A 56,969-nucleotide genomic window follows, 5' to 3' on the forward strand; every position below is an offset into this window, starting at 1 on the left:
GTTCTTCGGCGCGCACAGCAGCCGTCCCGCGGACTTCGTGGAGAGCGAGCTGACCCGCTACCTGACCATCCCGGGCCAGGCCATCGGCTACAAGCTGGGCGAGCGGGCCTGGCTGCTGGGCCGGGAGCGGGCGCGGGAGCGGCACGGCGCGTCGTTCGACCTGAAGTCCTGGCACATGGCGGCCCTCTCCCAGGGCTCCCTGGGTCTGGACGACCTGGTGGACGAGCTGTCCCGGCTCTGAACCACCGGGCCCCGGGCCTCACTCGATCGGCGTGCCCGGCGCGCGGGTCCCCCGGTTCGGCTCCCATGCTGGCGAGCGGGGGACGACCGCCGTCCGGGCCCGCCGCGCCAGCCGCGTGGCGGGCTGCGGACCTGGCCACCGGAAGGGCGTCGATGAGGCTCGTCGTCGATCTCAACAAGTGTCAGGGGTACGCGCAGTGCGCGTTCCTCGCGCCGGACGTCTTCGCCATGCACGGCGACGAGTCGCTGCTCTACGACCCGCAGCCCGACCACGAGCAGCGCGAGCGGCTGGCGCGGGCCGTCGCCGCCTGCCCGGTGCAGGCGATCACGGCCGACGGGGTGGACCCGGACGGGGCCCTTCGGGGCCCGGAGGCCCCCGATGGCCGCTGACCGCACGGACCGGCTGCGGCGCGAGGGCCGGATCGCGATCGTGGGCGCCTCGCTGGCCGGGCTGCGGGCGGCCGAGACGCTGCGCGCCGAGGGCTTCACCGGGGAGCTGACCCTGATCGGCGACGAGCCGCACGAGCCGTACGACCGACCGCCGCTGTCCAAGGCGGTCCTGCTGGGCCGGGCGAGCCCGCACCGCACCGAGCTGCCCCGGCGCCGGGAGATCGACGCGAAATGGCGGCTCGGGGTGGCGGCCACCGGGCTGGATCTGACGGCCAGGCGGGTACGGCTGGCCGACGGGGACGAGGTGGCGTACGACCGGCTGCTCATCGCCACCGGGGTGCGCGCCCGGCCCTGGCCGAAGGAGTCGGAGGCACGGCTGGACGGCGTTTTCCTGCTGCGCACCCGGGACGACGCGGCCGGGCTGTACCAGCGGCTGCGTTCCGGGCCGCGCCGGGTGTTCGTGATCGGTGCCGGGTTCGCGGGCTGCGAGGTCGCCTCCGCGTGCCGGGAGCAGGGCATCGAGGTCACGGTGGCGGAGCGGGCGGGCGCGCCGCTGGTGGGCGCGCTCGGCGGGGTGATCGGCGCGGTCGCCGCGGATCTGATGCGCGAGCACGGTGTCGATCTGCGCACCCGGGTGACGGTGACCGCGCTGGAGGGCGATCCGGCCGGGCGGGTGCGGGCGGTCCATCTGTCCGACGAGAGCGTGGTCGAGGCGGACGTGGTCGTGGTCTCGCTGGGTTCGCTGCGCAACACCGAGTGGCTGGCCGGTTCGGGGCTCGGCGCGGGGCCCCGGGGCATCGCCTGTGACGCGGGCTGCCGGGCCTTCGACTTCCGGGGCATCGTCACCGACGACGTGTTCGTGGCGGGCGATGTGGCGCGCTCCCCGCACGCCCTGTTCGAGTACCAGTTCCTGTCCCTCGAACACTGGGGCAACGCGGTGGCGCAGGCGGAGACGGCCGCGCACAACATGATCTGCGGCGGTGCCGACCGGCGCCCGCACCTGTGGATGCCGGCGTTCTGGTCCTCGCAGTTCGGGGTGAACATCAAGTCCGTCGGGGTGCCCCCGATGGGCGAGGAGCTGATGATCACACAGGGCTCGACGGCCGAGCGCCGGTTCGTCGGGGTCTACGGCCACAAGGGCCGGGTGGTGGCCGCGGTGAGCTTCGACAGCACGCGGTGGCTGGAGTTCTACCAGCGGGCGATCGAGCGGGGCGCGGCGTTCCCGGTGACGTACCCGACGCTGGACCGGCGTCCCGAGCACCGGAGCCCGGTGCCGGCCGACTTCCCCGACCCGTCCCTGCCGACCCACGGCCCGATGGTGACCCTCAGCGGCTACTCGCCGTCCGACACCCGGCTCGTCTTCCACCCCGCCCGCCACTGAGCCACCCGGAACCGGCTGCCCCGCCCCCGGACACGCCCCAAGGACCCGTCATGACGCAAGACCCGCTCGTGCGCCGGATCACCGACTTCGCCAACCGCGCCGACCCGTACCCGGTGTACCAGGAGCTCCGCAAGACGCCGGTGCTGCACGAGGAGGAGGGCGGCCCCTACGTCATCAGCTCCTACTGGGACATCGAGGCGCTGCTGCACGACCCGCGGATCAGCTCCGACGCGGCCAATCTGGCGGCCGGCGGGCAGGACGCGCTGCTCCAGCCGGAGGAGACGGGCGGGCTTCCGCCGTCGTTCCTGCGCCTCGACCCGCCCGAGCACGACCGGCTGCGGCGCATCGCCAACAGCGCCTTCGGCCCCCCGCACCGGCCGCGCCGGATCGACGGCATGCAGGGCGAGCTGCGGGAGATCGTCACCGGGCTGATCGACGGCATCGGGGACGCGCGGCGGATCGACCTGGTCGACCAGTTCGCGTATCCCTTCCCGGTGACGGTGATCTGCCGGCTCCTCGGGGTGCCCCGGGAGGACGAGCCGCGCTTTCGCGCCTGGGTCGACCCGCTGGTCGCGAGCCTCGACCCGGGCACCCGGCGGGACGCGGACGATGCCTTCGTCACGGCGGCGCGCGAGGCCCGGATGCAGCTCGGCATGTACCTGGCCGGGCTGGTCGAGGAGCGCGCCAAGGAGCCGCGCGACGACCTGCTGTCCGACCTGGTGCACAGCGTGGGCCCGGACGGCGCCATGACGATGGTGGAGGTGCTCAGCACGTCCGTCCTGCTGCTCATCGCGGGCCACGAGACGACCGTCAACCTGATCACCAACGGCATGCTCACGCTGCTGCGCCACCCGGACGTGCTGGAGCGGCTGCGCCACGAACCGCGCCTCGCGCCCCGGCTCGTGGAGGAACTGCTGCGCTACGAACCGCCGGTGCAGCTGGTGCCGCAGCGCACCTGCATCACCGACATCGAGGTGCGCGGGGTGACGATCCCCAAGGGCTCGCGGATCTGGCTGGTGCTGGCCGCGGGCAACCGGGACCCGGAGCGGTTCACGGACCCCGAGCGGTTCGACCCGGACCGCGAGGACATCCAGCACCTCGGCTTCGGCAGCGGCATCCACATCTGCTTCGGCGCGCCGCTGGCCCGCCTGGAGACGCAGATCGCGCTGACCGAGCTGGCCCGGCGGCTGGAGAACCCGCGCCTGGTGCAGGACCCGCCGCCGTACCGGGAGAACGCGGTGCTGCGCGGCCCCCGGCACCTGGAGATCGCCTTCGACGGCGTACGGCCCTGAAACGCCCGAGCGGCCCTGTCTAGGCGAGCCTGCTGAGCCGCACCAGCCCCACCCAGGTCTCCGGGCCGGGCTGGGCATAGGCGGCGTGCACGCTGTACGTCCCCGCGGCGAGCGGGACGCGCAGGTGCTCCTGCCGGTCCGCCTCGCCGCCCGGCCAGGCCGAGTCGAACAGCACCACGGGCCCCGGCACCTCCCAGCGCAGCTCCTGCTCCCACACGGCGCTCTCCAGCGCGGCGGGGACACCGGCCAGCAGCTCGCGCTCGGAGTCCGCGGCGGACCACCGTACGAAGGTGCCGTGCTCGGGCAGATAGGAGGTGGCGGCCGGCTCGTCGCCGAGGACGAGGGCCGCGCTGTCGCCGACCGGGAGCAGCCCGGCGTATCCGGGGACCTCACAGGCCCGGTCGTAGTCCGTGTCGAGTTCCTCGCTGTCGGCGCCCGCCCAGAACGGCAGGACCACCTCCGGAACGGCGATCAGGGGGCCGCCGCCCGACTCCACCCACTCCAGCACTCCGCGATCTTCAAACCGAGCCATGGGCGAAGAACCTACACGTCCCCGAAACGGCGGCAGAACCCGCCCGGCACCGGCGTCGGCCGAGGTCAGCCGGTGCCCCGTTGCCGCAGGGTGGAGCCGGATCGGTCCTTGACGACCTCCAGTTGGGCGTGGACGCGGCGGCGCAGGTCGGCGACGTGGCTGACGATGCCGACGCTGCGGTCGCGTTCGCGCAGGCCGTCGAGGACGTCGAGGACCTCGTCCAGGGTCTGGTCGTCCAGGCTGCCGAAGCCCTCGTCGATGAAGAGGGTGTCCAGGCGCACCCCGCCCGCCTCGTCGGTGACGACGTCGGCGAGGCCGAGGGCGAGCGCGAGGGAGGCGAAGAAGGTCTCGCCGCCCGAGAGGGTGGCGGTGTCCCGCTCGCGGCCGGTCCAGGCGTCCACGACGTGCAGCCCGAGCCCGCTGCGGCCGCGTCCGCTGCGGCCGTCGGAGTGCACGAGGGTGTAGCGGCCGGAGGACATGCGCTGTAGGCGGGCGGTCGCGGCGGCGGCGACCTGTTCCAGGCGGGCGGCGAGCACGTACGACTCCAGGCGCATCTTGCGCTCGTTGTCGGCGGAGGTGCCCGCGGTGAGGGCGGCGAGCCGGGCGATGCGGTCGTACTCCGCGCGCAGCGGGGCGAGCCCGCGTGCCGCCTCGGTGGCGCGGGCGGAGAGGCGGTCCAGTTCGGCGCAGCAGCGGGCGGCGGCGTCGCGGGCGGAGGCGGCCTCGCGCAGCCGGTGCTCGGCCTCGGCCGCGGCCCGTTCGGCGGCGGCCGGGTCGGCGGGCGGGAGCTGGGCGGCGGCGGCCGTGTCGGCCTCGGCCAGTACGGCCCGTACGGCGGCCTCCTCCGACTGCCGGGCGTCCAGGCGGTGTTGCAGCTCGCGGTGGGCCGCGTCGGTGAGCAGGGCGGCGGCCGCCTCCTGCGGGGTGGCGAAGCCGGCCCGGTAGGCGGCGTCGGCGAAGCGGGCGTCGGCGGCCTTGAGGCGCTGGGCGGTGTCCTCGGCGGCGCGTACGGCTTCGGCGGCCTCGGCGAGCAGCGCGGCCCGCCGCTCCAGCTGGGCGGCGCGCGCGGCCACGCTGTCGGCGGTGCCGCGCGCCTTGGTCAGCTCCGCTGCCAGCTGGGTCTGTTCGCGCTCCAGGGCCTCGCGCCGGGTGAGCCGGGAGGCGGCCCGTACGGCGGCCTGCTGCCGGTCGGCGAGGCGCCGCTCGCGTTCCTGCTCGGCGCCCCGCAGCTCCTCGTGGGCGGCGTGCAGGGCGGAGGCGGCGCGGCGGGAGTGGGCGTATTCCCGCTCCAACGCGTCGGCTTCGGCGACCAGTCGGCCGGTGGGGACGTCACCGGCCTCGGCGGTGGCGGCGGCGAGGTCCGCGCGCACGGCGCCGAGGTGCCGCTCGGCCTCGGTGCGTCGCCGGTCGGCCTCCTGGGAGGCGGTGTGGGCCCGCTCCTCGGCGGCGCGGTCCACGTGGCCGGCGATCTTGCGGGCGGGCGCGGGGTGTTCGGTGGCACCGCAGACCGCGCAGGGTTCGCCGGCGGTGAGGTGGGCGGCGAGTTCGGCGGCGATGCCGTCGAGCCGCTGCTCCTTGAGGTCGAGCCAGTGGGCGCGGGCGTCGAGGGCGCGCTGCTCGGCGTCCCGGGCCTGCTGTCCGGCCGCCTCCAGGTCGGCGCTGAGGGCGTCGCGGGTACGGGCCGCCGCCAGGCGCCTTCGCATCGGCTCGCGCTGGACGGCGAGTTGTTCGGCGCGGGTGGCGGCCTCCTGGGCGGCGTCGATCCGCGCCTGGAGGGCCGTACAGGTCTCGTCCCAGCCCTCCAGCCAGGCGTCGGCCTCGCGCAGCACGTCCTCGTCGGCGCGCTCCTGCCGGTCCAGCCCGGCCCGTTCCGAGGTCAGTTCGGCCAGGCGGTGCTCGGCGCGCCGGGCGGCGTCCAGCCCGCCCAGTTCCTCGGCGGCGCGGCGCGCGGCGGCGGCGAGCCCGCTCGCGTCGGCGTCGGCCAGGGGTGCGGGCAGCGGGCCGCGGGCGAGGGCTTCGGCGGCGTCGGCCCCGCGGTGCTCCCGCTCGGCCTCCTCCCGCAACGCCAGCGCGGGCGCGACCGCCTCCGCCTTGCGGGAGCGCTCCATGCGGTCCCGGTCGGCGCGGTGCTCGTCGGCCCGGTCCTGGAGGCGTTCGGCGCGGCGGCGCGCCTCGGCGAACCGGCCTTGCAGGCGGGCGAGTTCGCGTACACCGTCGAGGGCGCGGCGGGCGCCGGTGTGGTCGGACTCGGCGGCGGCGAGACGGCTGTGGGCGACGGCGAGGCGTTCGCGGGCGGTGCTGCGGGCGACGGCGGCGGCGCCGAGCACGGTCTCCGCCAGGCCCGGGTCGCCCGGCGCCAGCTCGGGCAGCTCCATGGCGCCGCCGGCCTCCTGCTGCATGCGGTGGGCGTCGGCGAGCAGGGCCGCGTCGCCCTCGCGCACCCGGGTCTCGGCGGCCCGGCGGCGCTCGGCGAGGCGCTTCTCCACATCGGCGAAGCGCTGGGTGTCGAAGAGGCGGCCCAGCAGCCGGCCGCGGGCCTCGGCGTCGGCGCGCAGGAAGCGGGCGAAGTCGCCCTGGGGCAGCAGCACGACCTGGCAGAACTGCTCGCGGCTCATGCCGAGCAGTTGCTCGAACTCGGCGCCGATCTCCTGGTGGGAGCGGCTGAGGTCCTTCCAGGCGCCCGCCGTCGCCTCGTACTCGCGCAGCCAGGTCTGGGCCTTGTCGACGGTGGTGCCCTTGCCGCGCAGCTTGGGCCGCTCCCAGGGCGGCTGCCGGGTGACCTCCAACCGGCGTCCGGCCACGGTGAGTTCGAGGCGGATCTCGGTGCGGGTGCGGGGCTCGGCGTGGTCGCTGCGCAGGTTCATGCCCTGGCCCGCACCGCTCTGGCGGGCGCCGGGCACGGAGCCGTACAACGCGTAGCAGACGGCGTCCAGGACGGAGGTCTTGCCCGCGCCGGTGGGGCCGTGCAACAGGAAGAGCCCGGCGGCGGACAGGGCGTCGAAGTCGACGCTCTGGGTGGCGCCGAAGGGTCCGAAGGCGGTGATGTCGAGCCGGTGCAGCCTCACTTGGCCACCTCCCGCGCGACGGTGTCGGCACGGACGGCGTCGAACGCCTCGCGCAGCACGGCCGCCTCCCGCTCGTCGGGTCCGGCACCCCGGACGTGGGCGACGAAGTCCTGGGCGATCTGCTGGTCGCTGCGGCCCGCCAGGCGTCGGGCGTAGGACACCCGGGGGTCGTCCGGAGCGCGCTCGGGGGCGAAGACCAGGCTCAGCGTGTGCGGGAAGCGCTCGGTGAGCCGGGCCATCGGCTCGGCCGGGCGGACGGCGTCGGTGAGGGTGGCCTCGACCCAGGCGTCCGCATGGCGGTCGAGCTCCGGGTCGGCGAGCAGCTCCTCCAGGGTGCCGCGGATGCGGGCCAGCGGCCGGGGCACCGGGCAGTCGAGGCGCTCGGCGGTGACGGCGCCGTCGGCGGCGAGGTCGATGAGCCACATGCTCTTGCGGTGGTCGGCCTCGGAGAAGGAGTAGGCGAGCGGGGACCCGGAGTAGCGCACGCGCTCGGTCAGGGTCTGGCAGCCGTGCAGATGCCCGAGGGCCACGTAGTCGGCGCCGTCGAAGACTCCGGCCGGTACGGCGGCCACCCCGCCGACGGTGATGTCCCGCTCGCTGTCGCTGGGCTGGCCGCCGGTGACGAAGGCATGGGCGAGGACGACGCACCGGGTGCCCTCCGGACGGGTGGCCAGGTCGGCGCGCACCCGGTCCATGGCGGCGGCGAGGACGGTCTCGTGTCCGGCCTTGTCCACCTTGAACTCGTCCCTCACCAGGGCGGGTTCGAGGTACGGCAGCCCGTAGAAGGCGACGTCCCCGTGGGCGTCGGCGAGCACCACCGGGGTGGCGACGGCGGCCGGCTCGGTGCGCAGATGGATGCCGGCGCGGTCGATGAGCCCGGCGCCGACGCCGAGGCGGCGGGCCGAGTCGTGGTTGCCCGAGATCATCACCGTGGGCACGCCCAGTTCGGCGAGGCGGTGCAGGGCCTCGTCGAACAGCTCGACGGCGGCCAGCGGGGGCACCGCACGGTCGTACACGTCTCCCGACACGACCACCGCGTCCACCTCGCGCTCGCGCACGGTGGCGACGAGGTGACCGATGAACCCGGCCTGGGCCCCGAGCATGCTCACCCGGTGGAAGGCCCTGCCGAGATGCCAGTCGGACGTGTGCAGGAGTCTCATGACTCCCGAGACTAACGGCAGGGTCCGACAACACGGTCGGTCACTGCCGTATCACCCGTCATACCCGACGCACCATAAGGGAGTTATGCCCGTTTTGTCGCTTCCATTGTTCACGCTTCCCTTCGTCGCGCTTCCCTTCTCCACACTTCCGTCGGCGCGTCCGCTCAGGCGTCCCCGTACGCCTCGCCGCCCAGCTCGAACGCCGCCGTGCCCGCCGTCGCGTCCGCGAGCCATCCCCGGAAGGCGTCCACGTCGGCGTCCGGCAGGCCGATCTCGATGGTGACGGCCTCGCCGTAGCCGACGTCGCGGACCTCGCGGCCGGTGGCGCGCAGGTCGTTCTGGAGCTTGCCCGCGCGCTGGTGGTCGACGGTGACCGTGGCCAGCCGGAAGCGGCGCCGGGTGCGGGTGCCGAGGGTGTCCAGGGCCTCGCCGACGGCGCCGCCGTAGGCGCGGATGAGTCCGCCGGCGCCGAGCTTGACGCCGCCGAAGTAGCGGGTGACGACGGCGACGACGTACCGCATGTCGCGGCGCAGCAGCATCTGGAGCATGGGGACGCCGGCCGTGCCGCCCGGTTCACCGTCGTCGCTGGCCTTCTGCACGCGGGCGTCGGCGCCGATGACGTAGGCCCAGCAGTTGTGGGTGGCGTCGGCGTGCTCCTTGCGGACGGCCGCGATGAAGTCCTGCGCCTCCTGCTCGGTCGCGGCCGGGGCGAGGGCGCACAGGAAGCGCGAACGGTTGATCTCGGTCTCGTGCACACCCGCGCGGGCCACTGTGCGGTACTCGTCCTGCATCCCGCCAGCCTATGCGGAAACGCGCGGCCGCCCTCCCCTAGGTGCCGGCCCCGCCCCGGGGCACGGTGAACGACGTCAGCAGGGCGACGCCCGGGGCGAGGGCGGGCCAGCCGGTGCCGCGCCAGGCGAGGACGGCGACGGCGGAGGTGGGGAACTTGGTGCGCAGCCGCTCCAGGGTGTCGTCCAGGCCGTCCCCGGCCAGCGTCAGGAGCAGGTCCTCCAGGCCCGGGTTGTGCCCGACCAGCAGGAGGGTCTCCACCTCGGGCGGTGTCTCCCGTACGACGTCCAGCAGGGCGGGTACGCCGGCCCCGTACAGCCGGGGTTCGTAGCGCACCGGGGGCGGGGTGCCCCATTCGGCGGAGGCGAGCTGCCAGGTCTGCCGGGCGCGTACGGCGGTGGAGCACAGGGCGAGGTCGGGCAGCAGGTCGGCCTCGGCGAGGGCGCGGCCGGCGGCGGGGGCGTCGCGCAGGCCGCGCGGCGCGAGGGGCCTGCGGGAGTCGGGCACGCCCTCGGGGCGGGCGGACTTGGCGTGTCTGAGCACCACGAGGCGGCGCAGCGGACCGGTGCCCGCGCGCCTGCTCACGCGAGGGCCCCGAGGTCGCGGGTGAGTTCGACGGCGAGCAGCCGGTCGGCATAGGCGAACGTCTCGAACCGGGCACCGTCGGCGACGCCGGGATCGACCGCGACGGCTTCCATCACCCGCAGCACCCCCGGCATGTCGAGATCCTCGTCCCACGCCTCGGCGAGCCGCGCCCGCACCGCCTCCGGCACGGGCCGCGAGGGCCGGCGCGCCCACCGGGCCACGTCCCGCCGCCACCCGGCGAGCCGCTCGGCGGCCCGGGCCATCGTCGCCTCGTCCAGCGTCACGCTCTGCCCGTAGGGGACGGAGAGGAGGGCGAGGCGGAGGGCGGTGGGGTCGGCGAGGAGAGAGGACCCGGCCGGCGTGTGCTCCCCGGCCCCCGGCCCCGTCCACACGACCGGAGCCACCGCGATCACCGGTCCCTCGCCCCCGGCCCCACCGTCCTCCCCCGCCACCACCCGCACCACCTGTGCCGTACCCGCGCCCGGCCCGTGTGCCTCCTCGAAGGGGCGCACGGCGAGGGCGTTCGCGGCGGTGCGCAGTTCGGCCGGCTGGCGGGGCGCGGTCGTCCAGGACTGGGCGCCGGTCAGCTCCAGGGCGCGGGCGAGGACGTCGGCGGTCAGGAGCACCCGCAGGGGCGTGAGGCCGAGGCCGCCCGCGCGGGCCTCGATACGGGTCAGGCCGCGCCGGGCGGGCGCGGCGGCGACGGGCTCACCGGTTCGGGCGTCGAGGATGCGCAGCACGGGCCCGAGCGTAAGCGCGCGGACGCCCGTGCGCAGGCACCGCGCGCCGATTCCGGACACCGTGGCGGGGCAGGAGACCGGGAATCAGCACGTGCGGGGGCCTGTTGAGGGCGTCGGAAAGCAGCACACACCCCATAGGAGGCGGACGTGTACGACGAAGAGGCGGCGATTCGCAGGATTCTGACCGAACGGGGCGATACCTGGGCGGTGGTCGGCCTGTCCGGAAATTCCACCCGGCCCGCGTATCGCGTGGCGCGGGTGCTCCAGGGGTTCGGCAAGCGGATCGTCCCCGTGCACCCGAAGGCCGAGACGGTGCACGGCGAGCGGGGCTACACCTCCCTCGCAGGGATCCCCTTCGACGTCGACGTGGTGGACGTCTTCGTCAACAGTTCGTTGGCCGGCGCGGTGGCCGACGAGGCGGTGGCGAAGGGCGCGAAGGCGGTCTGGTTCCAGCTCGGCGTCGTCGACGAGGCCGCTTGCGATCGCACTCGCGAGGCAGGACTTGACATGGTCATGAATCGTTGTCCGGCGATCGAAATTCCCCGCTTGACCTAGTGTCAGAACTTCTTCATCACAATCAAGGGTTGAATATTGACATTCGCACGTGGCGGCTGAGCTGTGGAAACCCTGTCCTCAAGAAGGGCAAGATCCTGAGTCAAGATTTGGTAAGCAGTCTTTTGCCGACGCGGAAACGGTTCCTAGCCTGTGGCCTTCTTCCTCGTTAAAGCTGCGTTTACGATCTGAGAGGCCACTTGACATGACGAAAGTCGACCAGGCTGCACCGGTAGCCACGAGCGACACCGGGGGTCTGCGCCGCGACGTCGGACTCATCGGCCTGATGTGGGCCTCCGTGGGCTCCATCATCGGCTCCGGTTGGCTCTACGGCGCCGAGAAGGCCGTCGTCGTGGCCGGCCCCGCGGCGATCATCTCGTGGGTGATCGGCACGGTGGCCATCGTCCTGCTGGCGCTGGTGCACGCCGAGCTGGGCGGCATGTTCCCGGTGGCCGGCGGTACGGCGCGCTACCCGCACTACGCCTTCGGCGGCCTGGCCGGCATGTCCTTCGGCTGGTTCTCCTGGCTCCAGGCCGCCACCGTGGCCCCGATCGAGGTCGAGGCGATGATCGGCTACGCCGGTCACTGGAAGTTCGCCCAGGGCCTGCAGAACGCCGACCAGACGCTGACCACCAGCGGAATCGTTACTGCAATCGTCCTCATGGCCGTCTTCGTCGGCGTCAACTTCTTCGGCGTACGCGCCCTGGCGCACACCAACAGCGCCGCCACCTGGTGGAAGATCGCCATCCCGCTCGCGGCCATCTTCATCATCGCCGTGGGCAACTTCCACGTCGGCAACTTCACCTCGGAGGGCTTCGCCCCCTTCGGCGCCAAGGGCGTGCTGGGCGCCGTCAGCTCCAGCGGCATCATCTTCGCGCTGCTCGGCTTCGAGCAGGCCATCCAGCTGGCCGGCGAGAGCCGCAACCCGCAGCGCGACCTGCCCCGGGCCACCCTCGGCTCGGTCGCCATCGGCGCCGGGATCTACATCCTGCTCCAGATCGTCTTCATCGCCGCGCTGCCGCACGCCTCCTTCGCGCACGGCTGGGCCAAGCTGGCGTACGCCGGCATCAGCGGTCCCTGGGCGGGGCTCGCGACCCTGGTGGGCCTCGGCTGGCTGGGCTGGGTGCTCTACGTCGACGCGATCATCTCCCCCGGCGGCACCGGCCTGATCTACACCACCGCCACCTCCCGCGTCTCCTACGGCCTGGCCAAGAACGGTTACGCCCCGAAGGCGCTCACCAGGACCGACAAGCGCGGTGTGCCGTGGATCGGTCTCATCGTGACCTTCGCCACCGGCATCCTCTGCTTCCTGCCGTTCCCGAGCTGGCAGCAGCTGGTCGGCTTCATCACTTCGGCGAGCGTGCTGATGTACGCGGGCGCCCCGCTGGCCTACGGCGCCTTCAGCGACCGCCTGCCGCACTTCGAGCGCCCCTACCGGCTGCCCGCCGGCAAGATCATCTCGCCGCTGTCCTTCGTGGTAGCCAACCTGATCATCTACTGGAGCGGCTGGAACACCCTGTGGCGGCTGGCCTTCGCCATCCTGCTCGGCTACGTGCTGATGGGTTCCTACGCCCTGTGGGCCAACCTCAAGGGCAAGCCGGACGCGCCCCGGATGGACTTCAAGGCCGCGCAGTGGCTGCCCGCCTACCTGCTGGGCATCGGCCTGATCTCCTGGCAGGGCGGCTTCGGCGACGGCAGCCAGGGCAACATCCCGCTGTACTGGGACATCCTGGTCATCGCGGCCTTCTCGCTCGGCGTCTACTACTGGGCGAAGGCCACCGCCTCCAAGACGGAGGCGATCGAGCGCAGCATCGACGAGGTGGTCGTCACCGACGCGCCCGCGCACTGAGCCACCACTCCTCCCCCGGTGCCCCGCCGGCCGCTCCTCGGCCGGCGGGGCACCGTCGTCATACGGGGCCGTGCTCCGTCTCGGCGAGGCGGTGGTCGGCGGTCTTCAGCGCCTCGTCCACCAGCCGGCGCAGATGCCCGTGGCGCAGCGAGTAGATCACCCGGCGGCCCTCCTTGCGGGTCTCGACGAGGCCCGCGAGCCGGAGCCGGGCCAGGTGCTGGCTGACGGCGGGCCGGGCGGCGCCGCACGCCTCGGTCAGCGTGGTGACATCCGCCTCCTGCGAGGTCAGGGCGTAGAGCAGGGCAAGGCGGGTGCGATCGCCGAGCAGGGCGAGGAGCTCCGCGGCGAGCGCGAACTGCTCCTCGCCCGGGGTGTGCTGATGCGCGGGATGCGCAGGTGATAGGTGCATGCGTGCGCTCATACGCACATAATGGCTCCGTGGGCGCGCCGCGTCCACCGCCGCCCATCGGAAGGGAACCCGCGTGAGCGACCACCACGAGCACGGCCCGCACCGGCACGGCACCTCCTCCCTGCGCCATCGGCTGGCCCATCTGCTCACCCCGCACTCCCATGAGACCGCCGACAAGCTCGACACGGCGCTGGAGTCCTCGGCGCGGGGCATGCGCGCCCTGTGGGTGTCGCTGGCCGTGCTGGGCGCGACCGCGCTGGCGCAGGCGGGCGTGGTCGCCGTCTCCGGCTCGGTCGCGCTGCTCGGGGACACGGTGCACAACGCCGCCGACGCGCTGACCGCCGTACCGCTCGGCATCGCCTTCGTGCTGGGGCGAAGGGCGGCGAACCGGCGGTTCACCTACGGCTACGGCCGCGCCGAGGACCTCGCGGGCCTGGTGATCGTGCTGACCATCGCGGCCTCGGCGGCCTTCGCCGGGTGGATGGCGGTGGGGCGGCTGCTCGATCCCCGCCCGGTCACGGACGTGCCGGTGGTGGCGCTGGCCGCGCTGGTCGGCTTCGCGGGCAACGAGTGGGTGGCCCGGTACCGGATCCGGGTGGGCCGCCGGATCGGCTCGGCCGCGCTCGTCGCCGACGGGCTGCACGCGCGTACCGACGGCTACACCTCGCTGGCCGTGCTGCTGGGCGCGGCCGGCTCCGCCCTCGGCCTCCCATGGGCCGACCCGGTCGTGGGGTTGGCGATCACGGCCGCGATCGCGCTGGTGCTGCGGGACGCGGCGCGCGAGGTGCTGCGGCGGATGCTGGACGCCGTGGACCCGGCGCTCGTGGACCGGGCCGAGCGGGCGGTACGGGCGGTGCCGGGCGTGCGAGGCGTGGGCGAGCTGCGGCTGCGCTGGATCGGGCACCGGCTGCGCGCCGAACTGGCGGTGGTCGTGGACGGCGACGCGTCGCTACGACAGGCCCACGCCATCGCCGTCGAGTCCGAACACGCCCTGCTGCACGCCCTGCCGAGGCTGTCGGCCGCCCTGGTGCACGCGGACCCGGCACCCGTACCGGGCGAGAAGGACCCGCATCTGGCGCTGGCCCACCACCTCGCCGGGTGAGACCCCGCGCGCCGCGCTGTGAGATCGGGGATCACCACGCCGGGCCGGCCGCCCCGCGGGGTCACCCCTCGCCACCTGGGCCAAGGCCCGCCACCTGAGGACGGGCCTCGCCCGGTGAGCCGGACCAGCCACATCGGGCCATGCCCACCGCACGGGAACGCGGGCCGCCACATGGAGCGAGGCGCCAGGTGGCGGCAGGGATCGCCACGCCGGGCCGGCCGCCCCACGGGATCACCCCTCGCCACCTGGGCCAAGGCCCGCCACCCGGGGACGGAACTCACCCGGTGAGCCACACCACGCCGCCTCCGGTCACGCCCGCCACGCGGGAACACGGGCCGCCCGTCAGGCAGGTCAGGCCGCGCCCAGCCCCTCTAGGACCACCGCGCCCGGCAGTTCGGCGAACGCCTTGCCCGGGACCAGCAGTTTGCCGCGCCGGCGGCCGCTGCCGACCAGGACGTAGGGCAGATCGATGACGGCCGCGTCCACCAACAGGGGCCAGCCGGTGGGCAGTCCGATCGGGGTGATGCCGCCGTACTCCATCCCGGTCTCCCCCGTCGCCGTCTCCGTCGGGGCGAACGACGCCTTGTGGGCGCCCAGTTGGCGGCGCACCACGCCGTTGACGTCGACCCGGGTGGTGGACAGCACCAGGCACGCGGCGAGCGTGGTCGCTCCGGCCCGCTTGGCGGCGACCACCACGCAGTTCGCCGACCGCTTCAGCAGATCGCTGCCGTAGTGCTCCACGAAGACGGCGGTGTCGGCCCGGCGCGGGTCGGTGTCGACGTACAGGACGCGGTCGGCGGGGATACCGGCGGACCAGTTCCGCAGGGCGTCGGCCACGGGGGCGGTCAGTTCGTCCAGGCAGTCCGGGGCCGGGGTCGCGGTCTCGAAGTCTCCGATGGGTGCGCGCATGGCCGCACGCTGACAAGGCGCACGGGCCATGCGCGGGGACGCCTCACTGCACGGGCGGCACGGAGACGGCCATCATCATCTCCATCGGGACGTCGCCGCGGTTGGCGTAGACGTGCGGGACGTTCGCCTCGAAGGTGGCGCTGGCGCCGGTCGGGACGCGGTGGTCCTCGCCGTCGACGGTGAGGGTCAGCTCGCCCGCCGTGACATGGACCAGTTCGACGGTGCCGCCCGGGTGCGGCTCCGCCGGGCTCTCGTCCCCGGGCATCAGCACCCAGTCCCAGAGCTCCAGCGGGCCGGGCGCCTCGGTGCCCGCGAGCAGCCGGTTGTAGCTGCCGGCCTCGGTGTGCCACAGCCGTACCGCCCGTTCGGCCGGGACGATACGGACCCGGGGGCCGCGCTCGTAGTCGAGCAGGGTGGTGACGCTGATGCCGAGCGCGTCGCCGATCTTGACGATGGTGCCGATGCTCGGGTTGGTGCGGGCCTGCTCGATCTGGATCAGCATGCCCCGGCTGACACCGGCCCGGGCGGCGAGCACGTCCAGGGTGAAACCGCGCACCGAGCGCCAGTGCCTGACGTTGCGCGCCAGGGACTGGGTCAGCAATTCGAGGTCCGACACGTTCCGTCCGATATCCGAGATGGTTCACTGCTGTGAATGACGTAGTTCAACTTACTGAACTACGGTGGAGCGCACCCGTTCGTTCAAGAAACTGTACTGCGAGGCATCGTGACAGCCTTCTTCGCCCTGACCACCAGCCTGTTGTGGGGGCTGGCCGACTTCGGCGGCGGGCTGCTGACACGACGTACGCCCGCACTGACCGTGGTCGTCGTCTCGCAGTCCATCGCGGCGGCCGTGCTGGGCGCGATCGTCGTCGCCACGGGCGCCCTGGGCGCGGCCGAGCCCCGGCTGTGGTTCGCGTTCGCGGCTGGCCTGGTCGGACCGATCGCCCTGCTCGCCTTCTACAAGGCCCTCGCGCTCGGCCCGATGGGCGTCGTCTCGCCGCTCGCCACCCTCGGCGTCGTGGTGCCGGTCGGCGTGGGCCTGTTCCTGGGCGAGCGCCCGGGGCTGCTCCAGCTCGCGGGCATCGCGGTCGCCGTCGGCGGGGTGGTGCTCGCGGGCGGACCCCAGCTGCGGGGCGCGCCGGTGGAGCGGCGCACGGTCCTGCTGACGCTGGTCGCGGCGCTCGGCTTCGGCACGGTGTTCGCCCTGATCGCAGAGGCGTCCACCACCATCACCGGCCTGTACCTCTCGCTGTTCGTACAGCGGCTGACCAATGTCGCGGTGGGCGGGGCCGTGCTCGCCGTCTCCCTGCGGCGCGGCGGCACCGCGCTGCCGGAGGACGGCTTCCCCTACCGCTCACTGCCCGCGCTGGCCTTCGTCGGCCTCGCCGATGTGGCGGCCAACGGCACGTACGCCATCGCCGCCCAGTACGGCCCGGTCACCGTGGCCGCCGTCCTCGCCTCGCTCTATCCGGTGGTGACCGCGCTGGCCGCCCGCGGCTTCCTCAGCGAACGGCTGCGCGCCGTCCAGGCGGCGGGCGCGGGCCTCGCCCTGCTGGGCACGGTGCTGCTGGCGACCGGCTGAGGGCTGCCGGGGACCCGGTCCGGCGACCGGCTCCGGCGACCGTGCGCTCGCTCCCGGTACCCGTGCCGGGTCTCAGCCCTCGGTCTCCAGTTCGGCGAGCCGGGCCACCGCGGAGTCGTCCAGGTCGGCCAGGGCCCGCAGTTGTGCCGGGGTCGTCCCGTCCGGGATCGGCACCGGGGCCGGGGTGCGCAGCGGCGGCTGCCAGCCGTCCTCGGGCGTCCAGCGCCGTACGACCTTGGCGGGCGCGCCGGCCACCACGGCGTGGTCGGGCACCGTGCCGCGCACCACAGCACCGGCCGCGACCACGACGTTCCGGCCGATCCGCGCGCCCGGCAGGATCACCGCCCCGGTACCGATCCAGCAGCCGGGACCGATCTCCACGGGCTCCATCCGGGGCCACTGCCGGCCGATGGGCTCGTGCGGGTCGTCGTAGGAGTGGTTGGTCGAGGTGACGTAGACGTACGGCCCGAAGTAGCAGTCGCGGCCGATGGTCACCGTGGTGTCCGCGATGACATGGCTGCCGCGGCCGAGCACCACGCCGTCGCCGATGCGCAGGATCGGGTCGGGGCCGAGGTCCAGGTCGGGCATCAGACCGGCGGTCAGGGTGACCTGTTCGGCGATGATGCAGTGGGAGCCGAGCCGGATCCAGGGTTCGCCGAAGACCGTGCCGAGCGGGAAGGCGAGCCGGGTGGCCTCGCCGATGGCGCCGAAGCGGAGGCGTCCCGGGTGCTCCGCCGTGACGGAGCCGGTCCGCTGGACCCAGGCCCAGGCCCGGTGGACGGCACGCTGGGCGAGGCCACGGCGCCAGGATGAGAACGTGTTCTTGCGCTTCGGCACGGGCTCACGTTACTCACGGGTTGCGTGCCGTGAGAGGCCGGACCGCTGTGATCTTTGCCCCACCGCCTGTCGTACCGTGCGGGGTACTTACGGACGCGAGGAGACGGTGATGACGCAGCGGGCACTGATCGTGGGCATCGGCGGGAAGGAGCCGCGGGTCGACGCGGAGGCGTTCGTGGCGCCGACGGCTTCGGTGATCGGGGATGTGACGCTGCACGCGGGGGCGAGTGTCTGGTACGGCGCGGTGGTGCGCGGGGACGTCGAGACGATCACCGTGGGGGCGCGGGCGAACGTGCAGGACAACGTGACGCTGCACGCGGACCCCGGGTTTCCGGTGAGCGTCGGGGAACGGGTGTCCATCGGGCACAACGCGGTGGTGCACGGGGCGACGGTCGAGGACGACTGCCTGATCGGGATGGGGGCGACCGTGCTCAACGGGGCCGTGATCGGGGCGGGGTCGCTGGTGGCGGCGCAGGCGCTGGTGCCGCAGGGGATGGTGGTGCCGCCGGGGTCGTTGGTGGCGGGAGTGCCGGCGAAGGTGCGGCGTGAGCTGTCGGCGGAGGAAAAGGAGGGGGTCACCCTCAACGGCACGCTGTACGCCGAGCTGGCCCAGGCGCATCGCGAGGTGCACGAGTAGGTCGTTCTGCGGGTGCGGGTGGGGGGCGGTCGTTCGCGCCGTTCCCCGCCGCTCGGGGGGGGCGCCTCACTCGCCCGCGCCGACGGGTTCCGCCTCTCGCTGGGAAAGCTCCTGCTGGGCCTTCTTCGTCCTGCGCTTCACGATCAGCATCGTGGCCAGGCCCAGGACGACCGCGGCCCCCAGGCCCACATAGGAGAACTTCTTCAGCCAGCCCTCGGCGACCACGCCCACGTAGTAGACGGCGGCGGTGGTGCCGCCGGCCCAGCAGATGCCGCCCAGGACGTTGGCGATCAGGAACTTCCAGTAGGGCATGTGGAGCACGCCGGCGAGGGGGCCGGCGAAGATGCGCAGGAGGGCGATGAAGCGGCCGAAGAAGACGGCCCACATGCCCCACTTCTGGAAGGAGCGCTCGGCGGTGGCCACATGGGCCTCGCCGAAGTGCCGCGGGAACTTCTTGCCCAGCCAGGCCAGCAGCGGGCGTCCGCCCTTGCGGCCGATGGCGTAGCCGATGGAGTCGCCGATCACCGCGCCCGCGGTCGCGCACGCGCCGAGGATCAGCGGGTTGATGTGGGAGTGCTGGGAGGACATGAGCGCCGCCGAGACGAGGACGATCTCGCCCGGCAGCGGAATGCCGAGGCTTTCGACGCCGATCACCAGGGCCACCACGGCGTAGACGGCGACCGCCGGCACCGAGTCGAGCCATTCCTGGACGTGCACCGCGGGATCCTCCCCTGTCACCGACCTTGCCCGGGAGCACCGGGTAAAGCGCTCCCCAAAGAAGGCTACCCGGTCCGCGGTGAACGGCCGCTCGGCGTACGCCTTCCCGGCGGCACCGACGCGCCCCCGGGCATTGGGTTCCCGGCCATCCCCGTGTCATACGGCGGGGGAAGGCTCCCCCCGGTTCGCCCGCACCGCCTCCCCAGGGCCCCGCCGCGGAAGGACGACGTCCCGTGTCCGCACCGTCCCCCCTCGTCACGACACCCGACGGCCCCGTGCCCGAGGCCCCGGCCCGGCCGGTCCCGTCGCTGTCCGGCCGGTTCCTGCGGCCGGCTCTCTGTCTGGCCCCGCTGCTGCTGACGGGCTGCTGGGCCGTCGCCAACCGGCCCGTGGTGTACGAGGGGGTGCGGCGGCTCGTCGCGGCCGATCCCCGGTGGCTGCTGGCCGGGTTCGGCTGTACGTGTCTGACCTGGGTGGCGGCCTCCTGCGTCCGGCAGGGCGCGCTGCCCGACCGGGTGCCGGCGGGGCTGCTGCTGGCGTCGCAGTTCGCCGCGGGTGCCGCGAACCACGCGCTGCCCGGCGGGCTCGGCGCGCACGCCGTCACGGTGCGCTTCCTGCGGGCGCGCGGGGTGCCGCTGGACCGCGCGACCGCGTCGATCGGCCTGTACTCGCTGGTCAAGTCCGCCGCGAAGACCCTCGTCCTGCTGGTCTTCCTCACGGTCTCGCCGGCCTGGCGGCGCCTGGGCGGTCTGGTGCCGGACGGGACGGAGCTGGTGCCGGCCGCGGCGGTCGCGGGCGGCGTGGTCACCGGGGCGGGGGTGCTGCTGATCGTCGTACGGCCGTTGCGGCGGCCGGTGACCGGTCTGGTGCGCACGGCGCTCGCGGATGTCCGGGTGGTGCACGCCCGGCCGTGCCGGGTCCTGGCGCTGTGGGGCGGGGCGGTGGCGATGCCGCTGGTGCAGGCGGGCTCGCTCGGCTGTGTCGGGGCCGCGCTGGGGCTCGAACTGCCCTGGCCGGAGGTGGCGCTGGCGTTCCTGGCGGCGGGCACGGCGATGGGTGGCGCCCCGGTGCCCGGCGGGTTCGCGGTGGACGCGGCGCTGGTGTGGACGCTGGTCGCCTTCGGCGCGGAGCCCGCCCCCGCGACGGCGACCGTGATCGGCTACCGGGTGGTGACGGACTGGCTGCCACTGCTGCCGGGCGCGCTGGTGCTGTCGGCGCTGATCCGGGCCAAGGTGCTGTGACGCGTTCGGTGGGGTGCTCATTCCCGGCGGGCCACCAGGCGGTAGGCGTTGGCGAGGCGGAGGCGGTGGGCGAGGGGGCGGAGCGCGAGGCGGTCGAGGAGGGTGGCCGTGAGCAGGGCGGGGACCCCGGCGAGCAGGAGGGCGGTGCGCAGGGTGCGGCGCAGGGCGCCGGGCGGCTCGGGCAGCCAGGGCACGTCCTCGCGCGGTGCCGAGTGGTCCAGGGCCAGCCACACGGCGGCGAGCAGATCGACCGGGTCGTGCGGTTCGGCGTGCTGCTCGGCGAGGACCGTGAAGCCGAGTTCGGTGAGCCGGCGGCGCAGATTGCCGACCGGCATGAAGTGCAGGTGCTGCGGCTGGAGCCAGGGCAGCCACCAGCGGCCGAGGAGGCGGGCGTAGCGGCTGTCCGGATCGGGCACCTCGACGAGGAGGTGGCCGCCGGGGCGTACGACCTGGTGGGCGGCGCGGAGTTCGCGGTCGGGGTCGGTGCTGTGCTCCAGGTAGTGGAACATGCTCACCACGTCGTAGCGGGCGGCGAGTTCGGGGGCGAGGTCCGGGAAGGCGCCCCGGTGGGCGTGCTCGACGCGGCCCGCCCGCGCGGCGAGTTCGACGCCGTCGGTGAAGTCGAGCCCGTCGAAGGAGGTGCCGGGCAGCACGGTGCGGGCGCTCGCGCAGAAGTGGCCGTGCCCGGTGCCGACGTCCAGCCAGGTCTTCGGGGCGGGGTCGTAGGGCAGCATCGACCGGGCGCGGTCCTCGTACATGGCGCCGCGACCGCCGAAGGTGCCGCTCATCCGCTGCTCGCCGAGGCCGTCGTAGAAGTCCCGGTAGTAGAACTCCAGGCCCGCTTCGGTCAGTCGCGGGTTCTGGAAGACGTGGCCGCAGTCGGCGCAGCGGTCGAGGGTGAAGCGGCCGGGCTTGTGCTGGAGCAGGTCGACGGTGCGCAGCCGCTGGTCCAGCCGGCCGGAGCCGCACCAGGGGCAGGTGGTGCGGCGGGGGGCGAGGAAGCGGTCGGTACCGGCGGCGAGGTCGGCCCGGTAGGCCGGGCGCAGGGCGGAGACGCGCTCGGCCTTCGCCTTCTTCTCACTGGGCTCGCTCATCGGCTCTCCCTTGCCAGTCGTTCCAGGTGGGTGGCCGCGGCGGGCGCGCCGCCGGCCGCGCGGAAGGCGGCGCGGACGCGGGCGGCGGCGGCCCGGTGGGCGGGGTCGTGCAGCACGGTGTCGAGGGCCGTGCCGAGCCGGTCCGCGCCGACCCGGCCGAACTTCACCCGGAGCCCGGCCCCCGCGTCCACGACCTGCGCGGCGATCACGGGCTGGTCGTCCCGGATCGGCGCGACGACGAGCGGGACGCCGTGCCACAGCGCCTCGCACACGGTGTTGTGGCCCGCGTGGCAGACGACCCCGTCCATCCGTTCCAGCAGGGCGAGTTGGGGCACGGAGGGCAGGATCAGCACGTCCTTGTCGCCCTCCTCGGCGGGGAGCACGCCGCCGGGGTCGGCGAGCACCGCCTGCACCCGGTCGGCGCGGTCGCGCAGCGCGTCGCGGCAGACGCCGAGGAAGCGGGCCCCGGCGTCGGCGTTGGCGGTGCCCAGGGTGACCAGGACCTTCGCCCGGCCCGGGTCCAGCCACTCCCAGGGGAAGCCGGGGCGTCCGGGTCGGCCGGCGAGGGAGGGGCCGACGTACTGGATGTGCGGGGCCGACGGCGCCCGGGGGCCCACGAGTTCGGGGCTGCTGAAGATCAGCAGGAGGTGGGGTGAGGAGCGCGGGTCGGCGGTGCCGGAGGGGTCGCCGACGCGGCCGCGCAGCTCGGCCAGCCGCTGCCGAAGCCAGTCGGCGACCTTGGGCAACCCGTCGTAGGCACCGCCGAATTCGGCCGAGGTGGTCGCGGAGGTGGCCCAGGGCAGGCCGAGCCGCTCGGCCACCAGGGCACCGGCGAACGCCTGTTGGTCGGCGACGACCACGTCCGGGCCGAACTCCTCGGCGGCCGCCCGCACTCCGGGTGCCATCGCGTCGGCGAGCGGCAGCAGGTACCACTCCCACAGGAACTTCAGCGCTTCGGCACCGCGCAGGTCCGGGGGGCGTACGGCGCCGTCGGCGCCCGGCACCGGACCCGCGCAGCCGAACACCGGGGCGTCGGGTCCCGCGAGCCGCCGCACCAGCCCCGGGTCGGCGCAGGTCCAGGCCACCCGGTGGCCGCGCGCGGCGAGGTGGGCGGCCACCCCGACGGCCGGGTTGATGTGCCCGGTCAACGGCGGTACGACGAAGAGGAAGCCGCTCACCGGACCACGCCCGCCCCGGCCCGGATCAGGTCCAGGATGTGGCCGCCGACCGCGCCGGGCGCCTCCACCAGCACCGAGTGCTCGTGCCCCGGCAGCACCACCGACCGGAAGTCCGGCAGCCGGGCCTCGTGCGACGGCACCAGGTCCGCGAGATCGGAGTCCCCGCCGTAGATCCCGAGGACCGGGCAGCGTACGGCGCCGATCTCGGCCTCGGTGTGCACCCGGCTGGCCGGGATGTCCCGGCCGAGGCTGGTCTCCCGGGCGAGCCGGGCCGCGCCCTTGGCGAGGCGGGCGGTGTTGTGGCCCCGGTGGGCGGTGATCCAGGCGATGGCGTCCCGCTCGTTGCAGGCGAGCTGGGTCACGACGCGGTGCAGGATGCCGCCGAGTTTGCGCGCCCAGGCGGGAGTCGCGGGTTCGGACTCCACGAGGGTGAGGGTGGCGACGCGCTCGGGACGGCGTACCGCGTAGCCGAACGCGATGGTCCCGCCGTAGGAGTTGCCGACCAGATGCACCGGGCCGGTGACGCCGAGGCGGTCGAGGAGCGCGGCGAGGTCGTCGATGTTGTGCTCCAACGTGTAGCCCAGGGGCGGGCGTTCGCTGCGGCCGTGGCCGCGCAGGTCGTACATGACCACGTCCAGACCGGCCGCGGCGAAGGCGGGGGCGACGGTGAAGTAGTAGCTGGCCAGGCTGTCGGTGAGCAGCCCGTGCACCAGCACGACCGTGCCGGCGGGAGTGCTGCCCGCGGCGGGGGCCATGCGCTGGACGTGCAGCCGGATGCCGCCGGCGTCGACCATCGCCATGGCTCAGCCCGCCTGCCCGCTTCGCAGGCTCCACACCACGTACTCCACGAGCCTGCCGACGGTCAGCTCGATGATCTCCTCGAACTCCATCCCGGCCAGGAACTCGGCGAGGTTGACCCGCCCGCCGTACCGTTCCTCCAGCATTCCGGCCAGGGTGACCAGGTCGATGCTCTCCAGTTCCAGGTCGCGGTTGAAGGTGGTGGACATGCCGATGACCGTGTCGTCGTCGCCGTACTCCGCCAGGACCTCGCGGAGCATGCCGGTGATGTCGGCGAGGACGGCGTCGGGGGCCGACCGGGTGGGGATCGCTGGGGGGTTCATCGGGGGATCTCCTCGACTGCGGGATCGTGGGGTGCGGCGTCGGCGGTGGCGGGCCCGGTGGTCCAGGCCACCACGTAGGCGCGGGACGTCAGGGCGGGCGGGTTGGCCACGGGAACGCAGTGGACGGGGTAGGCGGGGGCGAGGCGGCCGCGGACCAGGAGCCGGCTGCCGTCGGGGGTGGCCTCCAGGACCCTGAAGTCCCTCGGCCGGCCGCCGAATCCGGTGCCCTCGGCCTTGGCGACGGCCTCCTTGGCCGCCCAGAAGCGGGTGAACCACTCCGCCTGCGAGCCGGACCGCGCTCGCAGGAGCCGGAGTTCATCCGGACCGAGCGCTGTCCCCAGGGTCGCCGGATCGCGCTCGGTGATCTCTTCGATGTCGATGCCGGGCCCGGGGCGCGGGCCGTGCGGCCGTACGATCGCCACGCCCGCCTCGGCCCGGTGGGCGAGCGAGACGTCCAGCGGGGGCAGGGTCCGCCCGTGCACGCCGACGACGCGGGGGCGGCCGCTCGCGTCGTTGCGCACCCGGATCTCGGCCGGGAAGACGGGCCCCTCGCCGTGCTCCCAGAGCCACCGCCGCACCGCGTCCTTGACGGCGATCCGGCCGAGCAGCCACTGGCGGCGGCCGCGGGGCGGGTGGGCGGCGTACTCCGAACGCTCCGCGCTGCCCAGCGAGTTGCGCATGATCAGCTCGCGTGAGGCGAGGTCGGGCCAGCGCTCGTGCAGCAGCGTCCAGCCGCCGGGCCGGACGGCGGAGAGGGTGTGGCGCTCGGGGAAGCGTTCGACGGGGCGGGTCGTCGGGTCGTTGTCGAAGCGGCGGTCCTGCCAGCCGTCGAGCACGGCCCACACCCGGCCGCCGACGGCGAGTTCGGCGTCCGCCTCCAGGAGGGTGTCGGTGAGGGAGGTGATCCGCACCAGGCAGTCGACCTCGGTGCCGGGCGCCGGGTGCGGCCCGTGGAACGTCATCCGCCGCATCTGCACGGGGAAGACGACGGTCCGCCGGGTGCGGGTCGCCATGATCCAGTAGCCGAGCAGCTGGCCCACGTTGTCCAGCAGGGCGCCGGGGGCGGCGGGCGCGGTGATCACCCCGCGCACGTGCCGCTCGCCGATCGCGGACAGCTCGGTCAGGCCCTGGAACCCCGGGCCGTGGAACATCCAGCGTTCGTCGTAGATCTGGGACGCGGTGTGCTCGGGGCGGCGCTCGGGGGCGTTCGGGCGGGGGCCCGGCGGGGGTGGCGCCGGGTGGTGGGGGGCGAGTTCGAGGACGGCGCGGGCGGTGGGGCCGAAGGCGACGGTCAGGTGGTGCGGACGGTCGGGGTCGGGGGTGACCGTGATCGGCACGTCCACGGCGGGCACGGCGGTGAGCCAGCGGTCGAACCGGGCCCCGTGCACGGCCACCGCCCGCATCCCGGGCGCGGCCGCCTCCGCCGCGTCCATCATGTGCCGCACGATCGTGGTGGCGGGCACGACGGGCCAATGGTCCTCAAGGTCGGGCCAGCCGGAGCGCTGGGGGAAGAAGCAGTGGTCGAGGAGGTGCGGCATGGACTGGGGGGATATGTGGAGCGTGGTGGTGGTCGTGGCGGGTGGGGTTACCGGGGCGGAGGGCGGGGTGGCCGGGGCGGGGGTCTCGGGTGCGGCGAGGGTGGCGGCGGGGGCCGCGGGTGCCGCCGGGGCGGGGGCGGCCGTCGTGGTCGCGGGCGCCGCGGGGGCTGAGGTGGTCGGCGCGGGCCCGGGTGCCACGCGCGCGGACACGGTCGGCGCGGGCCCGGCTGCGGGCGTCGTCGCGAGCGGCGCCCGGCGGTGCGCGGCCGGGGTACGGCTGCTCGCCGCCGCCATCACCTCGGCCGCCGTGTCCGCGGTGTCCCGCAGCAGGGCGGACAGCTCGGCGGCGACCGGGAACCGGGCGGCGAGACCGTCGAGGGCGGGCGCGCCCGGGGACACGGGACGGGGCACCGAGGGCCCGCGCCGCAGCTCCCCGCGCAGTTCCTCCAGCGCGCCGCCGTCCAGCGACACCAGCGCGCCGCCGAGGTCGAGCCGAACGGGCGGACGGCCGGCCCCGGCGGGGTTCACCAGGATGCCGGGGGCCGCGGGGGACCCGTCGCGCGTGGCCCCCGCGGTGCGCCGTGGCAGGGCCGGTGTCACCGCCGTCGCTCCCGCCGCCCACAACGCCGTCGCCACACGACGCAGTTGTGGGAGTCCGCCGTGGTGGGGCGAGCACGCGGGGACCGCGAGATGGTCGCGGTCGCCGAGCGTGTCGTCGATCAGCGAGGTGAGGCTGCCCGGTCCGGGCTGGACGAACACGCGGTGTCCGGCGGCGTACAGGGCCTCGGTCAGTTCGCGGAAGCGGACCGGTTCCAGCAGGTGCCGTACGAACAGGGCGCGCACGGCCGCCTCGGCCTGCGGGAACGGTTCCGCGGTCGTACCGGACCACACCGGCACGGCCGGACGGTGGAGCCGGAAGCGGTCGGCGGCCTCCTCGATGGGGGCGAGGTACGGTTCGAGCATCGGCGTGTGGAAGCCGGAGCGGAAGGGCAGCACCTGGCAGATCACGCCCTGCGCGCGGAAGGACCGTACGAGCTCCCCGACCGCCTCGTCCGGCCCGCACACCATCGACTGGCGGGGCGCGTTGTCGTGGGAGAGCACGATCCCGGAGCCCGCCCAGGCGTCGGCGAGGGCCGTGCGCACCCGCGCGGCGGAGGTGCCGAGCGCGGCGAAGACGAGTCCGGGGACGGTGAGCGCGTCCGGGTCGAACTCCGCCATGAAGGCGTCGACCTGGTCGGGTGAGTAGATCCCGGCAGTCGCCATGGCCGTCCACTCGCCGACGCTGTGCCCGGCGACCGCGTCGGGTACGACGCCCATCGCGCGCAGCGCCCGGTCCAGCAGCCGGCCCACGCCGAAGACGTCGAAGCCGTGCCGTCCGACGTCCTCGACCCGGGTGTCCCCCCGCGTGCCACGCAGCGGCGGCAGTCCGAAGCGGGCCGCGATGTCGTCGGTGCGCGGCGGCGTGAACTCGCCTTCCAGACCGGGGAAGACGAACGCCAGCCGGTCCCCGGGCCCGCCCAGCAGCGGGGTCGGCCGCAGCCACACATCGCCGCGCCCCTGCCAGGGCCGTCCCTTCGCGACCGCCCGGCGCGCGAGCGCGAGCCGTCTGGCGTTCGGCGCCACGATCCCGAGCCGTACCGGGCCCGCCCCGGGATGTGTCCGGGCCGGGTCGAGCCCGGTGTCCAGGACGTCCGGGTCGTCGGCGTCCAGGAGCGCGGCGAGGCGGTCGACGGAGTCGGCCGCGAGAAGGAGGACGGGCTCGGGCTCGGTGACGCGGGCGACCGGGGCGGGGGCGGGCGGGTGCCCGGGGGCCGCGGTGCGCCGTGCGGGCGCGGCCTCCTCCAGCACCACGTGCGCGTTGATCCCGCCGAAACCGAAGGCGTTGACGGCGGCCCGGCGGGTCGGCCGGCCGGGACCGAGGTCCCAGGGCCGGGCCTCGGGCAGGGTGCGGAAGCGGGTGGCGCCGAGACGGGGATGGGGGTCGTCGCAGTGCAGGGTGGGCAGGAGGGTGGCGTGATGGAGGGCGAGGGCGGCCTTGACCAGCCCCGCCACCCCGGCGGCCGGCATCGTGTGGCCGATCATGGACTTCACGGAGCCGAGCACCGGGCGCTCCTCGTCGGCGAGGTCCGTTCCGGGCCCGAACACCGTCGCGAGCGTGGTGAGTTCGGCGCCGTCGCCCGCCGGGGTCGCCGTGCCGTGGGCCTCCAGCAGGCCGAGGGAGTGGGGCGCCGCGGGGTCGAGCCCGGCGGCCCGCCATGCCTGGCGCACGGCCCGGGTCTGCCCGCCCGGATCGGGGCTGACGAGGCCCGCGGTACGACCGTCCCCGGCGACGCCCGTGCCTCGGATCACGGCGTAGACGCGGTCCCCGTCGCGCTCGGCGTCCGCGAGCCGTTTCAGTACGACGACCCCCGTGCCCTCCCCGATGAGGATGCCGTCGGCGTCCCGGTGGAAGGGCCGGATGCGCTCGGTCGGGGACAGGGCGCGCAGCTGGGAGAAGACGCTCCAGAGGGTGATGTCGTGGCAGTGGTGCACTCCCCCGGCGAGCATCAGGTCACAGCGCCCGGAGGCGAGTTCGGCGACCGCCTGGTCGACGGCGACCAGCGAGGAGGCGCAGGCCGCGTCGACGGTGTAGGCGGGGCCGCGCAGATCGAGCCGGTTGGCGATGCGGGAGGCGGCGAGGTTGGGCACGAGGCCGATCGCGGACTCGGGGCGGTCCGGGCCCAGCCGCTCGGTGAACGCCGCCCGGATCCGGTCGAGTTGGGCCGGTGCCAGGTCGGGCACCAACTCGCCGAGGGTCCGGACGAGTTGGCCCGCCGTGCGGACGCGCTGGTCCAGCCGGGCCAGGCCGGGGGTGAGGTAGCCGCCCCGGCCCAGCACCACGCCGATCCGGTCCCGCGCCGGGAGCCCGCGCTCGCCGCCCGCGTCGGCGAGCGCGGCGGCGGCCACGTCGAGGGCGATCAGCTGGTCGGGCTCGGTGCCCGGGACGGCCGCGGGCATGATCCCGTACCGCGTGACCTCCACCTCGGCCAGGCCGTCCACGAAGCCGCCGCGCCGGCAGTACACCTGGTCGGGGGCGGCGGGTCCGGAGGCCGACGCTCCCGGGCGGTAGTAGTCGGCGTCCCAGCGGCCCGCGGGCACCTCGCCGATCGCGTCGACGCCGTCCCGCAGATTGCGCCAGTAGGCGTCGAGCCCGCGCGCACCCGGCATCAGCACCGACATCCCGACGATGGCGACGGGGAGTTGACGGTTCGTCATCTCACCAGCCCGACGCGGTGTAGACGACGGCACGAACCGCCGGGTCGCCCCAGGCCAGTTCCCCGAGCAGGGCCGCGGTGCCCTCCTCCGGGTCGATCATCTCCACGCCTCGGCGGGCGTACTCGCGGCCGAGTTCCGCGGCCACCATGCCGGTGTGGGTGCCGGAGGGCGCCCAGGGTCCCCAGTGCACGGTGAGCGCGCGGTGTCCGCCGCGGGCGGCCCACTCGGCGCCGAGCACTTCGAGGGCGTCGTTGGCGGCGGCGTAGTCGCACTGGCCGCGGTTGCCGAGGACGGCGGCGATGCTGCCGAACAGCACGGTGAACGCGGGCGCCGAGGGCAGTTCGTCCAGCGCGGCGAAGAGCGCGGCGGCGCCGGCCGTCTTGGTGCCGTAGACCCGCTGGAAGGAGTCGGGGGTCTTCTCGGCGATCAGCCGGTCCTCGATCACCCCGGCCGCGAACACCACCCCGTCGAGGCGGCCGTGCTCGGCGTGGATCTCCTTGACCGCCTGGAGCACGGCGTCGTGGTCCCGGAAGTCCACCGAGTGGTAGCGGGCCGTGCTCCCGAGCGCGCTGAGTTCGTCGAGCGTCGCCGTGACCTCCCGCTGGGCGAGCAGGAGTTCGGCCGCCCGGTTGATCTCGGCGGGCGTCGGCGCCTCGGGACCGGCCGCGAGCGCCGCGCGCAGTTCGACGGGGGTGCGGGCGGCGGCGGTCCGCGGGGATTCGGGAGCGGTGCGCGCGGGGGTGCGGCCGAGGAGTTCGATCCGGCATCCGCAGGCGCCGGCCAGCGTCGCCGCGAACCGGGCGGTGATGCCCCGGGCACCGCCGACCAGCAGCACGACGGAGTCCCGGTCGAGCCCGAGCGCGGCGGCCTCGGCGGCCCCGGTCCCGGCAGGACCGGCGCCGGTGCTGCCGAGGGCACCGAGGGGGGCGGGGAGCAGGTCCGGGCGCCGACGGGTTCCGTCGGCGGAGCGCAGGACGACGGGGAGCGGGGCCGAAGCCGACGCCTGCGCGGGTGCGGTCTCGTGGGCCGGTGCGCACAACTCCGCGAAGACCGCGTCGGCCACCGCCGCCGGGCCGGTGTCCCCGACGGCGACGACCCGCGCCACGACGTCGGGGAACTCCCGGCCGACGGTGCGGAACAGCCCGTCCAGCCCGGCCGCCCGCGCCACCGCGGCGCCCTCCGCGGCACGCACGGCCAGCAGCCGGCGGACGCCGCGCGTCAGCGCCGCCTTGAGCACCGGGAAGGCGTCCGGCAGCACCGGCAGGTCCGGGCCGGGCAGCGCGCCCAGGTAGACCACCCCGTCCACAGCGCCGTCGGCCGCCCCGAGGACATGCCCCTGGTCGAGCAGGACGACCTCCGCGCCTCGCGCATCGAGCCGCGCCGCCACCTCGGCCGCCGCGCCCCCGCCGTCACCCAGCAGGAAGAACCGCTTCCCGGCGAGGGCGGCGGGCTCCGGCTCGGCCTCGGGCAGCGGCAGCGCCCGCATCTCGAACCGCCGGGGCGCCACCCCGAGGGGCGCCGCGTCCGGCTCCTGGGTCTCTTCCTCCGGGTGGACGGAGCCCGCACCGGCCCCGACGCGTGCCCCCAGCCACGCCGTCACCGCCGCCGCCGTACGCGCCTTGGTCAGCTCCTCCAGCTCGGCGTCGTCCAGCAGCTCCGCGCCCCCGGCGATGCCCAGCCGCCTGGCCAGCTCGCCCGCGATCTCGGCCCGCTTGATCGAGTCGATGCTCAGGTCCGCCTCCAGGTCGAGGTCGGGCTCGATCATGTCGACGGGATAGCCGGTGCGCTCGCTGATGATCTCCAGCACGACCCGCCCCACGTCGTCACCGGACGCGGCGACCGCTTCCTCCCGTGCCGCGGGAACGGCCGTTGCGGCCACCGGGGCCGGCTCGGCGGACGGCTCCTGAGGTGCGACCGCCACCGCGGCGACCGGAGGCGGCGGCGCCACCGGCGCCATCGGCGTCCCCGTCTCCCCGAAGTACGTGAGCAGCACATCCCGCTGCGCGGCGATCATCTCGCGCCCGCCGCGCAGGAATTCGGTGATCAGCGCGTCCCGGTCGGCGGGTGCGCCGTTGGGCTGGTCGGTGGTCACAGTCGTCTCCACGACGCGTCGGGCCGGCGCGAGGGCGCCGGCGAGCAGGGCTCCGTCGGCGGTGCGGACGAGATGTCCGTCGACCGTCCAGCCGGGCCGGGCGGGGGCCGGGGCGCGCAGCGCGTCGACGGCGTCGCGGCCCTGGAAGAGCCAGGCGGCGCGCACCGGGGCGCCCGCGGCGGCGAGCAGGGCGAGGGCGTCGAGCCAGCCGGGCAGTCCGCCCTCCGGCTCGGGCTCGGGGGCGACCGCGCGGTGCGGGCGGTCGCCGAGGATCTGCCCGACGAGCCGGGTGAGGACCGTACCGGGGCCCGCCTCGACGAAGATCCGCGCGCCTGCCTCGTACATCGCCTCGATCTGGGCGGCGAACGCGACGGGCGCCCCGATCTGGGCGGCGAGTTCGGCACGCACCCCGTCGGGGTCCGACGGGTAGGGGGCGGCGGTGCGGTTGGCCCAGACGGGGAACTCGGGCGCCCGCACCTGCTCGACCGCGAGGGCCTCGGCGAACCGCTCCCCCGCCCCGGCCACGACCGGACTGTGGAAGGCACAGGCCACGGGGATCCGCTTTGCGCCGAGACCGGCCGCGCGCAGCAGGCGTACGGCGGTGTCGACATCCTCCGTGGGTCCCGAAATGACCGTCTGCTGCGGCGAGTTGAGGTTGGCTACGACGACCTGCTCGGGCGCTCCGGCATCGCGCAGCGCCGATCGGACGTCCTCGGCGGATGCGCCCACGGCGGCCATGGAGCCCGGCTCGTCACCCGCCGCCGCCAGGATCGCGGCGGCCCGCTCGGCGCTGAGCCGGGGCAGGCTCTCCGGGTCGAGGGCGCCGGCCGCGGCGAGGGCGACCAGTTCCCCGTAGCTGTGTCCGGCGGCCAGGTCAGGCTGCACGCCCGCGGCGCCGAGGAAGGCGTGGGCGGCCAGGCCGGTGGCGCCGAGCGCGGGCTGGGCGGCCCGGGTGTCGGTCAGCGCGGCCCGGCGGCGTTCGCGGGCGGTGTCGTCGAAGGCGGCCGGCGGATAGACCGCGTCGGCGTGGTCCGGGTGCAGATGGTCGCGCAACTCGGGCAGTGCGACGAGGAGTTCGGCGAGCATGCCGGTACGCTGGCTGCCCTGCCCGGGGAAGAGGAAGGCGACCTTGCCGCCCACCGGGTCCGCGGCGTGGATTCCGGCACCCGCTTCCCGCTGCGCCCCGGTGAGGACGCCCCGCAGCCGCTCGACCAGCTGTTCCACGTCGCGGGCCACGAAGGCCAGTCGCACCGGTTCGCGCGACGTGTCGGCGCGGCGGGCGGCGGCGAGGGCGAGGTCGCGCAGCCGCCAGGGCCGACCCTCCGCCTCGGCGGCGCGCAGCAGTTCCCCGGCCTGCCGATGCGCGGCCGCTTCGTCCCGGCCCCGGAACAGGAACAGTTCGGCGGGCCACTCGTCCATGGCCTGCCGCGGGGGCACGGCGTCCCCGTGCGCGGCGAGCACGGCATGGAAGTTGGTGCCGCCGAAGCCGAACGCGCTGACCCCGGCGAAGCGTTCGGCCGCCGGCTGGACCCAGGGCCGGGCGCCGGTGTGGAAGACGAAGGGGCTGTCCTCCTCCGACCAGGCCGGGTTGGGCCGCTCCAGGTGCAGGGTGGGCGGCGTGACGCCGGTGTGGAGCGCGAGGGTCGTCTTGATCAGTCCGGCGAGTCCGGCGGCGCACTTGGTGTGCCCGATCTGGGACTTCACCGAGCCGAGCGCGCAGCCGCCGGTGCGGGCGCCCGCCTCGGCGAACACCTCGCCGAGGATGCCGAGTTCGGTGCGGTCACCGACGACGGTGCCGGTGCCGTGCGCCTCCACCAGACCGACCTGCGCGGGCGAGACACCGGCGTTGCGGTACGCCCGCTCCAGCGCGGCCCGCTGGCCCTCGGGCCGCGGCGCGGTCAGGCCGAGGGAGCGGCCGTCGCTGGCGGAGCCGAGGCCCTTGACCACGCCGTAGATCCGGTCGCCGTCGCGCTCGGCGTCCGCGAGCCGCTTGAGCACCACGCAGGCCACGCCCTCGCCGAGCGCGATGCCGTCGGCCCCGGCGTCGAAGGCACGGGAACGCCCGGTCGGGGAGAGGGCGTGGACGGAGGAGAACAGGACGTAGTCGTTGATGCCGTTGTGCAGGTCGGCGCCGCCGCACAGCACCACGTCGCTGGTGCCGGAGACGAGTTCCTTGCAGGCCACGTCGAGCGCGGCCAGGGAGGAGGCACAGGCGGCGTCCACGGTGAGGTTGGCGCCGCCGAGGTCGAGGCGGTTGGCGATCCGTCCCGAGATGACGTTGGCGAGCATGCCGGGGAAGGAGTCCTCGGTCAGCCGGGGCAGTTGGTCGTCGAGTCCCTCGGGGACCCTGCCGTAGTACGACGGGAGCACGGCCCGCAGGGTCACGGCGTTGGACAGGTCGCTGCCCGCCTCGGCCCCGAAGACGACGGCGGTGCGCGAGCGGTCGAACTCCCTTCCCCGCTGCCCGTATCCGGCGTCCTCCAGGGCTCGGCGGGCCACCTCCAGGGACAGCAGCTGCACGGGCTCGATGCTGCCGAGGGAGGCGGGCGGGATGCCGTAGCCCAGCGGGTCGAAGGGGACGCGCGGCAGGAAGCCGCCCCATTTCGAGGCGGTGTGCCCCTCGGCGTGGTGCACCTGCGGGTCCCAGCGGTCGGCCGGCACCTCGGTCACGGCGTCGCGCCCGGCGACGACGTTCGCCCAGAAGGCGGCGAGGTCGGGCGCCTGCGGGAACACGCAGGCCATGCCGACGATCGCGACGTCGAGCGGCGCGGGCGGCGGCATCGACTCGGTCTCCTCCGGGTGGATCCGGGTGCGGTCGGCGAGGAAGTCGGCCGCGCCGTCGGTCACCGCGCGGTGCAGGTCCGCCATCGTGGTCGTCGCCGACCGCAGGACGGCGACCTCGCCCGCCATGAACATCCCGTCGGCGAGCTGCCGTCGCTCACCGACCGCCCGCAACTCGCCCTCGGGTGACCGCTCCACCCCCTTGCTGGCGATCCGCAGCCGCCCCACGTTGAGCCGCTCCAGCGTCTCCCACACCTCCCGGTCGGGCAGGCCGCCGGCGCGCAGCGCCGCTTCGCGTGCCCGGTAGTCGTCGGTGAACGGGCTGGGCACGCACCGGGTGGCATGGCCGGGCGCGGTCTCCAGCAGGGCGGTCGCGGTGGCGGCGCGGACCTGCTCCTGGAAGAGCGGCTGGATGGCGCCGTGGGTGACGGCCTCCTGGGTGAACAGGTAGGCGGTGCCCATGAGGACGCCGATCGCGGCACCCCGCGCGGTGAGCGGCGCGGCCAGCGCGGCGACCATGGCGGCGGACCGCTCGTCGTGGACGCCGCCCGCGAAGAAGACCTCCACCCCGGCCGCCGTCTCGGGCTCGGCGCCGGTCAAGAAGTCTTCGAGGACGGCGAGTTGGGCCTCCCACAGCGGGAAGGACGCCCGGGGCCCGACATGCCCGCCGCACTCCGAGCCCTCGAAGACGAACCTGCGCGCACCGGCCTCCAGGAACTGCCGCAGCAGCCCCGGCGACGGCGCGTGCAGGAAGGTGCGGATACCGGCCCGCTCCAGCGCCTCGGCCTGGGCGGGCCGCCCGCCCGCGATGATCGCGTGCGTGGGCCGTAATCGTCGTACGACCTCCAGCTGGGCGTTCCTGATCTCCTCGGGCGCGAAGCCGAGCACACCCACACCCCAGGGCCGCCCGTCCAGCACGGCCTGTGCCTCGGTCAGCATCGCCCGGGTCCGCGCACCGTCGGCCAGTGCCAGCGCGAGGAAGGGCAGCGCCCCGTCCGCGGCCACGGCGGCGGCGAATCCGGCCTGGTCGCTGACCCGCGTCATCGGCCCCTGCGCCACCGGCAGCCGCGTCCCGAGGGCCCGGCTCATCGCCGACCCCGGCCGCAGCGCCTGTCCGGGGCCCGGCCCGGGGGCGCCCGCGGAACGGCCGTCGAGCACCGGCCGCAGCTGCGCCGTCATCCCCCGCACCACGCCCCGCACATCCCCCCACCGCTCGGCGAACCGGGCGGCGAGGAAGCCGTCCTGGCCGACGGGAAGCAGCTGGTGGGCCGGGTCGCGGGCGCCGAGCAGGGCGGCGACCGCCGCGGGGTCGTCGGCGGGGGGCGGGGGCGCGTCGGGGCCGCGGCGGCGCAGCACCCGGTGCCCGCCGACGACCACCGTCTCCGCGCCGTCGAGGGTTCGCAGCACCGCGCGGACCGTCTCCGGGAGCCGGGACTCGGGCAGCAGGGCGAGCTGGCTGTCGAGGACGACCCCGGCGGCGCCACCCGCCACGGCGGCGGCCGCCGTACGCGGCCCGACGCCACCGCACGCCCAGACGGGGAAGCCGGTCAGCTCCTCGTCCGCGAGCAGCTGCTGGAGCAGCACGAAGGTGCTCAGCGCACCGGTGGGGCCGCCGCTCTCGGCGCCCCGGGCGATCAGCCCCTGGGCACCGGCCCGGACGGCGGCCCTGGCCCGCGCGAGATCGGTGACCTCGGCCAACACCCGGTGCCGCCGGGCCAGTTCGGTGATGTTCCAGGTCGGGTCCGGGCCCGTCGGGTCCGGCGCGAGGACGACGAGGCCGGGGCCGTCGGACAGGTCGGCCGGGGTGAGGGCGCAACGCGCGGAGACCCGGACGCCGTAGGGGCCCGGTGCCGTTCTTCTCAGCCGGGACAGCTCCTGCCGGCATCGTCGGTCGCCGTTGCCGAGATCGAGGACGCCGAGCCCGCCTGCGCCGGTGGCGGCCGCGGCGAGGCCCGCGTCGGGTTCTCCGAACGGGGTGAGGCACAGGATCAGATCATGAGAGCGCACAGGGGAGGTCATGAGACTCCGACACAATCGGCGAAAAGCACGGTGGGGGGTTGTGCGGCGGAACTCTCTGGTGCGAGGGCACCGGAAACTAGCGAGGGGCTACTCACGGGTCAACAACGACGGCCCCTTCGCCCCCGCCGTGGCCGTGATCCGGCCAGACCACCGAATTCCCCGCAAGCGCCGAGAAACCGGCACTACCGGGTCATCGGCGCGGGCCCGCACCCACCGGAGCCCGCGCACCACATCACCGCAAACACGGCAAAGCAGGCACCCGCTTCACCGTTCACTCACCTGGCCGCAACACGCCGTGACACCGGGACCGTGTCTGTAAATTCCGCATGACCTTTGGCCCCTGGCGAGGATCCGTACCGGCCGGAAAGCGCCAGAAGACCAGAAAACGCCAGAGGAGCGGGAAGGGGCCACGGGGCGAAAGAGGTTCAGGGACCGGAGAAACCGGAAAACGAAGAAGGGCCCCGCGGCAGGGCCCTCTCCTCCTGAACGCGGTTCAGCCGTTGCCGTGGCGCGGGCCGCCGGCCGTGAGCCGCAGGTCCTGCTGGAGCGCGGAGTACGCCGCCTTCGGCTTCAGGTTCACGTCGTAGAGCAGACCGTAGCCCTCGCCGCCGAACGTGTCCGGGATCCAGGAGTCGCCGTCGTAGACGCCCCAGGCGGTGAAGGAGATGCACTGCTTGACCAGCTCGCAGCCCTTGAGCAGTTCGGAGAACTCGTAGGGCTGCGCGTACTGGGCGAGCGAGTCGGTGGGCACCTGGTCGGTCCGGTTGTCGACGAAGGTGCGCACGTCGGCCTCGGTGACGGCGACCTTGAGGCCCAGGTCGCCGAAGGCCTGGAGATCGGCCTGGTAGCGCTGGGCGTCGAAGCCGTACTGCGTGTCGAGGTGGCCCTGCTCGCCGATGCCGTCGATCGGAACGCCCTGCGCGCGCAGCGTCTTGACGAAGTCGTAGACGGCCTGGAACTTGACGTTGGTCCCGTCCTCGCCGGTGATGTTGTAGTCGTTGTACATCAGCAGGGCCTTCGGGTCCGCCTTGTGCGCCCAGCGGAACACGTCGCCGACGATGCCCGAGCCGAGGTGCTTGACCCAGAAGTCGTCGGCGTTCAGGCCGTCGGCCTGCGGGGTCTCCCAGGAGTTGGCGAAGACCTCGTTGACCACGTCCCACTGCCACACCTTGCCCTTGAAGTGCGTGACCTCGTCGGTGACGTGCCGGTGGAGGATGTCGCGCAGCTGCGCGTCGCTGATGGAGCCGTTCGCGACCCCGGTGGTCAGCCAGCCCGGCAGCTGGTTGTGCCACATGAGGGTGTGGCCGCGGACCGCCTGCCCGTGCTGCTGGGCGAACCCGACCAGTCGGTCCGCCGCCTTCCAGTCGTACACACCCCGGCTGGGCTCCATGCTCTCCCACTTCATGGCGTTCTCGGCCGTGACCGTGGAGAACTGGGTGGCGACGATGTCGGTGTAGCCCTTGTCGCTGCCCAGCCGGGCCGCGTCGACCGCGGTGCCGATGCGCAGTCCCTGCTTCGAGCCCAGCGCCCGCAGGGAGGTGTCCGAGCCGCTGTTCCCGTTGGCGAACGCGACAGCGGCGGGGATGAGCAGGAGAGCGGCGGCGGCACCGGTGGCGACGAGCGTGGATCTGCGTCGAAGCTGCTTCACGGCAGGCTCCCGGGAGTGAGTGGGCCTCGAAAGTTTCGGGCCAACGTTCGATCGGAGCTGGCAAGCTAGACCTCGTGATCTCACGGAGTCAATGGGGCTGCATCCCCTGATCCATATCGGACTCTGCCCCGCCCGGAAGAGCGAAACTTTCGAGCCTCCCGCCTGGTGCCGCGCCGAACGGCCGCGAGAACGGGGAAGGTCCCTTGGCCCCTGGGGCACCGTGGGTCGCCGTGGCCGTCACCGGCCCGACGGCCGGCGTCCGGCAGTCGGTCTCGACCCACCCGGTGTCACCGGCGGCAGGAGCCGCCGACCGGCACAGCCGCCCCCGCGCCGCACCGCTTCGCTACGGCCCTGACGAGGTCCCGTGACCGAACCGTGCCGCCGCCGCACTAGTGTTGTCGGCCATGTGGCCAGATCAGCAGCCGCCCGGGGGCGCGCAGAACCCGCAGCAGAACCCGTACCAGCAACCGGGTTACCAGCAGCAGCCGAATCCGTACCAGCAGCCCGGGTACCAGCAGTACCCGCAGCAGGGCCAGCAGCAGGGAGCGGGGCCGTATCCGCAGCAGGGTCAGCCGGGGGCGGGGCCGTACCCGCAGCAGGGCCAACCGGGGGCGGGGCAGTACCCGGGGGCCGCCGGCCCCTACGGGCAGCAGCAGCCCCCGTGGGGCCAGCAGCCGCCCACGGTGCCGATACAGCAGCCCCCGCAGGGCGGCGGGAACGGCGGCGGCAACCGCACCAAGCTGATCGCGATCGTCGCGGCCGCGGCCGTCGTGGTCGCCGCCTGTGTGACCGGCGCGCTGGTCCTCGGTGGTTCCAAGGACGACAAGGCGGACGGCAAGAACGGCGGCAGCACCAGCCCGTCGCCGACCGGGGCGTCGTCCTCCCCCGCCTCGACCGACAACCCGCGCGCCGCGGAGAGCGAGAAGCCGACCGTGCCGGGCTGGAAGGTCGTGGTGAACCCCAAGTGGGGCATCGCCTACGACGTGCCCTCCGACTGGCAGGCCCAGGCGCCCGACATGGAGGTGGGCTTCGAGGACCAGAAGTCCACCGACGGCAAGCCCCTGATCGTGATGTCGGGCACCGCGGAGGACCAGCCCAAGTGGTGCACGTCCGACGACAACAAGGACGGGCGCACCGACGACACCCCGCTCGCGGTCGTGGGCTCCAAGGGCGCCAGCGGCGCCAAGAGCACCGACCAGATCGCCGTCAACACCCCGGCCTGGTGGGTCTACGGCGGTTACACCCAGCCCGACAAGAAGAGCATCACCTTCGACAAGAAGGCCACGCCCTTCACCACCACGTCCGGCATCAAGGGCAGCTACGCGTGGGCGCGCTCCAGCGGCACCCCGCAGAAGGGCAAGTGCGCGAGCGACGGCAAGGCGCTGACCTTCGGCTTCCAGAACTCGGCGCACGACTACGTGTCGTTCAACTTCTACGGCGCCAAGGGTGTGCAGGGCGAGGTCCCGCAGGCCACGATCATGAAGATCCTCGGCTCGGTCCGCCTGCACGGCGCCCCGACCTCGAACTGACCCGGCGCGGCCCCCGCGTCGCCGTCCGTCACCTCCGGCCGCCTCACCCGCTCACCCGTGCCGGGTGAGGCGCCCCATCTTCCGCGACGACGGCCTCAGCGGCTGGGCCAAGGCCGGCTGGCCGGCCTGCGTGGTGGTGCTGCCGTACCTCGGCGTCCTGGTCCACCTGATCGCCCGCGGCGCCGGGATGGGCCGGCGGAGGTGGGGCAGGCGCAGCGGCGCAGGCGGGAGTTCGACGCGTACGTCCGCGAGACCGCGGGCGGGCGCGGCAGCACGGACGAACTGGCCAGGCTCTCGGAGATGCGCGGGCAAGGCACCGTCTTTCGACGAGGAGTTCGCCCGCGCCAAGGAACTCGTCCTCAGCGGCCGGCGTCCCGGTTCCCGACCCGCGGCGTCATCCGATGCCGAAGGACCCGCCCGGGGGCACCGGTGACGGCACCGCGTCCACGTCCTCGACCGGCCGCGCGTCGCCGATGAAGTCCCGTACGGACGTGCCGTGTTCGACCCGGGCGGGGAAGGCGTCCGCCGCCACCCGGCGGGCCAGCGTGGCGACGTCCGGCGGCCGGTGCGAGGCGATGAGCACCGCGTTGCCGAACCGCCGCCCGCGCAGCACCCCCGGCTCGGCGATCAGTGCCAGCTCCTCGAAGGCCTCGGCGAACGTGGCCAGTTGGGAGCGCAGGAAGGCGAACGGCGCCGCGTCCGCGAGGTTGGCGAGATAGGTCCCGCCGGGCCGCAGCACCCGCTCGGCCTCGCGGGCGTAGGCGAGCGTGGTCAGGTGGGCCGGGACCCGGGAGCCGCCGAAGACGTCCGCGATCAGGACATCGGCGCTGTCGTCCGGTGCGGCCTCCAGCCAGGCGCGGGCGTCCGCGGCGTGCACCGTGACACCCGCGCCCTCGGGCAGCGGCAGGTACTCGGCGACCAGCTCCAGCAGCCCCCGGTCCGCCTCGACGACGTCCTGCCGCGAACCGGGCCGGGTCGCCGCGACGTACCGGGGCAGGGTCAGCGCTCCCCCGCCCAGGTGCAGCACGTCCAGCGCCCGCCCCTCGGGGGCCACCGTGTCCAGCGCGTGCCCGAGGCGGCGCGCGTACTCGAACTCCAGGTACGTCGGGTCGTCCAGGTCGACGTACGACTGCGGCGCCCCGTCCACCGTCAGCAGCCAGGCCCGCTCCCGGTCGACATCGGGCATGAGCTTGGCGTCACCGTGGTCGGTGGTGCGGAAGACGGGTATCGATTCGTTCACCCGTCCATTGTCGGCGACCGCACCCCGAGGGGTGCGGTCGCCGTGGCGGGCTCACAGCACGGCGGTGACCGTACCCGCGCCGACCGTCCTGCCGCCCTCCCGGACGGCGAACCCGAGCCCCGGCTCCAGCGGCACCTCCCGCCCCAGCTCGACGGTCATCTCCGCCGTCTCGCCGGGCCGGACGACGGCCACCGCGCCGAGGTCGACGTCCCCGACCACGTCCGCGGTCCGGATGTAGAACTGCGGCCGGTACCCCGTGGTGAGGGGCGTGGTACGGCCCCCCTCGCGCCCCGACAGCACGTACACCCGCGCCGTGAACCGCCGTGCCGGCACCACGCTCCCCGGCGCCGCCACGACATGCCCGCGCCGCACCGCGTCCCGGGGCACACCCCGCAGCAGCACGGCCACGTTGTCCCCGGCCTGCGCCTCGTCCATGGGCTTGCCGAACGTCTCCAGGCCGGTGACGACGGTCTCGACGCCGTCCGCGCCGAGCACCGCCGCCCGGTCCCCGAGCCGCAGCGTGCCGCGCTCCACGGCGCCGGTGACGACCGTGCCGCGCCCGGTGATGGTGAGGACGTTCTCCACCGGCATCAGGAACGGCGCGTCCAGATACCGCTCGGGCATCGGCACGTACGTGTCCACCGCGTCGAGCAGCGCCTCGATCGACGCCGTCCAGCGCGGGTCGCCCGCGAGGGCCTTCAGCCCGGAGACGCGTACGACGGGCACCGCGTCGCCCGGGTAGCCCTGTGCGGTGAGCAGGTCGCGGACCTCCAGCTCGACCAGGTCGACCAGTTCCTCGTCGCCCGCGCCGTCCGCCTTGTTGAGGGCGACGACGATGTGGTCGACGCCGACCTGCCGGGCGAGCAGGACGTGCTCGGCGGTCTGCGGCATGATCCCGTCGAGCGCGGAGACGACGAGGATCGCCCCGTCGAGCTGCGCGGCGCCGGTGACCATGTTCTTGACGTAGTCGGCATGGCCTGGCATGTCGACATGGGCGTAGTGACGGGTGTCGGTCTCGTACTCGACGTGCGCGATGTTGATGGTGATGCCGCGCGCGGCCTCCTCGGGGGCGCGGTCGATGCGGTCGAAGGGCACGAAGGTGCCGGTGCCGCGCTCGGCGAGGACCTTGGTGATGGCGGCGGTCAGGGTGGTCTTGCCGTGGTCGACGTGGCCCATGGTGCCGATGTTCAGGTGCGGCTTGGTGCGCACATAGGCAGTTTTGGACATGGCTGTACCTCGAAGCCTTCGCGGTCGTAAGGAAGTTGAGGACCCCCAGGAGTGGCCGACCCTCCCCCTGCGGGGTCCGCCGGACGATCCGGGGAGGGTCAGCTTCGGGCGCCGTCGACAGCGGCCGCGAGCGTGGGAACGGCAGCCTTCGGCACATCCGCGACCGCGGATGCTGCGAGGTGGAAGGCGTACCGGAACATGAGGTCGATCATCGCCCACGGGATGTCCGGCGTCGAATGGTTTTCCGCCGCTCTCCCGGCGGTGCGGGCGCGCAGACGGCCGGCGCCGCCCCTGGGTGGGGCGGCGCCGGTGCGGTGCGGGGGGTGCGTCAGACGCTGCTGTGGCGACCCCGCTTGTCGCAGCCGCCCTTGTCGTCCGGCTTGCCGTACTCCGGCTTCGGCGGGCACTCGGGCTTGATCCTCACGGTGACCGTGGCCGTGGCGGGCTCACTGGCGACGTCCCGGCCCTGCGGGTCGGTGGCGCCGGCCTGTGCCACGTTGGTGATCCGGCACTCGATGGTGCCGCCGCCACCGCCGCCGCCCCGGGTGCCGGTCTCCAGGCAGACGTCGATGTCGGCCTGGGTGATCTGGTACGAACCGCGGCAGGTGGTGCTCGCCCCGGACACCAGCGAGGTGTCGTCGCAGGTCACCGTGGCGACACGGTCGTCCGCGACATGCACGTCGTGCAGCTGGGTGCCGCCGGTGTTGGTGACGGTGTACTCGTACTGGACCGTGGACCCGACCTGGAACGGGCCGCTGGCGACGACCCGCTTGTGCAGCGTGAGGTGGGGCTGCCCGACGGGGATGGTCTGGTACGTCTGCGGCGAGATGACGACCAACCCGTCCACGCTGCCGCTCGCCGTGGCGGTGTTGGTCACGGAACCGGCCGTGCCGTCGGCCGCGGTGATGGTGTAGGTGCCGGTGCAGGTGGTGCTGTCACCGGGCTCCTCGGCCGGGGCGAGCGTGGTGGACTCGCAGGTGATGTTCTGCACGTGGTCGTCGTGCACCGCGACACCGGTCAGCTCCACACCACCGGTGTTGCGGACGGTGTAGCGGTAGGTGACCGTCTGCCCGACCGAGTACGGGCCGGGCGTCTCGACCTGCTTCTCGACCTCGATGCCAGGCCCCCGCTCGATCGGCACGCTCTCCGAGGACGGCGGCGAGGTGACCGTCTCCCCGTCCGACGTGCCGTTCGCGGTGGCCGTGTTGTCGATCGAGCCGTGCGCGGCGTCGGCGGCCGTCACCGTGTACGTGGCCGTACAGGTGACGGTCCCCCCGGGCGGGAGGCTGGTCACGGGGCAGGAGACCGGGCCGACCTTCGGGTCGTCGACGGCCAGGCCGTCGACGGTCGTCCCGCCCGAGTTGGTGACCACGAAGTCGTACGGCACCTGCGAACCGACCGTCAGGTCACCGGGCAGCGGCTGCCTGACCTGCTTCACCAGGTTCAGCTCGGGGAGCGGCCGCTCGCTGCGGACGACCACGTTGCGGATGAGGTGGGTGTCCGTGAACAGACCGGTGGAGCCCGCGAACCCGAATTTGTAGGTGGGCGGTACGGGGGTCGGGGCGGCCGTCCGGAGCACCTGCCGGAAACCGTTGCCGTCGTTGAAGTCGATGGACACGGTGACCTGCGGATCGGGCGCCGGGGTGATCACCACGTGCACCCGGCGGCGCGACGGCTCAAGGTCCCGCTCGGCCTGGACCGGGTCGCTCGACACCTCGGTGGTGGGCCCCTGGAGCTGTCCCGGAAGGGTCGAGGGCCAGGGTCCGGTGGTCGAGAAGTTGCTCGTCGTGGCGGTGCGGAAGCAGTAGCCCTGGATGCCGTCACCGGGACCGCGCAGCGTGACCATGTTCGGCCCGGGCGCGGGCACGTGGAACGACGTGCCCGCGGGCGAGCGGCCGCCGGGCGGGCAGCCGTTGCCGCGGTGCTCCCAGTCGCCGAAGTAGTTCCCGAGGACGTCGAGCCCGACGCCCAGGTAGCCGCGGTCCACACCGGGCTGGAACTCGGCGTTCGGGTTGTCGTCGGGCAGCTTCTGCGCATAGCCGAGGCTGCCGCCGAAGGCGCCGGGGCGGGTCAGCTGCGTGTCGCCGTTGACCAGGAAGAACGAGATGCCGTCGGCCGGGGCGATCTGGCCGGTGGTGGTGCCGTACTGCCACTGGTCGAAGGTGACGTCGAGGCCCTCGTTGGCGGGCAGCGCGTGGTTGTGGAGGACGGCGCCGGCCTGGTCGGTCGAGGAGTCCGTCAGCCGGAGGTAGCCGTGCGGGGCGGCGTTGTCGGGCGGCACCGGACCGGTGCCCGCCGTACAGCCCCCGAGCGGATGGTCGCCCGGCCCCGGCAGGGCGCCGACCCGGGGCGCGCCGGTGAGGCACGCCGAGCCGACCCCCGTGAACTCCGGGGCCGTCGCCTGTGTGAACGTCTCCTCAAGCAGGGTCGAGCCGCCCTGGCGCGGCTGCGCGTGGGCGAGGTCACCGGTGTCCAGGGCCAGCGAGCCGCCCATGCCGAAGGCGAGGGTCAGCGCTGCCGCGGCGAGCCGGGAAGTCCGTGTGGGTCCGCCGAGCGGCGATGACCGTCGTTTTCGCTTCATGCACAGCATAGGTAGCAGTCACGCTCCGTAGGCCCTGGCGGGCAAGCCGCGCATCCCGGCCGACTACCCGGTCAGCCGCGCCGATCCGGTGCCTGCGACGGTCCGTCCGGGGAGCCCTCTATCATCGGCGGCGGCCGTCGATGTCTCCCAGGGGGTCACGTGCTCGATGCCACCACCGTCCCCGCGCCGCCCGTGCCCCGTGCGGGGTTCGCGGCCCGCTGCGCCCGCGCGCTGCTGTCGCCGTGGGCGCGCTTGTCCCTGCTGCTGGTGCTGCTGGCGGGCGCGGGCGCGCTGGTGCTGCTGGTCGAACCGCAGCGGCTGCTGACCCGGGGCTGGCCACCGCAGGCGGGCGGCCTCGTGGCGGCGCTGGCGTTCGGGGCGGGATACGGGCTGTGCACCGTGGCGTTCGTGCCGCGGCCGCTGCTGAACCTGGCGGCGGGCGCGCTGTTCGGCTCCCGGCTGGGGCTCGGCACCGCGCTGGCGGGAACGGTGCTGGGGGCGGGCGTGGCCTTCGGGCTCGGGCGGCTGCTCGGGCAGGACGCGCTGCGCCCCTTGCTGCGCGGACGGTGGCTGCGGGCGGCGGACGGGCAGCTGAGCCGGCACGGGTTCCGGTCCATGCTGGCGGCGCGGCTCTTCCCGGGGGTGCCGTTCTGGGCGGCGAACTACTGCGCGGCCGTCTCGCGGATGGGCTGGCTGCCGTTCCTGCTGGCGACGGCGCTCGGTTCGGTCCCGAACACCGCCGCCTACGCGGTCGCCGGGGCCCGCGCCTCGGCACCGACGTCCCCCGCGTTCCTGCTGGCGATGGCCTGTATCGGCGCCCCGGCGCTGGCGGGCACGGTGGTGGCGTGGCGGCATCGGCACCGGCTGCGCGGAAGGTGACGAGGGGGCGCGGCCGGTGACGACGCCTCAGCCGTCCGGCGCCTCAAGGCCGGACGGTCTTTCGGCGGGGGCCGGACGGCGGCTCACCGGAGGTCAGACGGCCTCCAGGATCATCGCGTTGGCGAGCCCGCCCGCCTCGCACATCGTCTGCAGGCCGTAGCGGGCGCCCCGTTCGCGCATCGCGTGCACCAGGGTGGTGGTCAGCCGGGTGCCGCTGGCGCCGAGCGGGTGGCCGATGGCGATGGCGCCGCCCTTCACATTGACCTTGTCCAGGTCGGCGCCGGTCTCCTGCTGCCAGGCGAGGACCACGCTGGCGAACGCCTCGTTGACCTCGAACAGGTCGATGTCGGCGAGGGAGAGGCCCGCGCGGCTCAGCACCTTCTCGGTGGCCGGGATGACGCCGGTGAGCATCAGCAGCGGGTCGGAGCCGGTGACGGCGAAGCTGTGCAGCCGGGCGAGCGGGCGCAGGCCGAGCCGGGCGGCGGTCTCGCTGGAGGTGATCAGGACGGCGGAGGCGCCGTCGTTGAGCGGGCTGGTGTTGCCCGCGGTGATGTTCCACTCGATCTGCGGGAAGCGCTCGGCGAAGTGGGGGTCGTGGTAGGCGGGCCGGAGTCCGGCGAGGATCTCCGGGGTGCTGTCGGGTCGCACGCACTCGTCGCGGGTGACGCCCTCCAGGGGCGCGGTCTCGGCGTCGAAGAGCCCGGCCTCCCAGGCCGCGGCGGCCTTGCGGTGCGAGGAGACCGCGAAGGCGTCCATCTCCGCGCGGGTCAGGGACCACTTGGCGGAGATGAGTTCGGCGCTGATGCCCTGCGGGAGCAGGCCCTCGGGGTAGCGCGCGGCGACACCGGGCCCGAAGGGGTCCTTGCCCGCGGGCACGTTGGACCACATCGGCACGCGGCTCATCGACTCGACACCGCAGGCGACGACCATGTCGTAGGCGCCGGCGATGACGCCCTGGGCGGCGAAGTGCACGGCCTGCTGGGAGGAGCCGCACTGGCGGTCGACCGTGGTGGCCGGGACCGTCTCGGGCAGGCCCGCGGCGAGCACGGCGTACCGGGTGGTGTTCATGGCCTGCTCGCCGACCTGGTCGACGGTGCCGCCGATGACGTCGTCGATCAGCGCCGGGTCGACGCCGGAGCGCTCGACCAGGGTCTTCAGGGTGTGGGCGAGCAGCTGGACGGGGTGGACGTCCGCGAGGGCGCCGGTGGGCTTGCCCTTGCCGATCGGGGTGCGTACGGCCTCGACGATCACTGCGTCTCGCATGGTGCGGCCTCCTGCGGCGGAGCGGGCTCGTTCACGAGCATGGTTACCGGTGGGTAGGAAACCCGGACTCACCATAGCCCCGTGAGTTGGAAAATCAAACCCACTCCCCTCGCAAGGGTTGGAAAACCAAACCCTCAACTAAACTGGGCGCCATGGCCGCACCGAAGGACCCGCGCCCCTGCTCCATCGCCGACACCCTCGCGGTGGTGGGCGAGAAGTACTCCCTGCTCGTGCTGCGGGAGGTGTGCCTGGGCAACGGCCGGTTCGACCAACTGGTGCGCAACATCGGCGCCCCGCGCGACATCCTCGCCACCCGGTTGCGCCGGCTCGTGGACGCCGGGGTCCTCACCAAGCGCGCCTACAGCGAGCACCCCCGGCGCTTCGACTACCGGCCGACCGCGGCGGGCCTGGAGCTGGAGCCGGTCCTGATGGCCCTCAAGGAGTGGGGCGACCGCCATCTGCGCGACAACACCGACCTGCCCATGACCATGGAGCACAGCTGCGGCCACGAACTCGTCCCGGTCGTCACCTGCCGCGCCTGCGGCGCCCCCGTCCACCACGACGACCTGACCGCCCACCCGCAGACCCCCGGCTGGACGGTGAAGGGCCCCGTGTCCACCTGAACGACCTTGCCGGGCAAGGCGGTCGCCCCGGGCTCACGGCGCCCCGCGCCCTCGTTTCGGCCATCTCCCGCCCGCCCCCCGGCGGCAACCCAGCCGGGCATATGCCACCTGAACTGGGCCGACCGCGGGCCGCACCCGAGCGCACCGGTGACCAACCGCATACGTTCTGCGTAGCCGCGCGGTAGCGCAGTGTCAGACCATGCCCCTAGGCTGTTCCGCATGTCCCCCCATTTCCCGCCCCCTGGTTCCACACGGTCTGCCGCCGAGGTGAACGAGCAGATCCGCGCCCTGTGGCTGCGCACGGGCGGCTCCCTCTCCGCCCAGGAACGTACGGAGTACGAACTCCTGGTCGTGGAGTGGGCCGAGGCGATCCGCGAGGAGATCATCGAGGCGGCCTGACCCGGTCAGCTCCCGGCGCGGATGCGGTCCGTCCCGCGTGTCCACAGGGACAGGTCACTGCTCGTCGCGACGGCGAGGGTCCGCCCGGAGGGAGAGAAGCCGGCGGCACGGAACTCGGAGTAGTCGCAGTGGAAGATGTGCCACCAGCGCTCGCCGTGCGGACCGGAGTGCTGGAACCCGCCGCCGTCGGACAGCAGGACGCGCTCGTGCGGCCAGGCCGGTACCACGACGTCCAGCGACCAGCCGTCCCCGGTGGTGGTGTGGAGCCCGCCGCCGAAGAGCCCGGCGATCCGCACCCTGCTGCCCGCGACCGGTCCCAGTCCGGGACACGACAGATCGGGAACCGCGTCAGGGGTGCCGTCCTCGGGGTCGGGGTCGCGGTCCCGGGCGATCTTCTCTCCCGTGACCCCGTCGAACAGGCCGTGGCCGTCACCCGAGACCACCATCACCACGTCGTGGCCGGTTGCGGGGTGCGAGGCGAAACCGATCCCGAGAAGCCCGCCGACCGGGGCGTACGCGATGCGCTGCCAGGGCTCGGGCGCCGGTACCACCGGGGCGGCGAGGAGTTTTTTCCGCAGGGCCCGCTGGTACGGGGACAGCCCCGGCTCGGTGTCAGCCACGTCGCCGCCACCAGCGCCGCTTCGGTTCCCGTGGCCGGGTGTCCGGTCCGGCCGCCCCACGGGCCGGCGTCGCGTCCGGGGCGAGGGCGCGCAGGGCGGTGCGGATGCGGTCGAAGGTGGCGATCGGGTGGTGGTCGTCGCCGGGCAGCACCACCCCCGCACACACCAGCTTGAAGCTGTTCCCCCCGACGGGGGCGCTGATGAAGACGGGCGCGCCGACGCACCCCCGCGGCAGATCCCCGACCCAGCGGACGCCGCCGCTCCCGGTGCGCGCGACCCCGCCGACCACGACGGCCTGCTCCCGGGCGCCGTCGCCGGCCCCGACGTCATGGCCCAGCGCATAGGCCGCCACCGGCTTCTCGCCGAGGCCGGCCACGTCCTCCTCCTCGGCCGCGATGCCGTCGGTGATCTCGTCGGTCGTCCAGCGCCACCCCTTGCGCACGCCGTGCGCGTGCAGCCCGGCGGTGGGCATGACCGCCACCCCCAGGCCGTCGAGGTGGATCCATCCCCCGGCGAAGTCCGTCATCAGCAGCTTCTCGGCGCTCATCGCGGGTGCGCACAGCTCCGGCCGCAGGGTGAACTCCGCGTTCTCGACCCTGGCCGGCTCACTGGCGGTCACGAGATACTGCCGGACGGCCTCGCCCTCGCCGGTGGTCCCCACGAGCTCGTTGAACCAGAAGGCGGTCGCGTGCCGGTCCTCCCGGTGGAGCCACTGGAAGGGCAGCGTCGCGCGGCCGGCGTTGCCCACGATCGCGTCGATGGTCGCGCTGTGGAGGTCTGGAAGATCGGACACGGTGCCCGAGCATAGCGAGGGTGCCGTGCAGGTCCCCCGCTCCCCCGAACCACCGAATTCCCCCGCACGCCTCTTGGCTCCGTTCCCGCCGTGGCCAAGACTGAGGCGATGACGCAGCGTGCGGAACTCGCGACCGTGCTGGACCGGCTGGCCGTGGACGAGCTGGTCACCGCGTACGCGGTGACGGTGGACGACGGCGACTGGGCGGCGTACCGGGGCTTGTTCGCGCCCGGGGGGAGGGCGGATTACCGTTCGTCCGGGGGGATCGAGGGCGAGGCGGTGGAGATCGCCGGGTGGCTCGCCGAGCATCTGGGGCGGTTCGCCGTACGCCAGCACCTGATCGTCAACCGGCGGGTGCGGTTCGGGGTGCTGGAACACGACACCGGGGACACCGCGCGGGTGCGGGCCGACTACGTCAATCCGATGCGCTTCACGGACGGGGACGGCCCGGCCGCGCCGGATCTGGAGAGCGGCGGGCGGTACGACTTCGGGCTGCTGCGCACGCCGGAGGGGTGGCGGATCGGCGAGGTGGTGGTCACGGAGAAGTGGCGGCGGACGGCCTCGGGGCGGTGACCCGGGGGCCGAAGGCCCCTGTCGTAGATCGCTTGGGGCGCGCACACTGGAGCCCTGGGGTAGGGAGGTTCCGTATGACGACGATCAACCGCTGGTCGGCCTCCCCCTGGCGGCGCTCCGTCGTCGTCGCCCTCGCGGGCGCCCTGCCCGTGCTGGCCTTCCCGGCGCCGTCGCTGTGGTGGTTCGCCTACGTCGCCCTGGTCCCGTGGCTGCTGCTGGCCCGCTCCGCGCCCACCGGCCGGCGGGCGGCGTACGACGGCTGGTGCGGCGGCTTCGGCTACCTGGTCGCCGTGCACCACTGGCTGCTGCCGAGCCTGCACGTGTTCATCTTCCTGATCGGCGCGCTGCTCGGCCTGCTCTGGATGCCCTGGGGGTGGCTGGTGCGCCGGTATCTGGGCGGCACCCCCTCCCCCGGCCGGTGCGCCGTCGCGCTCCTGGTGCTGCCCTCGGGCTGGCTGCTGGTGGAGCTGGTCCGCTCCTGGCAGGGGCTCGGCGGGCCCTGGGGCATCCTGGGGGCCAGCCAGTGGCAGGTGGCGCCGGCGCTGCGGCTGGCCTCGGTCGGCGGGGTGTGGCTGCTGAGCTTCCTGGTGGTGGCCGTGAACGTCGCGGCGGCCGTGCTGATCTCGGTGCGCGGGGCGCGGATGCCGGCGGTGGCCACGGTGGTCGCCACCGCCGCCGCGACCACCGCCGCGTGGGCGTGGGCGCCCCGGCCGCAGATCGACGGAAGGACGCGGATCGCCGTCGTACAGCCGGGCGTCGTGGCCGGGCCGGACAGCGCCGAGCTGCGTTTCGACCGGGAGGAGCGGCTGACCCGGCGGCTCGTCGGGCAGGACGTCGACCTGGTGGTGTGGGGCGAGTCCAGCGTCGGCTACGACCTCGCCGACCGGCCCGACCTGGCCCGGCGGATCGCCGCGCTGTCCCGCGCGACCGGCGCCGACGTGCTGGTCGACGTGGACGCCCGCCGCTCCGACCGGGCCGGGATCTACAAGAGTTCGGTGCTCATCGGCCCCGACGGCCCGACCGGCGACCGGTACGACAAGATGCGCCTCGTCCCCTTCGGCGAGTACATACCCGCCCGCTCCCTGCTCGGCTGGGCCACCTCGGTGGGCAAGGCGGCCGGCGAGGACCGCAGGCGCGGCACCGAGCAGGTCGTGATGAACGTGGGGCACGGACTGCGGATCGGCCCGCTGATCTGCTTCGAGACCGCGTTCCCCGACATGAGCCGGCACCTCGCCGAGGACGGCGCGGACGTGCTGCTCGGGCAGTCCTCCACCTCGACCTTCCAGCACAGCTGGGCCCCTGGACAGCACGCCTCGCTGGCCGCGCTGCGCGCCGCCGAGACCGGCCGCCCGATGGTGCACGCGACCCTCACCGGCGTCTCCGCCGTGTACGGCCCGAGCGGGCAGCGGCTCGGACCCTGGCTCGGCACCGGCGCCAGCACCGTACAGGTGTACGACGTCCCGCTCGCGCACGGCAGCACGGCGTACGTCCGCTACGGCGACTGGCCGGCCCACGCCGCGCTGCTGGTGCTGGCCGCGCTGTGCGCCGGCGAGGGGGTGCGGGCGTTCAGGCCGCGCCGGGGCGGTCCTGAACCTGAACCGCTCGCACCACCCGCTCGCACAGCTCATGGGTCGCCAGCGCGTCCCGGGCGCTGAGCACCTGCCCGGCGCGCACCGCGTCCAGGAAGGTGTGCACCGCCTGCTCGATGCCGCGCTGGCGGGCCACCGGCACCCAGTCGCCGCGCCGGCGCACGGTCGGCTGGCCCTTGTGGTCGATCACCTCGGCGAGGTTGAGCACCTGGCGCTTGGTGTCCTGCCCGGAGACCTCCAGGATCTCCTCGGCCGAGCCGCTGAGCCGGTTCATCACACCGAGCGCGGTGAAGCCGTCGCCGCCGAGCTGGAGCACCACATGGTGCAGCAGCCCGTCCTGGACGCGGGCGCGGACCGTGACGTCGTCGATCGGGCCCGGCGCGAGGAAGCGCAGGGTGTCGACGACATGGACGAAGTCGTCCAGGATCATCGAGCGGGGCTCCTCGGGCAGCCCCACGCGGTTCTTCTGGAGCAGGATCAGCTCGCGCGGGTGCTCCAGGCACTGCGCGTACCCGGGGGCGTAGCGCCGGTTGAAGCCGACGAACAGGCAGACGCCGCGCTCCTCGGCCAGCGCCACCAGTCGCTCGGAGTCGGCGAGTTCGAAGGCGAGCGGCTTGTCGACGTACGTCGGTACGCCCGCCTCCAGCAGCCGGGTGACGATCTCCGGGTGGGCGGCGGTGGGCGCGTGCACGAAGGCCGCGTCGAGCCCGGCGGCGAGCAGCGAGTCCAGGTCCCCGTGCCGCCGGCCGGGTGGCAGGTGGAGGCCGTCGGCGACCCGGGCGAGGGTGGCGGGGGTGCGGGTGTGCAGATGGAGGTCGATCCCGGGCAGCGCGCCCAGCACCGGCAGGTACGCCTTCTGCGCGATGTCCCCGAGTCCGATGCAACCGACCTTCACGTGTCTCTCCCCTGGCACTCGCCCGCGTGTACGTCCCCGGCAGCATACGGGGGCCGCCAGTCGGCGATGCCGTCGAAGCCGCACAGGAAGAGGGCGGGGCCGAGCCTGGACAGGGCGGCCGTCGCGGTGTCGCGTACGGCGACGGCGGCGCGGCCGCTCGCCAGGTTGACGCGGGCGATCCTGACGGCCTGGCGGGCGATGGCCGTCGTCCGCGGGAGCCGGGCGGCGGTGTAGGCGGCGAGGTCGCCGGCGGGCGTGGCGGCGTGGTGTGCGAGCACGACCGCGTCCTCGACGGCCTGGTTGCCGCCCTGTCCGAGGGTGGGCGGCATGGCGTGGGCGGCGTCGCCGAGGAGGGCGACCCGGCCCGAGTGGTAGGCGGGCAGCGGGGTGGCGACATGGCGGACGTCGTGCCGCAGGACGTCCTCGGGACGGGCGGCGGCGAGCACGGCGGGGACCGGGTGGTGCCAGCCGCCGTAGCGGCGCAGGAGTTCGGCCAGCTCGTCGTCCGGGGCGCGGCCGCCCGCCGGGGTGACGGCCGCCGCGTAGGCGTAGACCCGGCCGTCCTTGAGCGGATGCGTGCCCCACAGGTGGCCGCGGCCCCAGGTCTCGTGCGACGCGAACGCGGCACCGGGCACCGGGATCAGGAGCCGCCAGGTGGTGAACCCGGAGTACACCGGCCCCGGGTGTCCGGGGAACAGAGCCGCCCGGACACGGGAGTTGATGCCGTCCGCTCCGACGACCAGCTCGGCCTCCAGCTCCTCGTGGCCGGTGGCGAGGGTGGCGGGGTGGGCGGGGTCGCCGGGATCGGCAGGCGCGGTGGTGTCGGTACGCACGCGCGCGGGCCGTGTGCGGTCGCCCGGGTCGACGACGGTCGCCGTGGTCCCGGTGCGGATGCTGCCGGGTGGCAGCAGCGCGGCGAGGCGGTCGACCAGGGTGGCCCGGGGCAGCAGCACCATCGGGTCGCCGAAGCGGGCGGTCGCGGCCTCGGCGCTGCTGCGCGAGAGCCAGCGCCCGGAGGGGGTGCGCAGGCCGCCGTCGCCCTGCCAGGCGGCCAGGGCGCGGATCTCGTCGCCGATGCCGAGGACGTCCAGGGCGCGCAGCGCGTTGGGGGCGAGCGAGATACCGGCGCCGACCGGTGCCAGGGAGCGGGCCCGCTCCAGCACGGTCACCTCCCAGCCGCGCCCGTGGAGGGCCGCGGCAGCCGCCAGCCCTCCGATCCCGCCGCCGATGACGACCGCACGCGCCGATCCCGCCATGACTCTCCCTTTCCTCACTACAACTGTAGTATGCGCCCACGCTACTACACCCGTAGTGCGACGGATAGGGTCTCCCCATGTCCGTACGCACCACCGGTCCCTCCCGCGCCGACCTCGTCGCCGACACCGCCCTCGCCCTGCTCGCCGAGCGCGGGATGCGCGGGCTGACCCACCGGGCCGTGGACGAGGCGGCCAGGCTCCCGCCGGGCTCGACCTCGAACGTGGCCCGCACCCGGCAGGCGCTGCTGGAACTCGCGGTACGACGGCACGCCGAGCGCGAGGCCCGGATCCTGGCCCCGGCCGAACTGCCCGACCCGGCCGACGGACTCGACCCGCTGGCCGACGGACTCGCCCGCGCGGTGCACCGCTCCCTGACCCAGGGCCGCGCCCTGCTGATCGCCCGCTACGAACTCGCCCTGGAGGCCACCCGCCGCCCGGAACTGCGCGCGTACTACGACCGCGCCGGCGCCGTCTTCAAGGAGCGACTGGGCGCGATGCTCAGGGCCGCCGGCTCCCCCGCCCCGGACCGGCACGTGCTGTCGCTGGTCGCCTGGGCGGACGGTCTGATGTTCACGTGCGCGGCGGGTTCGTTCAGCACGGAGGTGCCGGAACTCGCCGAAATCCGGGCAGACGTACGGGAGTTGCTGGCGGGCATGCTGGGGCGCTGAAATCCCCTGGAAGCGCCGGCACCCGACGGGCGAGGATGAGCGGCATGACGAGCGAACGCAACGAACCCGCCCTGAACGCCGGCGAACGCGAGATGCTGGAGGGCTGGCTGGACTACCACCGGGGGACCCTGATCGCGAAGTGCGAGGGCCTGACCGACGAACAACTGCGCACCGCGTCCGTGCCGCCGTCCGAGCTGACCCTGATGGGGCTGGTGCGGCACATGGCCGAGGTGGAGCGGTTCTGGTTCCACGAGGTGCTGCTGGGCGAGGACCAGGGCGTCCTGTACTGCTCCGAGGACGACGCGGACGGCGACTTCCACGTCACCGGGGCGGACACCTGGCAGGAGGCGCACGCCACCTGGCGGGCCGAGGTGGCGGCGGCCCGGCGCGATGCCGCGGGGCGGTCGCTCGACGACCTCTCCCGGGGCACCAGCCGGTCGAGCGGTGAGCCGTTCAGCCTCCGCTGGATCTACACCCACATGATCGAGGAGTACGCCCGGCACAACGGCCACGCCGATCTGCTCCGGGAGCGGATCGACGGCGCGGTCGGCGTCTGACGCGTCACCCCCGGCACCCGGAAACCCCCCGTTCGGTGCGGTAGTTCACCCGGGCGGCGGCACCGGGCTCGGCTCTTTGATGCCAACCGGGCGCAGAACCAGCATCGTTGCGCGGGTGCATCGAACGACGACCACCGCAGCGCTTCTGGTCACCGTCGCCGTCTCGGCCCTTGCGGGGTGCGTGACGGTACGGCACACGGCGGCACCGGGACCGCCCCCGAGTGCCGCGCCCTCCCGGCCGGCGGGACCCCGCACGGACGGCAGCGCGTCCCCGCGGGTGGTGCAGGCACCGGCCCGGGAGGCGCTGGAGATGGTCGGGCCGTCCGGCGGTCCGGCGCCCGCCCCCAAGGCCGCCCCGCACGGAAGCCCGGCCGCCCCGCCCGCGGCGCGCCCGCCCGCTCCCCCGCGCGCCCGGCCCCGCGCGCACCGCCCCGCGCAGCCACCGCCGCGCACCTCCCAGCAGGTGCCCGCGAACGTGTGCGACCTGGGCCGCGAGTACGGCGGCTGGCGCGGCGACAGCCCGGAGTCGGAGATCTGCGAGCGGACGTACGGACGACGCTGAACCGGCCGGTGACCGGCGCCTCCCCCGGCCGGTCCCGCCCCCGCGCCGCCCCTCAGCTGGGCCGCTGCCTCGGCGGCCCCCAGGACCCGCCGCCCGGCGGACCGTTCTGCTCCAGCCGCAGCTCCAGGCGCCCGATCGCGGCCCGGACGCCCGCGCCGTAGCCGTCGTCCGGAAGGACGTCCGCGGCGGTGCGGGCGTGGCCGAGCTGGGTGCGGGCGGCCTCGGTGCGGCCCAGCTTCACGTAGTCCGCGGCCAGGTTGAGATGGAGCGAGGGGAAGAAACCCGGCACGCCCCGGGGATCTCCCTCGGGCAGCTCCCGCGCCGCCGCCAACGCCCGCAGGTCCCAGGCGAGTTCGTCGGCGGGGTCGTCCTGGGTGTCGGCGAGGTAGTGCGCCAGGGTGCAGCGGTGCAGCGGGTCGCCGTCCTCGCCGATCTCCGCCCACAGGTCGAGGAAGCGGCTGCGGGCCTCCTCGCGGTCGCCGCCGTGGTGCAGCATCACGACCTGGCCGATCCGCGTCAGCACCTCGTCCAGGGCCGTCTGTTCCCGTCGCTCCGCCACCGCGTCCTCCGGCGATCGTCCGCTGTCGTGCCCCCGACGCTAACCGGCGCCGCCCGGATTCCGGCTCAGGCGGCGCCGACGCCGTCGCGCGCTGCCGTCAGCCCAGGTCGGGGATGCGCCAGTCGATGGCCTCGTGGCCCTGGCGGGCGATCGCCTCGTTGATCTGGGTGAAGGGACGCGAGCCGAAGAACTTCTTCGCGGACAGCGGGGAGGGGTGCGCGCCCTTGATCACCACGTGCCGCTCCTCGTCGATCAGCGGGAGCTTCTTCTGCGCGTAGTTGCCCCACAGCACGAACACCGCCGGGTCGGGGCGGGCGTCCACCGCGCGGATCACGGCGTCCGTGAACTTCTCCCAGCCCTTGTTCTTGTGCGAGTTGGCCTCGCCGCCCCGGACGGTGAGGACCGCGTTGAGCAGCAGCACACCCTGCTGGGCCCAGGGCATCAGATAGCCGTTGTCCGGGACCGGGAGGCCCAGTTCGGCCTGCATCTCCTTGTAGATGTTGCGCAGCGAGGGCGGGGTCTTCACGCCGGGACGGACCGAGAAGCACAGACCGTGGCCCTGGCCCTCGCCGTGGTACGGGTCCTGGCCGAGGACGAGGACCTTGACCTTGTCGTACGGCGTGGCGTCCAGCGCGGCGAAGACCTCCTCGCGCGGCGGGTGGACGGGGCCCTTCGCCCGCTCCTCCTCGACGAACTCGGTCAGCTCCTTGAAGTAGGGCTGCTGCAGTTCGTCGCCCAGAACCCCGCGCCAGGACTCGGGCAGCATGGCGATGTCGGTCACGTCAACGTCCTCACGATGTCGATCAATTACCGCGTGCGGTCACTTCCAGGATGCAGAACCTACCGGCGACCACTGACAACGGGCGCCCGAAGGGGCTGCCCCGGGGTCCGCATCCCGCCGCTCACCAGCTGGTTTTACGGTGCAGCGTCCACATCATCATGATCGTGGAGGGGTCGAGGGCCAGCTCGCCGCCGGATATGTCGTCGCTGGCCGCCACGTACTGCCGGCCCTGCCACAGGGGGAGCAGCTGGGCGTCGCTCGCGATGATCCGCTGCGCCTGCTCCATGTCCTTGACCGTCTGGCCGCGGTCGCTCTGCGCGCGCGAGTGCGGCAGCAGCCGGTCGGTGATCTCCTTGGCCGGGTACGGCGTGCCGAGCGCGTTGTGCTCGCCGGTGAAGGGGGCGATGAAGTTGTCCGCGTCGGGGAAGTCCGGGGACCAGCCGCGGCCGAACACCGGGTACTCGCCCTTCTGGTAGCCGACCACGTAGGTCTTCCACGGGCGGCTCTTGAGGGTGACGGTGAACAGCCCGGAGCCCTCCAGCTGCCGCTTGAGCTCCTGGAACATCAGGGCGGTCTCGGAGCCGTAGCGGTCGGTGGTGTACCAGAGGGTGAGCGGCACCTTCTGGCCGATGCCCGCGTCCCGGAGGGTCGTCCGGGCCTTGGCGTCGCTCGGGTCTCCGTAGTCGTCGAAGAAGGCGGTGGTGTGGCCGACGAGGCCCTTGGGGACCATCGAGTACAGCGGGTCGACGGTGTCCTTGTAGACCTTGTGCGCGATCGCGCCCCGGTCCACGAGCTGGGCGACGGCCTTGCGCACGGCGGGCCGCCCGGCCCAGGGGTCCTTCGGGTCGAACACCAGGTAGCTGATGTCCGTGCCGGCACCGTCCACGAGCTGGAGGTCGGAGTTGCCCTGCTGCTGGAGGGCGAGGATGTCGTCGGCGGCGAGGCCGCGGTAGGTGACGTCGATCTGCTTGTCGCGCAGCGCCTTGACCATCCCGGCGGAGTCCTGGAAGTAGCGGATGGTCACCGCGTCGTTCTGCCGCTGGGCGAAGCCGTGGTAGTTGCCGTTGCTGGTGAGGACGGCCTGCCGGCCCTCCTGGTACGACTGGAGCTTGTACGGCCCCGAGCCGTCGGCGTCGGAGTCCTTGCGCAGGGCGCGGGCCGGGTAGTCCTTCGGGTCGACGATCGACAGGGCCGGGGTGGCCAGCACGAACGGGAAGGTGGCGTCGGACTTGCCGAGGTGGAAGACGACCTCGCGGTCGCCCGAGGCGTCCACGCTTTCGAGGCTGCCGAGCAGTCCCGCGGGGCCGCCGGGGGCGTTGATGGCGCGGATGCGGTCGACCGAGTACTTGACGGCCTCGGCGTTCAGCGGATCGCCGTCGGCGAACTTCAGGCCCGCGCGCAGGGTGCAGCGGTAGGTGCGGCTGGAGGAGTCGGCGAAGGAGCAGTGCTCGGCGGCGTCGGGCTGGGGCGCCGTCGCGCCGTTCGGATAGGCGAGGAGCGTCTGGAAGATGTTCCGGTACAGCTCCCAGGATCCGTCCCAGGCGCCGGCCGGATCCAGGGTGCTGGGTGCGCTGGTGGTGCCGACCACGATCGGGCCCTCGTCGCCCGGGCCTCCGTCGGACAGCAGGCCGCAGCCGCTC

48 protein-coding genes (2 of these 48 cut by a window edge) are annotated in these 56,969 nt (G+C 74.2%); 19 read left to right on the forward strand and 29 right to left on the reverse strand.

The window, feature by feature from the left end:
* The 4 genes from ACWDD7_RS23330 to ACWDD7_RS23345 all read left to right on the forward strand — a co-directional run.
* Positions 1-241, forward strand: partial view of a DUF885 domain-containing protein gene (locus ACWDD7_RS23330; RefSeq protein WP_450458761.1) — the 3' portion only. It extends 1,448 nt beyond the left edge of the window; 241 of the gene's 1,689 nt are visible here — the last part of the coding sequence; the start codon falls outside the window, past its left edge; the stop codon is at positions 239-241.
* Between the two features lie 152 nt (positions 242-393).
* Entirely contained in the window at positions 394-630 is a 237-nt protein-coding gene (locus tag ACWDD7_RS23335) for a ferredoxin (RefSeq protein ID WP_351873996.1), read from the forward strand.
* Entirely contained in the window at positions 620-2,011 is a 1,392-nt protein-coding gene (locus tag ACWDD7_RS23340) for an NAD(P)/FAD-dependent oxidoreductase (protein WP_450458762.1), read from the forward strand. Before ACWDD7_RS23335 ends, ACWDD7_RS23340 begins: the two co-directional genes overlap by 11 nt.
* Before the next feature lie 50 nt (positions 2,012-2,061).
* A complete protein-coding gene (locus ACWDD7_RS23345; RefSeq protein ID WP_450458763.1) occupies positions 2,062-3,303 on the forward strand; it encodes a cytochrome P450 in 1,242 nt (413 codons plus the stop codon).
* 19 nt (positions 3,304-3,322) lie between these two features.
* Here ACWDD7_RS23345 and ACWDD7_RS23350 read toward each other — a convergent pair whose 3' ends face one another.
* The 6 genes from ACWDD7_RS23350 to ACWDD7_RS23375 form a co-directional block, all read right to left on the reverse strand.
* Positions 3,323-3,835, reverse strand: coding sequence for an immunity 21 family protein (locus tag ACWDD7_RS23350; protein WP_450458764.1), 513 nt, complete (start codon positions 3,833-3,835; stop codon positions 3,323-3,325).
* Positions 3,836-3,900: 65 nt separating this feature from the next.
* Entirely contained in the window at positions 3,901-6,900 is a 3,000-nt protein-coding gene (locus ACWDD7_RS23355; RefSeq protein WP_450458765.1) for an AAA family ATPase, read from the reverse strand.
* Positions 6,897-8,060, reverse strand: a complete 1,164-nt coding sequence (locus ACWDD7_RS23360; protein ID WP_450458766.1) for an exonuclease SbcCD subunit D — start codon at positions 8,058-8,060, stop codon at positions 6,897-6,899. The genes ACWDD7_RS23355 and ACWDD7_RS23360 overlap by 4 nt, the downstream gene beginning before the upstream one ends.
* Before the next feature lie 164 nt (positions 8,061-8,224).
* Positions 8,225-8,851 carry a YigZ family protein gene (locus ACWDD7_RS23365; protein WP_450458767.1) on the reverse strand — a complete coding sequence of 209 codons (627 nt, stop codon included), beginning with the start codon at positions 8,849-8,851 and terminating at the stop codon, positions 8,225-8,227.
* A gap of 37 nt (positions 8,852-8,888) precedes the next feature.
* Entirely contained in the window at positions 8,889-9,434 is a 546-nt protein-coding gene (locus tag ACWDD7_RS23370) for a SixA phosphatase family protein (protein ID WP_450458768.1), read from the reverse strand.
* Complete coding sequence (locus ACWDD7_RS23375) at positions 9,431-10,174, reverse strand: hypothetical protein (RefSeq protein WP_450458770.1); 744 nt, start codon at positions 10,172-10,174, stop codon at positions 9,431-9,433. Before ACWDD7_RS23375 ends, ACWDD7_RS23370 begins: the two co-directional genes overlap by 4 nt.
* A 147-nt stretch (positions 10,175-10,321) precedes the next feature.
* Here ACWDD7_RS23375 and ACWDD7_RS23380 point away from each other — a divergent pair, with 147 nt between their 5' ends.
* Both ACWDD7_RS23380 and ACWDD7_RS23385 read left to right on the forward strand, forming a co-directional pair.
* Positions 10,322-10,729, forward strand: coding sequence for a CoA-binding protein (locus tag ACWDD7_RS23380; RefSeq protein ID WP_392214359.1), 408 nt, complete (start codon positions 10,322-10,324; stop codon positions 10,727-10,729).
* Between the two features lie 202 nt (positions 10,730-10,931).
* Positions 10,932-12,575 (forward strand): APC family permease, encoded by a 1,644-nt coding sequence (locus tag ACWDD7_RS23385; RefSeq protein ID WP_450458771.1) that lies wholly within the window; start codon positions 10,932-10,934, stop codon positions 12,573-12,575.
* A gap of 58 nt (positions 12,576-12,633) precedes the next feature.
* On the opposite strand, the gene ACWDD7_RS23390 is transcribed toward ACWDD7_RS23385, so the two are convergent.
* On the reverse strand, positions 12,634-12,984 hold the full coding sequence (locus ACWDD7_RS23390; protein WP_450458772.1) for an ArsR/SmtB family transcription factor: 351 nt from the start codon (positions 12,982-12,984) through the stop codon (positions 12,634-12,636).
* 73 nt (positions 12,985-13,057) lie between these two features.
* On the opposite strand from ACWDD7_RS23390, the gene ACWDD7_RS23395 reads away from it, so the two are divergent.
* On the forward strand, positions 13,058-14,086 hold the full coding sequence (locus tag ACWDD7_RS23395; protein ID WP_450458773.1) for a cation diffusion facilitator family transporter: 1,029 nt from the start codon (positions 13,058-13,060) through the stop codon (positions 14,084-14,086).
* A 351-nt stretch (positions 14,087-14,437) separates the two neighbouring features.
* Here ACWDD7_RS23395 and ACWDD7_RS23400 read toward each other — a convergent pair whose 3' ends face one another.
* Together ACWDD7_RS23400 and ACWDD7_RS23405 are read right to left on the reverse strand one after the other, a co-directional pair.
* On the reverse strand, positions 14,438-14,995 hold the full coding sequence (locus ACWDD7_RS23400) for a YbaK/EbsC family protein (protein WP_450458774.1): 558 nt from the start codon (positions 14,993-14,995) through the stop codon (positions 14,438-14,440).
* Between the two features lie 43 nt (positions 14,996-15,038).
* Positions 15,039-15,611 (reverse strand): helix-turn-helix domain-containing protein, encoded by a 573-nt coding sequence (locus ACWDD7_RS23405; protein WP_351876619.1) that lies wholly within the window; start codon positions 15,609-15,611, stop codon positions 15,039-15,041.
* 108 nt (positions 15,612-15,719) lie between these two features.
* Between ACWDD7_RS23405 and ACWDD7_RS23410 the strand changes: the two genes are divergently transcribed.
* Positions 15,720-16,577, forward strand: a complete 858-nt coding sequence (locus ACWDD7_RS23410; RefSeq protein WP_450458776.1) for an EamA family transporter — start codon at positions 15,720-15,722, stop codon at positions 16,575-16,577.
* Between the two features lie 72 nt (positions 16,578-16,649).
* Here the strand turns inward: ACWDD7_RS23410 and ACWDD7_RS23415 are convergent, their stop codons facing one another.
* Positions 16,650-17,414, reverse strand: coding sequence for an acyltransferase (locus ACWDD7_RS23415; RefSeq protein WP_450458777.1), 765 nt, complete (start codon positions 17,412-17,414; stop codon positions 16,650-16,652).
* A gap of 109 nt (positions 17,415-17,523) precedes the next feature.
* Between ACWDD7_RS23415 and ACWDD7_RS23420 the strand changes: the two genes are divergently transcribed.
* Positions 17,524-18,051, forward strand: a complete 528-nt coding sequence (locus ACWDD7_RS23420; protein ID WP_351876621.1) for a gamma carbonic anhydrase family protein — start codon at positions 17,524-17,526, stop codon at positions 18,049-18,051.
* 66 nt (positions 18,052-18,117) lie between these two features.
* Here ACWDD7_RS23420 and ACWDD7_RS23425 read toward each other — a convergent pair whose 3' ends face one another.
* The gene (locus ACWDD7_RS23425) at positions 18,118-18,768 is read right to left on the reverse strand and encodes a DedA family protein (RefSeq protein ID WP_351876622.1); all 651 of its coding nucleotides are present in this window, start codon (positions 18,766-18,768) and stop codon (positions 18,118-18,120) included.
* A gap of 233 nt (positions 18,769-19,001) precedes the next feature.
* Here ACWDD7_RS23425 and ACWDD7_RS23430 point away from each other — a divergent pair, with 233 nt between their 5' ends.
* Positions 19,002-20,009 carry a lysylphosphatidylglycerol synthase transmembrane domain-containing protein gene (locus ACWDD7_RS23430; protein ID WP_450458778.1) on the forward strand — a complete coding sequence of 336 codons (1,008 nt, stop codon included), beginning with the start codon at positions 19,002-19,004 and terminating at the stop codon, positions 20,007-20,009.
* Positions 20,010-20,026: 17 nt separating this feature from the next.
* Here the strand turns inward: ACWDD7_RS23430 and ACWDD7_RS23435 are convergent, their stop codons facing one another.
* The 7 genes from ACWDD7_RS23435 to ACWDD7_RS23465 all read right to left on the reverse strand — a co-directional run bounded on the left by ACWDD7_RS23435 (position 20,027) and on the right by ACWDD7_RS23465 (position 36,735).
* Entirely contained in the window at positions 20,027-21,103 is a 1,077-nt protein-coding gene (locus ACWDD7_RS23435) for a class I SAM-dependent methyltransferase (protein WP_450458779.1), read from the reverse strand.
* Positions 21,100-22,281, reverse strand: a complete 1,182-nt coding sequence (locus ACWDD7_RS23440; protein WP_450458780.1) for a glycosyltransferase — start codon at positions 22,279-22,281, stop codon at positions 21,100-21,102. Before ACWDD7_RS23440 ends, ACWDD7_RS23435 begins: the two co-directional genes overlap by 4 nt.
* Positions 22,278-23,081, reverse strand: coding sequence for an alpha/beta fold hydrolase (locus ACWDD7_RS23445; RefSeq protein WP_351876626.1), 804 nt, complete (start codon positions 23,079-23,081; stop codon positions 22,278-22,280). Before ACWDD7_RS23445 ends, ACWDD7_RS23440 begins: the two co-directional genes overlap by 4 nt.
* Before the next feature lie 3 nt (positions 23,082-23,084).
* Positions 23,085-23,402, reverse strand: coding sequence for an acyl carrier protein (locus ACWDD7_RS23450; protein WP_351876627.1), 318 nt, complete (start codon positions 23,400-23,402; stop codon positions 23,085-23,087).
* On the reverse strand, positions 23,399-28,195 hold the full coding sequence (locus tag ACWDD7_RS23455; protein ID WP_450458781.1) for a beta-ketoacyl synthase N-terminal-like domain-containing protein: 4,797 nt from the start codon (positions 28,193-28,195) through the stop codon (positions 23,399-23,401). The genes ACWDD7_RS23450 and ACWDD7_RS23455 overlap by 4 nt, the downstream gene beginning before the upstream one ends.
* Before the next feature lies 1 nt (position 28,196).
* Entirely contained in the window at positions 28,197-35,087 is a 6,891-nt protein-coding gene (locus ACWDD7_RS23460) for an SDR family NAD(P)-dependent oxidoreductase (RefSeq protein WP_450458782.1), read from the reverse strand.
* Positions 35,088-35,580: 493 nt separating this feature from the next.
* Positions 35,581-36,735 (reverse strand): endo-1,4-beta-xylanase, encoded by a 1,155-nt coding sequence (locus tag ACWDD7_RS23465; protein ID WP_450458783.1) that lies wholly within the window; start codon positions 36,733-36,735, stop codon positions 35,581-35,583.
* 404 nt (positions 36,736-37,139) lie between these two features.
* Between ACWDD7_RS23465 and ACWDD7_RS23470 the strand changes: the two genes are divergently transcribed.
* Complete coding sequence (locus tag ACWDD7_RS23470) at positions 37,140-38,264, forward strand: hypothetical protein (RefSeq protein ID WP_450458784.1); 1,125 nt, start codon at positions 37,140-37,142, stop codon at positions 38,262-38,264.
* Positions 38,265-38,658: 394 nt separating this feature from the next.
* On the opposite strand, the gene ACWDD7_RS23475 is transcribed toward ACWDD7_RS23470, so the two are convergent.
* The 3 genes from ACWDD7_RS23475 to ACWDD7_RS23485 form a co-directional block, all read right to left on the reverse strand.
* On the reverse strand, positions 38,659-39,504 hold the full coding sequence (locus tag ACWDD7_RS23475) for a spermidine synthase (protein WP_450458785.1): 846 nt from the start codon (positions 39,502-39,504) through the stop codon (positions 38,659-38,661).
* A 51-nt stretch (positions 39,505-39,555) separates the two neighbouring features.
* The gene (gene tuf, locus ACWDD7_RS23480; RefSeq protein ID WP_450458786.1) at positions 39,556-40,731 is read right to left on the reverse strand and encodes an elongation factor Tu; all 1,176 of its coding nucleotides are present in this window, start codon (positions 40,729-40,731) and stop codon (positions 39,556-39,558) included.
* A 328-nt stretch (positions 40,732-41,059) separates the two neighbouring features.
* Entirely contained in the window at positions 41,060-43,312 is a 2,253-nt protein-coding gene (locus ACWDD7_RS23485; RefSeq protein ID WP_450458787.1) for a DUF7507 domain-containing protein, read from the reverse strand.
* Positions 43,313-43,471: 159 nt separating this feature from the next.
* Here ACWDD7_RS23485 and ACWDD7_RS23490 point away from each other — a divergent pair, with 159 nt between their 5' ends.
* A complete protein-coding gene (locus ACWDD7_RS23490) occupies positions 43,472-44,191 on the forward strand; it encodes a TVP38/TMEM64 family protein (RefSeq protein ID WP_450458788.1) in 720 nt (239 codons plus the stop codon).
* A gap of 93 nt (positions 44,192-44,284) precedes the next feature.
* Here the strand turns inward: ACWDD7_RS23490 and ACWDD7_RS23495 are convergent, their stop codons facing one another.
* Positions 44,285-45,454: a thiolase family protein gene (locus ACWDD7_RS23495; protein ID WP_285558761.1), complete on the reverse strand. Its 1,170-nt coding sequence runs from the start codon at positions 45,452-45,454 to the stop codon at positions 44,285-44,287.
* A gap of 152 nt (positions 45,455-45,606) precedes the next feature.
* Between ACWDD7_RS23495 and ACWDD7_RS23500 the strand changes: the two genes are divergently transcribed.
* Together ACWDD7_RS23500 and ACWDD7_RS23505 are read left to right on the forward strand one after the other, a co-directional pair.
* Positions 45,607-46,077, forward strand: coding sequence for a winged helix-turn-helix transcriptional regulator (locus tag ACWDD7_RS23500; protein WP_392214384.1), 471 nt, complete (start codon positions 45,607-45,609; stop codon positions 46,075-46,077).
* 219 nt (positions 46,078-46,296) lie between these two features.
* The gene (locus tag ACWDD7_RS23505) at positions 46,297-46,476 is read left to right on the forward strand and encodes a hypothetical protein (protein ID WP_351873252.1); all 180 of its coding nucleotides are present in this window, start codon (positions 46,297-46,299) and stop codon (positions 46,474-46,476) included.
* Positions 46,477-46,481: 5 nt separating this feature from the next.
* Here ACWDD7_RS23505 and ACWDD7_RS23510 read toward each other — a convergent pair whose 3' ends face one another.
* The gene (locus ACWDD7_RS23510) at positions 46,482-47,096 is read right to left on the reverse strand and encodes a hypothetical protein (protein WP_450458789.1); all 615 of its coding nucleotides are present in this window, start codon (positions 47,094-47,096) and stop codon (positions 46,482-46,484) included.
* On the reverse strand, positions 47,089-47,889 hold the full coding sequence (locus ACWDD7_RS23515) for a hypothetical protein (protein ID WP_450458790.1): 801 nt from the start codon (positions 47,887-47,889) through the stop codon (positions 47,089-47,091). Before ACWDD7_RS23515 ends, ACWDD7_RS23510 begins: the two co-directional genes overlap by 8 nt.
* 108 nt (positions 47,890-47,997) lie before the next feature.
* On the opposite strand from ACWDD7_RS23515, the gene ACWDD7_RS23520 reads away from it, so the two are divergent.
* Together ACWDD7_RS23520 and lnt are read left to right on the forward strand one after the other, a co-directional pair.
* A complete protein-coding gene (locus ACWDD7_RS23520; RefSeq protein WP_450458791.1) occupies positions 47,998-48,462 on the forward strand; it encodes a nuclear transport factor 2 family protein in 465 nt (154 codons plus the stop codon).
* Between the two features lie 74 nt (positions 48,463-48,536).
* Positions 48,537-50,117 carry an apolipoprotein N-acyltransferase gene (lnt, locus tag ACWDD7_RS23525; RefSeq protein ID WP_450458792.1) on the forward strand — a complete coding sequence of 527 codons (1,581 nt, stop codon included), beginning with the start codon at positions 48,537-48,539 and terminating at the stop codon, positions 50,115-50,117.
* On the opposite strand, the gene ACWDD7_RS23530 is transcribed toward lnt, so the two are convergent.
* Positions 50,029-50,946 carry a Gfo/Idh/MocA family protein gene (locus ACWDD7_RS23530; protein WP_351873264.1) on the reverse strand — a complete coding sequence of 306 codons (918 nt, stop codon included), beginning with the start codon at positions 50,944-50,946 and terminating at the stop codon, positions 50,029-50,031. The two genes, lnt and ACWDD7_RS23530, sit on opposite strands and share 89 nt — an antisense overlap.
* Positions 50,943-52,202, reverse strand: coding sequence for an FAD-dependent monooxygenase (locus tag ACWDD7_RS23535; RefSeq protein ID WP_450458793.1), 1,260 nt, complete (start codon positions 52,200-52,202; stop codon positions 50,943-50,945). The genes ACWDD7_RS23530 and ACWDD7_RS23535 overlap by 4 nt, the downstream gene beginning before the upstream one ends.
* A 77-nt stretch (positions 52,203-52,279) precedes the next feature.
* Here ACWDD7_RS23535 and ACWDD7_RS23540 point away from each other — a divergent pair, with 77 nt between their 5' ends.
* The 3 genes from ACWDD7_RS23540 to ACWDD7_RS23550 all read left to right on the forward strand — a co-directional run bounded on the left by ACWDD7_RS23540 (position 52,280) and on the right by ACWDD7_RS23550 (position 53,989).
* Entirely contained in the window at positions 52,280-52,870 is a 591-nt protein-coding gene (locus tag ACWDD7_RS23540; RefSeq protein WP_450458794.1) for a TetR/AcrR family transcriptional regulator, read from the forward strand.
* A gap of 44 nt (positions 52,871-52,914) precedes the next feature.
* Complete coding sequence (locus tag ACWDD7_RS23545; protein WP_351873272.1) at positions 52,915-53,427, forward strand: DinB family protein; 513 nt, start codon at positions 52,915-52,917, stop codon at positions 53,425-53,427.
* 115 nt (positions 53,428-53,542) lie between these two features.
* Entirely contained in the window at positions 53,543-53,989 is a 447-nt protein-coding gene (locus ACWDD7_RS23550; protein WP_351873275.1) for a hypothetical protein, read from the forward strand.
* 52 nt (positions 53,990-54,041) lie between these two features.
* Here the strand turns inward: ACWDD7_RS23550 and ACWDD7_RS23555 are convergent, their stop codons facing one another.
* The 3 genes from ACWDD7_RS23555 to ACWDD7_RS23565 form a co-directional block, all read right to left on the reverse strand.
* Positions 54,042-54,548, reverse strand: a complete 507-nt coding sequence (locus ACWDD7_RS23555) for a hypothetical protein (RefSeq protein ID WP_450458796.1) — start codon at positions 54,546-54,548, stop codon at positions 54,042-54,044.
* Between the two features lie 97 nt (positions 54,549-54,645).
* A complete protein-coding gene (locus ACWDD7_RS23560; protein WP_450458798.1) occupies positions 54,646-55,329 on the reverse strand; it encodes a uracil-DNA glycosylase in 684 nt (227 codons plus the stop codon).
* A gap of 121 nt (positions 55,330-55,450) precedes the next feature.
* Positions 55,451-56,969, reverse strand: partial view of an ABC transporter substrate-binding protein gene (locus tag ACWDD7_RS23565; protein WP_450458799.1) — the 3' portion only. It continues 62 nt past the right edge of the window; 1,519 of the gene's 1,581 nt are visible here — the last part of the coding sequence; its start codon lies beyond the right edge, outside the window — the gene reads right to left on this strand; the stop codon is at positions 55,451-55,453.

It is taken from the genome of Streptomyces sp. NPDC001056 (assembly GCF_053598955.1).

Excerpts from the sequence above, each read along its gene's own strand:
- tuf (WP_450458786.1), bottom strand. The coding sequence starts at position 40,731 with ATGTCCAAAACTGCCTATGTGCGCACCAAGCCGCACCTGAACATCGGC.
- ACWDD7_RS23365 (WP_450458767.1), bottom strand. The coding sequence starts at position 8,851 with ATGCAGGACGAGTACCGCACAGTGGCCCGCGCGGGTGTGCACGAGACC.
- ACWDD7_RS23495 (WP_285558761.1), bottom strand. The coding sequence starts at position 45,454 with ATGCGAGACGCAGTGATCGTCGAGGCCGTACGCACCCCGATCGGCAAG.
- ACWDD7_RS23500 (WP_392214384.1), top strand. The coding sequence starts at position 45,607 with ATGGCCGCACCGAAGGACCCGCGCCCCTGCTCCATCGCCGACACCCTC.
- lnt (WP_450458792.1), top strand. The coding sequence starts at position 48,537 with ATGACGACGATCAACCGCTGGTCGGCCTCCCCCTGGCGGCGCTCCGTC.
- ACWDD7_RS23340 (WP_450458762.1), top strand. The coding sequence starts at position 620 with ATGGCCGCTGACCGCACGGACCGGCTGCGGCGCGAGGGCCGGATCGCG.
- ACWDD7_RS23540 (WP_450458794.1), top strand. The coding sequence starts at position 52,280 with ATGTCCGTACGCACCACCGGTCCCTCCCGCGCCGACCTCGTCGCCGAC.
- ACWDD7_RS23390 (WP_450458772.1), bottom strand. The coding sequence starts at position 12,984 with ATGCACCTATCACCTGCGCATCCCGCGCATCAGCACACCCCGGGCGAG.
- ACWDD7_RS23460 (WP_450458782.1), bottom strand. The coding sequence starts at position 35,087 with ATGACCTCCCCTGTGCGCTCTCATGATCTGATCCTGTGCCTCACCCCG.
- ACWDD7_RS23520 (WP_450458791.1), top strand. The coding sequence starts at position 47,998 with ATGACGCAGCGTGCGGAACTCGCGACCGTGCTGGACCGGCTGGCCGTG.
- ACWDD7_RS23345 (WP_450458763.1), top strand. The coding sequence starts at position 2,062 with ATGACGCAAGACCCGCTCGTGCGCCGGATCACCGACTTCGCCAACCGC.
- ACWDD7_RS23400 (WP_450458774.1), bottom strand. The coding sequence starts at position 14,995 with ATGCGCGCACCCATCGGAGACTTCGAGACCGCGACCCCGGCCCCGGAC.
- ACWDD7_RS23455 (WP_450458781.1), bottom strand. The coding sequence starts at position 28,195 with ATGACGAACCGTCAACTCCCCGTCGCCATCGTCGGGATGTCGGTGCTG.
- ACWDD7_RS23350 (WP_450458764.1), bottom strand. The coding sequence starts at position 3,835 with ATGGCTCGGTTTGAAGATCGCGGAGTGCTGGAGTGGGTGGAGTCGGGC.
- ACWDD7_RS23505 (WP_351873252.1), top strand. The coding sequence starts at position 46,297 with ATGTCCCCCCATTTCCCGCCCCCTGGTTCCACACGGTCTGCCGCCGAG.
- ACWDD7_RS23485 (WP_450458787.1), bottom strand. The coding sequence starts at position 43,312 with ATGAAGCGAAAACGACGGTCATCGCCGCTCGGCGGACCCACACGGACT.
- ACWDD7_RS23450 (WP_351876627.1), bottom strand. The coding sequence starts at position 23,402 with ATGAACCCCCCAGCGATCCCCACCCGGTCGGCCCCCGACGCCGTCCTC.
- ACWDD7_RS23445 (WP_351876626.1), bottom strand. The coding sequence starts at position 23,081 with ATGGCGATGGTCGACGCCGGCGGCATCCGGCTGCACGTCCAGCGCATG.
- ACWDD7_RS23470 (WP_450458784.1), top strand. The coding sequence starts at position 37,140 with ATGTGGCCAGATCAGCAGCCGCCCGGGGGCGCGCAGAACCCGCAGCAG.
- ACWDD7_RS23435 (WP_450458779.1), bottom strand. The coding sequence starts at position 21,103 with ATGAGCGAGCCCAGTGAGAAGAAGGCGAAGGCCGAGCGCGTCTCCGCC.
- ACWDD7_RS23360 (WP_450458766.1), bottom strand. The coding sequence starts at position 8,060 with ATGAGACTCCTGCACACGTCCGACTGGCATCTCGGCAGGGCCTTCCAC.
- ACWDD7_RS23545 (WP_351873272.1), top strand. The coding sequence starts at position 52,915 with ATGACGAGCGAACGCAACGAACCCGCCCTGAACGCCGGCGAACGCGAG.
- ACWDD7_RS23385 (WP_450458771.1), top strand. The coding sequence starts at position 10,932 with ATGACGAAAGTCGACCAGGCTGCACCGGTAGCCACGAGCGACACCGGG.
- ACWDD7_RS23535 (WP_450458793.1), bottom strand. The coding sequence starts at position 52,202 with ATGGCGGGATCGGCGCGTGCGGTCGTCATCGGCGGCGGGATCGGAGGG.
- ACWDD7_RS23335 (WP_351873996.1), top strand. The coding sequence starts at position 394 with ATGAGGCTCGTCGTCGATCTCAACAAGTGTCAGGGGTACGCGCAGTGC.
- ACWDD7_RS23420 (WP_351876621.1), top strand. The coding sequence starts at position 17,524 with ATGACGCAGCGGGCACTGATCGTGGGCATCGGCGGGAAGGAGCCGCGG.